General features: G+C 65.7%; 54 protein-coding genes and 1 other RNA gene (2 of these 55 only partly in view). 37 read left to right on the plus strand and 18 right to left on the minus strand.

Features of this window, described 5'->3' with window-relative positions:
• The 3 genes in view from AC3WUF_RS10285 to AC3WUF_RS10295 are tightly spaced (each overlapping or abutting the next) and all read right to left on the minus strand, a layout consistent with a single transcriptional unit that may run on beyond the window.
• On the minus strand, nt 1–1,045 hold the 5' portion of the coding sequence (locus AC3WUF_RS10285; RefSeq protein WP_492425126.1) for an FAD-binding oxidoreductase. The gene continues 329 nt to the left of window position 1, outside the view; only the first 1,045 of its 1,374 coding nucleotides appear in the window; the start codon lies at nt 1,043–1,045; its stop codon lies off the left edge, out of view.
• Complete coding sequence (locus tag AC3WUF_RS10290) at nt 1,042–2,505, minus strand: alpha/beta hydrolase (protein ID WP_492425128.1); 1,464 nt, start codon at nt 2,503–2,505, stop codon at nt 1,042–1,044. Before AC3WUF_RS10290 ends, AC3WUF_RS10285 begins: the two co-directional genes overlap by 4 nt.
• Entirely contained in the window at nt 2,495–5,002 is a 2,508-nt protein-coding gene (locus AC3WUF_RS10295) for a TonB-dependent receptor (protein ID WP_492425130.1), read from the minus strand. Before AC3WUF_RS10295 ends, AC3WUF_RS10290 begins: the two co-directional genes overlap by 11 nt.
• 145 nt (nt 5,003–5,147) lie before the next feature.
• On the opposite strand from AC3WUF_RS10295, the gene AC3WUF_RS10300 reads away from it, so the two are divergent.
• Complete coding sequence (locus tag AC3WUF_RS10300; RefSeq protein WP_492425132.1) at nt 5,148–5,798, plus strand: TetR/AcrR family transcriptional regulator; 651 nt, start codon at nt 5,148–5,150, stop codon at nt 5,796–5,798.
• 87 nt (nt 5,799–5,885) lie between these two features.
• On the opposite strand, the gene AC3WUF_RS10305 is transcribed toward AC3WUF_RS10300, so the two are convergent.
• On the minus strand, nt 5,886–6,521 hold the full coding sequence (locus tag AC3WUF_RS10305) for a peroxiredoxin (RefSeq protein WP_492425134.1): 636 nt from the start codon (nt 6,519–6,521) through the stop codon (nt 5,886–5,888).
• 92 nt (nt 6,522–6,613) lie between these two features.
• Nucleotides 6,614–7,984, minus strand: coding sequence for an MATE family efflux transporter (locus AC3WUF_RS10310; RefSeq protein ID WP_492425136.1), 1,371 nt, complete (start codon nt 7,982–7,984; stop codon nt 6,614–6,616).
• 230 nt (nt 7,985–8,214) lie between these two features.
• Between AC3WUF_RS10310 and AC3WUF_RS10315 the strand changes: the two genes are divergently transcribed.
• On the plus strand, nt 8,215–8,514 hold the full coding sequence (locus AC3WUF_RS10315; protein WP_492425138.1) for a hypothetical protein: 300 nt from the start codon (nt 8,215–8,217) through the stop codon (nt 8,512–8,514).
• Nucleotides 8,515–8,518: 4 nt separating this feature from the next.
• Here AC3WUF_RS10315 and putA read toward each other — a convergent pair whose 3' ends face one another.
• The 3 genes from putA to AC3WUF_RS10330 all read right to left on the minus strand — a co-directional run bounded on the left by putA (nt 8,519) and on the right by AC3WUF_RS10330 (nt 13,192).
• The gene (gene putA, locus AC3WUF_RS10320) at nt 8,519–11,707 is read right to left on the minus strand and encodes a bifunctional proline dehydrogenase/L-glutamate gamma-semialdehyde dehydrogenase PutA (protein WP_492425140.1); all 3,189 of its coding nucleotides are present in this window, start codon (nt 11,705–11,707) and stop codon (nt 8,519–8,521) included.
• A gap of 74 nt (nt 11,708–11,781) precedes the next feature.
• Nucleotides 11,782–12,423, minus strand: a complete 642-nt coding sequence (locus AC3WUF_RS10325; RefSeq protein ID WP_492425142.1) for a response regulator — start codon at nt 12,421–12,423, stop codon at nt 11,782–11,784.
• Between the two features lie 7 nt (nt 12,424–12,430).
• On the minus strand, nt 12,431–13,192 hold the full coding sequence (locus AC3WUF_RS10330) for a sensor histidine kinase (RefSeq protein WP_492425144.1): 762 nt from the start codon (nt 13,190–13,192) through the stop codon (nt 12,431–12,433).
• 250 nt (nt 13,193–13,442) lie between these two features.
• Here AC3WUF_RS10330 and AC3WUF_RS10335 point away from each other — a divergent pair, with 250 nt between their 5' ends.
• From AC3WUF_RS10335 to hemH, 7 genes are all read left to right on the plus strand, one after another.
• Nucleotides 13,443–13,961, plus strand: a complete 519-nt coding sequence (locus AC3WUF_RS10335; RefSeq protein WP_492425146.1) for a TlpA family protein disulfide reductase — start codon at nt 13,443–13,445, stop codon at nt 13,959–13,961.
• A 117-nt stretch (nt 13,962–14,078) separates the two neighbouring features.
• Nucleotides 14,079–14,525, plus strand: a complete 447-nt coding sequence (gene aroQ, locus AC3WUF_RS10340) for a type II 3-dehydroquinate dehydratase (RefSeq protein WP_492425148.1) — start codon at nt 14,079–14,081, stop codon at nt 14,523–14,525.
• 20 nt (nt 14,526–14,545) lie between these two features.
• Nucleotides 14,546–15,001, plus strand: coding sequence for an acetyl-CoA carboxylase biotin carboxyl carrier protein (gene accB / locus AC3WUF_RS10345; RefSeq protein WP_492425150.1), 456 nt, complete (start codon nt 14,546–14,548; stop codon nt 14,999–15,001).
• A 31-nt stretch (nt 15,002–15,032) separates the two neighbouring features.
• Nucleotides 15,033–16,394 (plus strand): acetyl-CoA carboxylase biotin carboxylase subunit, encoded by a 1,362-nt coding sequence (accC, locus tag AC3WUF_RS10350; RefSeq protein ID WP_492425152.1) that lies wholly within the window; start codon nt 15,033–15,035, stop codon nt 16,392–16,394.
• Between the two features lie 84 nt (nt 16,395–16,478).
• Complete coding sequence (recQ, locus tag AC3WUF_RS10355; RefSeq protein WP_492425154.1) at nt 16,479–18,344, plus strand: DNA helicase RecQ; 1,866 nt, start codon at nt 16,479–16,481, stop codon at nt 18,342–18,344.
• Between the two features lie 113 nt (nt 18,345–18,457).
• Nucleotides 18,458–19,747 (plus strand): acetyl-CoA C-acetyltransferase, encoded by a 1,290-nt coding sequence (locus AC3WUF_RS10360; protein ID WP_492425156.1) that lies wholly within the window; start codon nt 18,458–18,460, stop codon nt 19,745–19,747.
• Between the two features lie 133 nt (nt 19,748–19,880).
• Nucleotides 19,881–21,005, plus strand: a complete 1,125-nt coding sequence (gene hemH / locus AC3WUF_RS10365) for a ferrochelatase (protein ID WP_492425158.1) — start codon at nt 19,881–19,883, stop codon at nt 21,003–21,005.
• A 149-nt stretch (nt 21,006–21,154) separates the two neighbouring features.
• Here hemH and AC3WUF_RS10370 read toward each other — a convergent pair whose 3' ends face one another.
• Nucleotides 21,155–22,126, minus strand: a complete 972-nt coding sequence (locus AC3WUF_RS10370; protein ID WP_492425160.1) for an OmpA family protein — start codon at nt 22,124–22,126, stop codon at nt 21,155–21,157.
• 150 nt (nt 22,127–22,276) lie between these two features.
• Here AC3WUF_RS10370 and sohB point away from each other — a divergent pair, with 150 nt between their 5' ends.
• From sohB to AC3WUF_RS10410, 8 genes are all read left to right on the plus strand, one after another.
• Nucleotides 22,277–23,308: a protease SohB gene (gene sohB, locus AC3WUF_RS10375; RefSeq protein ID WP_492425162.1), complete on the plus strand. Its 1,032-nt coding sequence runs from the start codon at nt 22,277–22,279 to the stop codon at nt 23,306–23,308.
• Between the two features lie 45 nt (nt 23,309–23,353).
• Entirely contained in the window at nt 23,354–23,986 is a 633-nt protein-coding gene (locus tag AC3WUF_RS10380; protein WP_492425164.1) for a YbhB/YbcL family Raf kinase inhibitor-like protein, read from the plus strand.
• A 165-nt stretch (nt 23,987–24,151) separates the two neighbouring features.
• Complete coding sequence (locus AC3WUF_RS10385; RefSeq protein ID WP_492425166.1) at nt 24,152–25,558, plus strand: DegQ family serine endoprotease; 1,407 nt, start codon at nt 24,152–24,154, stop codon at nt 25,556–25,558.
• A gap of 130 nt (nt 25,559–25,688) precedes the next feature.
• Nucleotides 25,689–25,883 (plus strand): hypothetical protein, encoded by a 195-nt coding sequence (locus tag AC3WUF_RS10390; protein WP_492425168.1) that lies wholly within the window; start codon nt 25,689–25,691, stop codon nt 25,881–25,883.
• Complete coding sequence (locus AC3WUF_RS10395; RefSeq protein WP_492425170.1) at nt 25,880–26,200, plus strand: cell division protein ZapA; 321 nt, start codon at nt 25,880–25,882, stop codon at nt 26,198–26,200. The genes AC3WUF_RS10390 and AC3WUF_RS10395 overlap by 4 nt, the downstream gene beginning before the upstream one ends.
• Nucleotides 26,201–26,239: 39 nt before the next feature.
• Nucleotides 26,240–26,422, plus strand: a non-coding RNA gene (gene ssrS / locus AC3WUF_RS10400) — 6S RNA.
• Between the two features lie 19 nt (nt 26,423–26,441).
• Nucleotides 26,442–26,996, plus strand: a complete 555-nt coding sequence (locus AC3WUF_RS10405; protein ID WP_492425615.1) for a 5-formyltetrahydrofolate cyclo-ligase — start codon at nt 26,442–26,444, stop codon at nt 26,994–26,996.
• Nucleotides 26,981–27,445 carry an EVE domain-containing protein gene (locus AC3WUF_RS10410; RefSeq protein WP_492425172.1) on the plus strand — a complete coding sequence of 155 codons (465 nt, stop codon included), beginning with the start codon at nt 26,981–26,983 and terminating at the stop codon, nt 27,443–27,445. The genes AC3WUF_RS10405 and AC3WUF_RS10410 overlap by 16 nt, the downstream gene beginning before the upstream one ends.
• Before the next feature lie 56 nt (nt 27,446–27,501).
• Here the strand turns inward: AC3WUF_RS10410 and ilvA are convergent, their stop codons facing one another.
• Entirely contained in the window at nt 27,502–29,019 is a 1,518-nt protein-coding gene (gene ilvA / locus AC3WUF_RS10415) for a threonine ammonia-lyase, biosynthetic (protein WP_492425616.1), read from the minus strand.
• Nucleotides 29,020–29,212: 193 nt separating this feature from the next.
• On the opposite strand from ilvA, the gene proC reads away from it, so the two are divergent.
• Genes proC through AC3WUF_RS10445 form a run of 6 tightly spaced genes read left to right on the plus strand, consistent with a single transcriptional unit; the run spans nt 29,213 to nt 33,342 of the window.
• On the plus strand, nt 29,213–30,031 hold the full coding sequence (gene proC, locus AC3WUF_RS10420) for a pyrroline-5-carboxylate reductase (protein ID WP_492425174.1): 819 nt from the start codon (nt 29,213–29,215) through the stop codon (nt 30,029–30,031).
• A 2-nt stretch (nt 30,032–30,033) separates the two neighbouring features.
• Nucleotides 30,034–30,600, plus strand: a complete 567-nt coding sequence (locus AC3WUF_RS10425; RefSeq protein ID WP_492425176.1) for a YggT family protein — start codon at nt 30,034–30,036, stop codon at nt 30,598–30,600.
• The gene (gene metX, locus AC3WUF_RS10430; RefSeq protein ID WP_492425178.1) at nt 30,600–31,745 is read left to right on the plus strand and encodes a homoserine O-succinyltransferase MetX; all 1,146 of its coding nucleotides are present in this window, start codon (nt 30,600–30,602) and stop codon (nt 31,743–31,745) included. Before AC3WUF_RS10425 ends, metX begins: the two co-directional genes overlap by 1 nt.
• Before the next feature lie 11 nt (nt 31,746–31,756).
• Nucleotides 31,757–32,359 carry a methionine biosynthesis protein MetW gene (metW, locus tag AC3WUF_RS10435; protein WP_492425617.1) on the plus strand — a complete coding sequence of 201 codons (603 nt, stop codon included), beginning with the start codon at nt 31,757–31,759 and terminating at the stop codon, nt 32,357–32,359.
• Nucleotides 32,356–32,784 (plus strand): DUF4426 domain-containing protein, encoded by a 429-nt coding sequence (locus tag AC3WUF_RS10440; protein WP_492425180.1) that lies wholly within the window; start codon nt 32,356–32,358, stop codon nt 32,782–32,784. The genes metW and AC3WUF_RS10440 overlap by 4 nt, the downstream gene beginning before the upstream one ends.
• 24 nt (nt 32,785–32,808) lie before the next feature.
• Nucleotides 32,809–33,342: a DUF4334 domain-containing protein gene (locus AC3WUF_RS10445; RefSeq protein ID WP_492425182.1), complete on the plus strand. Its 534-nt coding sequence runs from the start codon at nt 32,809–32,811 to the stop codon at nt 33,340–33,342.
• 61 nt (nt 33,343–33,403) lie between these two features.
• Here the strand turns inward: AC3WUF_RS10445 and yihG are convergent, their stop codons facing one another.
• From yihG to AC3WUF_RS10465, 4 genes are read right to left on the minus strand one after another with little or no spacing between them, the layout of a single operon-like run.
• Nucleotides 33,404–34,306 (minus strand): 1-acylglycerol-3-phosphate O-acyltransferase, YihG family, encoded by a 903-nt coding sequence (yihG, locus tag AC3WUF_RS10450; protein ID WP_492425184.1) that lies wholly within the window; start codon nt 34,304–34,306, stop codon nt 33,404–33,406.
• 42 nt (nt 34,307–34,348) lie between these two features.
• Nucleotides 34,349–34,879: a YybH family protein gene (locus tag AC3WUF_RS10455; RefSeq protein WP_492425186.1), complete on the minus strand. Its 531-nt coding sequence runs from the start codon at nt 34,877–34,879 to the stop codon at nt 34,349–34,351.
• Nucleotides 34,880–34,883: 4 nt separating this feature from the next.
• On the minus strand, nt 34,884–35,387 hold the full coding sequence (locus AC3WUF_RS10460) for a protease complex subunit PrcB family protein (protein WP_492425187.1): 504 nt from the start codon (nt 35,385–35,387) through the stop codon (nt 34,884–34,886).
• 58 nt (nt 35,388–35,445) lie between these two features.
• On the minus strand, nt 35,446–37,077 hold the full coding sequence (locus tag AC3WUF_RS10465) for a GMC family oxidoreductase (protein ID WP_492425189.1): 1,632 nt from the start codon (nt 37,075–37,077) through the stop codon (nt 35,446–35,448).
• A gap of 141 nt (nt 37,078–37,218) precedes the next feature.
• On the opposite strand from AC3WUF_RS10465, the gene AC3WUF_RS10470 reads away from it, so the two are divergent.
• Both AC3WUF_RS10470 and AC3WUF_RS10475 read left to right on the plus strand, forming a co-directional pair.
• Nucleotides 37,219–37,653 (plus strand): Hsp20/alpha crystallin family protein, encoded by a 435-nt coding sequence (locus tag AC3WUF_RS10470; RefSeq protein WP_492425191.1) that lies wholly within the window; start codon nt 37,219–37,221, stop codon nt 37,651–37,653.
• Between the two features lie 99 nt (nt 37,654–37,752).
• Nucleotides 37,753–38,673 (plus strand): DnaJ C-terminal domain-containing protein, encoded by a 921-nt coding sequence (locus tag AC3WUF_RS10475; protein ID WP_492425193.1) that lies wholly within the window; start codon nt 37,753–37,755, stop codon nt 38,671–38,673.
• 90 nt (nt 38,674–38,763) lie between these two features.
• On the opposite strand, the gene AC3WUF_RS10480 is transcribed toward AC3WUF_RS10475, so the two are convergent.
• The 3 genes from AC3WUF_RS10480 to AC3WUF_RS10490 form a co-directional block, all read right to left on the minus strand.
• Nucleotides 38,764–39,801, minus strand: a complete 1,038-nt coding sequence (locus AC3WUF_RS10480; RefSeq protein ID WP_492425195.1) for a class 1 fructose-bisphosphatase — start codon at nt 39,799–39,801, stop codon at nt 38,764–38,766.
• Between the two features lie 71 nt (nt 39,802–39,872).
• On the minus strand, nt 39,873–40,082 hold the full coding sequence (locus AC3WUF_RS10485; RefSeq protein ID WP_492425197.1) for a hypothetical protein: 210 nt from the start codon (nt 40,080–40,082) through the stop codon (nt 39,873–39,875).
• Between the two features lie 83 nt (nt 40,083–40,165).
• The gene (locus tag AC3WUF_RS10490) at nt 40,166–41,128 is read right to left on the minus strand and encodes a helix-turn-helix transcriptional regulator (RefSeq protein ID WP_492425199.1); all 963 of its coding nucleotides are present in this window, start codon (nt 41,126–41,128) and stop codon (nt 40,166–40,168) included.
• A gap of 104 nt (nt 41,129–41,232) precedes the next feature.
• On the opposite strand from AC3WUF_RS10490, the gene AC3WUF_RS10495 reads away from it, so the two are divergent.
• Nucleotides 41,233–42,279 (plus strand): MBL fold metallo-hydrolase, encoded by a 1,047-nt coding sequence (locus AC3WUF_RS10495; protein ID WP_492425201.1) that lies wholly within the window; start codon nt 41,233–41,235, stop codon nt 42,277–42,279.
• A 21-nt stretch (nt 42,280–42,300) separates the two neighbouring features.
• Here AC3WUF_RS10495 and AC3WUF_RS10500 read toward each other — a convergent pair whose 3' ends face one another.
• A complete protein-coding gene (locus AC3WUF_RS10500; RefSeq protein ID WP_492425203.1) occupies nt 42,301–42,456 on the minus strand; it encodes a hypothetical protein in 156 nt (51 codons plus the stop codon).
• 57 nt (nt 42,457–42,513) lie between these two features.
• Here AC3WUF_RS10500 and AC3WUF_RS10505 point away from each other — a divergent pair, with 57 nt between their 5' ends.
• The 11 genes from AC3WUF_RS10505 to AC3WUF_RS10555 all read left to right on the plus strand — a co-directional run.
• On the plus strand, nt 42,514–43,941 hold the full coding sequence (locus AC3WUF_RS10505) for an FAD/NAD(P)-binding protein (protein ID WP_492425205.1): 1,428 nt from the start codon (nt 42,514–42,516) through the stop codon (nt 43,939–43,941).
• A 4-nt stretch (nt 43,942–43,945) separates the two neighbouring features.
• Nucleotides 43,946–44,551 carry an RBBP9/YdeN family alpha/beta hydrolase gene (locus AC3WUF_RS10510; protein ID WP_492425207.1) on the plus strand — a complete coding sequence of 202 codons (606 nt, stop codon included), beginning with the start codon at nt 43,946–43,948 and terminating at the stop codon, nt 44,549–44,551.
• Between the two features lie 7 nt (nt 44,552–44,558).
• Nucleotides 44,559–45,335 carry an MbnP family protein gene (locus AC3WUF_RS10515; protein WP_492425209.1) on the plus strand — a complete coding sequence of 259 codons (777 nt, stop codon included), beginning with the start codon at nt 44,559–44,561 and terminating at the stop codon, nt 45,333–45,335.
• On the plus strand, nt 45,332–46,387 hold the full coding sequence (locus AC3WUF_RS10520; RefSeq protein ID WP_492425211.1) for a cytochrome-c peroxidase: 1,056 nt from the start codon (nt 45,332–45,334) through the stop codon (nt 46,385–46,387). The genes AC3WUF_RS10515 and AC3WUF_RS10520 overlap by 4 nt, the downstream gene beginning before the upstream one ends.
• Nucleotides 46,384–46,773 (plus strand): hypothetical protein, encoded by a 390-nt coding sequence (locus AC3WUF_RS10525; protein WP_492425213.1) that lies wholly within the window; start codon nt 46,384–46,386, stop codon nt 46,771–46,773. Before AC3WUF_RS10520 ends, AC3WUF_RS10525 begins: the two co-directional genes overlap by 4 nt.
• Before the next feature lie 6 nt (nt 46,774–46,779).
• Nucleotides 46,780–49,872 carry an efflux RND transporter permease subunit gene (locus AC3WUF_RS10530; protein ID WP_492425215.1) on the plus strand — a complete coding sequence of 1,031 codons (3,093 nt, stop codon included), beginning with the start codon at nt 46,780–46,782 and terminating at the stop codon, nt 49,870–49,872.
• A 291-nt stretch (nt 49,873–50,163) separates the two neighbouring features.
• Nucleotides 50,164–52,872: a hypothetical protein gene (locus tag AC3WUF_RS10535; protein WP_492425217.1), complete on the plus strand. Its 2,709-nt coding sequence runs from the start codon at nt 50,164–50,166 to the stop codon at nt 52,870–52,872.
• A 136-nt stretch (nt 52,873–53,008) separates the two neighbouring features.
• Nucleotides 53,009–53,887, plus strand: a complete 879-nt coding sequence (locus tag AC3WUF_RS10540; protein ID WP_492425219.1) for a peptidylprolyl isomerase — start codon at nt 53,009–53,011, stop codon at nt 53,885–53,887.
• An 8-nt stretch (nt 53,888–53,895) separates the two neighbouring features.
• On the plus strand, nt 53,896–54,516 hold the full coding sequence (locus AC3WUF_RS10545; protein ID WP_492425221.1) for an ankyrin repeat domain-containing protein: 621 nt from the start codon (nt 53,896–53,898) through the stop codon (nt 54,514–54,516).
• A gap of 30 nt (nt 54,517–54,546) precedes the next feature.
• Nucleotides 54,547–55,614, plus strand: a complete 1,068-nt coding sequence (locus tag AC3WUF_RS10550) for an efflux RND transporter periplasmic adaptor subunit (RefSeq protein ID WP_492425223.1) — start codon at nt 54,547–54,549, stop codon at nt 55,612–55,614.
• Nucleotides 55,611–56,081 carry the start of an efflux RND transporter periplasmic adaptor subunit gene (locus tag AC3WUF_RS10555; RefSeq protein ID WP_492425225.1) on the plus strand. Its footprint extends 600 nt past the window's final position, so 471 of the gene's 1,071 nt are visible here — the first part of the coding sequence; it begins with the start codon at nt 55,611–55,613; its stop codon lies beyond the right edge, outside the window. Before AC3WUF_RS10550 ends, AC3WUF_RS10555 begins: the two co-directional genes overlap by 4 nt.

Raw genomic sequence — 56,081 nt, forward strand, 5'->3', positions numbered from 1 at the left:
TCTCGCGGATCGGCAGACTGACGTCGTACAGGAAGATCGGCTTGCGCCGGTACAGCGCGCTGAAGTTCTCGCGAATCTCCCACAGTGCGCGCCGCTCGGTTTCCGACTGCGGGATCACCGCGTCGGCGACCAGCTCCTCTTCGAGCACCTGCTCCATGACTTCAAGAAAGCGCGCGCTGTCGGTCTCGGCATGTGAACCCTCGACTTCGAGCATCACGTAGAACGCGTGGTCGCGGCCCATCGGCGCGCGGTGATAACCCGGATCGGTGACGTCGCGAAAGTAATCGCCCCACATCACCTCGTAAGCGCTGAGCTGGTTGCCGAGCGTCTGCTGCAGACGCTTGAGCAGGCCGGTAACCTTGTCGAAGCTGCTCAATGCCACCATCGCGCTGTTGCGGCTGACCGGCGCCTCGTCGAGGCGCACGACGACACGCGTGACGATGCCGAGCGTGCCTTCGCTGCCGATGAACAGCTGCTTGAGGTCGTAACCGGCGTTGTTCTTCAGCATGCGGTTCATCGACGAGATGACGGTGCCGTCGGCGAGCACCGCTTCGAGGCCGAGCACGCGCGCGCGCATCATGCCGTAGCGGATCACGTTGATGCCGCCGGCGTTGGTCGAGACGTTGCCGCCGATCGTGCACGAACCGCGCGCGCCGAGATCGACCGGGAACAGCAGCCCCTGTTCGCGCGCCTTCTCCTGCAGCGTCTGCAGCACCACACCGGCCTGCACGGTCGCCGTGCGGCCGATCAGATCGAACTCCTCGATCTGATTCATTTTCTCCAGAGAGATCACGACGTCGGCCGATGTCGTCGTTGCACCTTCGACGCAGCCGGTCAGGCCACCCTGGGTGACGACCGTCTGGCCGAGCGCATGACAAACCTTCAGCGCCGCACTGACTTCAGCGGTGCTGCGCGGCCGGACCATTGCCGCGGCGCGCATCGGCGACGGATCCCAATAGCTGCTCGCCCTCTCGGCAATGCTGTCCGCCGCCAGAACCTGCTCGGCGCCCAGCGCCTCGCGCAGTGCATTCAGAATGTTGCTCATGCGGATTTCCTATTCTCGATTCCGTACAGGCGCTGCAGTCCCATCGCGACGGCCGCCGGAAAAACACTGCTGTGCGTCGTTGCCTCGAAACAATGGTAGCTGGCGTCGACGCCCGTCAGCCGACGCAGCTGGTCGGTGTAGTTGCCGGTCTGCGGAATGCCGGCAACGGTGTTGAAGACATTATCCAGCTCTTCGCTGCCCACACACAGGAACAGCCGGGCATCCGGCCTGACCTGGCCGGCGCGCCCGGCCAGCTGCCGGAGCATCCATGAGCCGCTGATGCCGACGCCAGGACTCACGCTCAGATACCGGCTGAACGGACTGTCGGCCTGCAGCAGCGCATAACCCAGCAGGGCTCCACCGGCCGAATGCCCGAGCAGGCCGCAACGCTGCGCATCGACCGGCAACTGGGCGTGCAGCAGCGGCAGCAATTCCTGGACGAGAAATTCGTAGAAGCCGGGCGCCTTGCCGAGCTCGCGCCGCGCATCCTGGCCGCGCACCGCGAACAGCGAGCGGAAGATCCGGCCGAGATCGTCGTCGAAGTTGTAGCCGTCCGCAGGCGCCGAGAATTCCTCGAAGCGGCGGAATGCAAACTCGGTCTCGCCGAGCGCGCGCGGCACGCCGACGCCGACGACAATCACTTCCTCGATGCAGCCCGCCGCAGCCAGCCGCGCCACTTCCTCCGCAACGGTCGAGAACTCGATATTGGCGTCGAGCACGACCAGCAACGGATAGCGTCGCTGCGGCTGCGCAGCCGCCGACGCGGGCAACGCGGCGAAGATCTCGAAATGACGATCCATCCGCTGGCTGTGCAACAGATACGGCGCGGACGGATCGAGCGTTGCGGCCTTGCGCTTCAGGGCGCCCAGCAGCGGCGCGATTGCCGACAAGGTGGCGGACAGCCAGGGCTTGCGCATCGCGACAATGTTGTTGCCGTAGACGGCGCCCGTCGCCAGCGTGGCACGCAATCCGCGCAGCAGCGCCGGCAAGGCGTCGTCGGGCTCACCAGACCGCGGCGCCTCAAGCACGCGCAGCGACGGTGTCGATTGGCCGATGGCGGTCGCGATCGTCTCGTCAGGACTGAAGACGAGAACGTTGCCGGTATCGACGCGCCAGTGCTGCGCGCAGGCTCCGATCACGCGCTCCTTCAGTGTTTGCGCAATCGCGCCCGGCGCCAGCGCGCCCGACGGGGTGACGCAGACGATGACGCACTCGGCCAGCTCCTTGGTGCCCGTCATCAGGCGGCACATCTCGATGACCGATCCACGCTGCCCCGCTTCGACGACGGCAAGCAGCAGTGGATACTTCTTCTGCTTGCGCTTCTCGTAAGACGGCGGCAATGCGGCCACCAGCTCCAGCGTCGCTGCCGCGAGCGGCAGACTCCGCGTCTCGATGCCGGGCAGGCGCGCGGCGGCATCACACAGGCTGATGCGGTAAGGCGAAGCCAGCTCAGAAGTCATAACTCAGACGCAGTCCAATGGTTCGCGGGGTCAGCACGGTGTATTGCGGCGTGGGCGCCGAGATCGCGGTGATGACGCGCTTGTCGGCGAGGTTGTCGCCGAGCACCTGCAGCTTCCAGCGATCGCGACGGACGCCGAAGTTGGCCTTGATGACGTCGAAGTCCGGAATCGAGATGCTGTCGTACTCGGTGGACTCGAAGACCATCAGCTGGCCGTCGACGTACGAATAGGTCGCCGACATGTCGGCGATCAGGTTCCAGCCCAGCTCGAAGTTGTACGACGCGGTGCCGCTCCAGGTCAGGCGCGGCGTGTTCGGCACGCCCGAGCCCTCGGAAACGCCGGTGCCTTCGCGCGCGCGGGTGACTTCGGCATCGTTGTAGCCGGCGTTGAGCGCGAGCACCAAGTCGTCGACCGGCAGCCAGGTAAACGAGGCCTCCGCGCCCATGACGACGGCGTCGCCGGCGTTGTCGAGATGCGCAAAGTCCGTCGGCACGATGCCGAGCCGTGCCTGGCCGAGCACGGTGCCCTGGATGTCCTGCCAGTCGATGTGATAACCGGCGAGATTGGTGATCAGACGGCCGCCGAGCCAGGTCGACTTCAGGCCGATTTCCTTGTTCCAGACGTAGTCGGGCTGGACGATCGGCGGACCGCTCTCCAGCGCCGCATAGATGTTGGCGGTACCGGAGCGGAAGCCGCGCGCAACGGACGCGTAGGCCAGATGATCTTCATTCAGATGCCAGCCGATCGACAGCTTGGGCAGGATGCCCTTGGTCTTGACCGACTGCGCGAAATAAAGCCGCGCGGTGCCGGTTTCCGGATCGAGGTTTTCCGGATTGGTGCCGACCAGGATCGCCTCAAGGCCATAGAAGCGGGTGTCGATGAAGAACGACACATCCTCGGAGAAGCCGCGCAGACCGCCGGTGATATCCAGCGTGCCGGGAATCGCCGCCCAGGTGATTTCGCCGTAAGCGGAATACTGCTCGAAAGCCTCGTCGCCGAAGCCCTGCTCCTGACGGCCCTGGATCGGATTCAGCCCGCCGAGCAGCCCAGTGAGCACGTCGCTGATCGGACCCAGCTGATCTTCCGGAATGCTGTCTTCGCGCTTCTCCTGATCGTAGGTCTGATTGCGATCGCGATAGAACGCGCCGGCGATCCAGCTGATGCGATCGTCCCCGAAGGACACCAGGCGCAGCTCCTGCGAGAACGAATCGAGCTGGGTCACGACGCGCGTGGAGGCGTTCGAGAAGATATCCGGCGCGGTCAGGCCGATCTCGTCGAACTGGGTCTGGATCAGCCCCTGCAGCACCGGGGTGCGGCGCTGCAGATCGCGGTACGTGTCGTAGATGGCGCTGACCGAGGTCAGCGTCGCGAAGTCGAGATTCCAGCGCAGCGTCAACGCGTGGATCGAGAAATCGGTGATCGCGAACTGATCCTCCTCGCGGGTGTTGACCAGATCCTTCTCGCGGCCCGGATCGACGACCGGGAACTGATAGAGGTGCGTGTCGTCCTTGAGATACATGTACTCGGCTTCGAGCGATTCCGAGGGCTTGAACAGCACGGTGCCGCGCAGCGAGGTCGCCTTCTCTTCGTTGGCGTCCGGGCGATCGAGGTTCACGTAGTCGACAAAGCCGCCGGTCTTGCGGTGCGTGGCGACCAGGCGCGCGCCGAGGTGTTCGTCGACCAGCGGCACGTTGACGGCGATACGGCCGTCATAGCTGTCGTCGCCCATCGAAGTGTTGGAACCCATCACCGCGCCGCGCACTTCCCACAGGTTCGGATCCGGCTGGCGCGTGACCAGCTTGATCGCGCCGCCCATCGAGCCTTCGCCATAGAGCGTGCCTTGCGGTCCCTTCAGGACCTCGATGCGCGACAGGTCGTAGATGTTGAGATCGGGGAACACGCCGGAGCCCTGGATCGCCACATCGTTCAGATAGACGCCCGTCGTCGGCGAGCCGGCGCCGTAGCCGAGATCGCTGGTGTTGATGTTGGAGATGCCGCGCATGCTGATCTTCGACGTACCGCTGCCGGACTTCTGGATCGACACGCTGGGCACTTCGCGCAGGTAATCCTGGATGCCTGTCGTGCCGGCGTTGTCGAGCGCGCGGCCGGAGAACGCATGCGTGCCGCCGACGACGTCCTGCGCGTCCTGGGCACGGAAGGCGGCCGTCACGGTGATCGACTCGAGCACCTGAGTCTTCTCTTGCGCCGGCAGATCGGGCGCGGCATCCGCGCGCAAAGGCTCGACCGGAATCTCGCTCAGCGGCGCAGGCTCTTCCTTGAAGAACGGTTGCTCCGCGTCGGCCGCGACGTCGGGCGCCGGCGCCTCGGCCGTCGTGTCGTCCTGGAAAAACGGCGTTTCCGCGGGTTGCTCGGACACTGCCTGCGCCTGCTCGTCCGGCGACGCGGCGCCTTCGGTCTGGGCATGCCCGGCCGCTGAGAAGCTCAGCAGGGCAAGGTGCAGCGCAAGCCCAGCAAGCTGCTTGGGGGTGAAGTCCATGTTCTCTCCTGACGCACGTACAACAGATACTTATAGTTTTTGAATACGTTGTGTATTTGAATCTATCGTGTTCAACTACGCCATGCAAGACTGGGATGGCCGCGGGGCCCTCCGCGGATCGCAAGCACCGAAAAACGATGGATTTATGGCCGCCACCCCACTGACCAAGCCGCGCCTGAGCCGTGTCGAGCAAAGCGCGCAACGCGCGCAGGAACTGCTCGATGCCGCGTGGCTGCTGTTCTGCGAAAAGGGTTATGAAGCCGTCACGATCGACGAGGTCGCCGCGCGCGCCGGTTACTCGCGGATGCCGGTCTATTCGCTGTTCGGCGACAAGCAGAATCTCTATTTCGAACTCTGGCAGCGCGCCGTCGGCGGCCTGCTGACGCAGATTCGCGCGAGCCAGAAGCCCGGCGATTCACTGCGCAAGAACCTGCAACGGCTGGCCGGGCTGATGGCGGCACCGGCCGGCACCGATACCCAGAGCGATCCCGGTAGCAATTCGGGTGAGCACCTGTTCTTCGCGGTGCAGACCATCGCATTGAGCCGGCCGGATATCGCCGACAAGCTCGAGTTGCTGTCGCGCCAGGTCATCAGCGATTTTGCCGAGGTGCTCGGCCTTTCGAAGCTCGCGTCGGGCGACGTCCTGCGCAGCGACCTGAATACCGTCGCCGCACATCTGGTAGCGCAGATCAACGGCATGGCGACCGTGCAGTTCCAGACCCGCAGGATCTATTCGAATACGCGCGAACTCACCGATCTGTTCATCTCGATCGCGCTGAAGTCCAACCACACCTGAGCCGCCATAGCTGGATCGGGCAAGCCCTGCCGATGGGCAAAAGAAGCGCCGGCCTGAAGCCGGCGCTTTTGATTTCACAGCTTGGGTTTACTTGCCCGGCTGCTTGACGATACGCAGGTAAGGCTTGATCTCGTTCCAGCCCTGCGGGAAGAGCTTCTTGGCGTCGTCGTTGCTGACCGAAGGCACGATGATCACGTCTTCGCCGTGCTTCCAGTTCACCGGCGTTGCGACCTTGTGGCCGTCGGTGAGCTGCAGCGAATCGATGACGCGCAGGATCTCGTCGAAGTTGCGGCCGGTGCTGGCCGGATAGGTGATCGTCAGGCGCACCTTCTTCTTCGGATCGATGACGAACACCGAGCGCACCGTGAAGCGGTCCGAAGCATTCGGATGGATCATGTCGTAGAGCTTGGCGACCTGCATGTCGGCGTCCGCGATCATCGGGAAGTTCACCGCCCGGCCCTGCGTCTCTTCGATGTCCTTGGCCCACTTGTGGTGGTCTTCGATGCCGTCGACCGAAAGGCCGATGACCTTGACGCCGCGCTTGGCGAACTCATCCTTCAGCTTCGCCGTATAGCCCAGCTCCGTCGTGCAGACCGGCGTGAAATCCTTGGGATGCGAAAACAGGACGCCCCAGGAATCGCCAAGCCACTGATGGAACTTGATCTTGCCCTCGGTGGTATCGGCTTCAAAGTCCGGTGCAAGGTCTCCGAGTCTCAGGCTCATGGGGTTTCTCCGTATTCTGGGTGGGGCCCACAGGATGCGCCCTTTACGGCCAGGTTCAAGGCATAAGCACAGAACCGCGAGTTACGTGTCGCTCAGGCGTGCGTCACGACGCGGTCATCTGCGCGGGCCGTCTTGCGCAGGAAGCGCCACGACAGGCCCAGCGCGGCGATCGCCAGCGCGACGATGAACCCCCACCAGACGCCAAAAGGTCCCTGCTCCGTCGAAAACGCCAGCCAGACTGCGAATGGCATGCCGACGACCCAGTAGGCCAGCACCGTGATCAGGAACGGCACGCGGGTGTCCTTGATACCGCGCAGCGCGCCATTGGCCGTGGCCTGGATGCAGTCGACGATCTGGAACACGGCGGCGAAGTACAGGAAATGCACCGCGATGGCCGACACGTCCGCCTCATTGGTGTAAGCCAGCACGATCAACGTCGGAACCAGCGCCATCACACTCGCCGACATCATCGAGTAGCCGACGCCGAGCAGGATGCCGGCCTGTCCACGCAAGCGCGCCGCGGCGTGGTCGCCGGCGCCGACCGCAAGACCGACGCGCACGGTCGTCGCGTAACCGATCGCCAGCGGCACCATGAACGACAGCGCGGCGAAGTTGATCGCCACCTGATGCGCCGCGACCACGTGCGCACCGAAACGCCCCATCAGCAGCGCGCCGATGTTGAACATCCAGGATTCCGCGGCGAGGATCGCCGCGATCGGCAGGCCCAGGCGCATCACTTCCCAACCTTCGCCGTGCCACTGCGGCCAGCCGCGGCGGAACACCTGCAGCGCCTTCAGCCGCGGCTCACGCGCATAGCTCACGACGTAGACCACGACCATCGTCACAGTCGCGACGACCGTCGCCCAGGCACAACCGACCGGGCCGATTTCCGGAAATCCGAATCGACCATAAGTCAGCGCCACGGCGAGAAAAGCGTTGACGCTGAAACCCGTGAGGCCAGCGACCAGCGCGACCTTCGGCAGGCCGTGACCTTCGGCGACATTGCGGCCCAGGAAACACAGGCTCGACGGCAGCGCCGCCCAGGCAATCGCCCGCATGTACTGCACGGCATAACCATGCGCCGGTTCCGGCAGGTTCATCAGCGCCAGCACCGGCGTGACGGCCAGTTGCATGATCAGGAACCACAGCACGCCCAGGCCCAAGGCGAAGACCGCAGTGGCACGGACGAAAGTGCCGGTTTCCTGCGGATCGCGGGCGGCGCCGACACGCTGCGCGATGATCGGCGAGCAAGCCATCAAGATGCCGCTGAACAGCACGAACATCAGAAACCAGACATTGGTCCCGACCGACACGCCCGCGAGTGCACCCGGACCATAACGGCCGGCAACCAGGGTATCGACCGTCCCCATGCCGATGAAGCTGATCTGGGTGGCGATGATCGGGAGCGCCAGGCGCAGATTCGCGCGAAGTTCCTGGCGTAAGGCGGGTGAGCGCAGCAGCATCGGTGCATCCTGGAGGTGATCACTGCAGCCGACGGAAAACGGCCGCAGCAGACCCGGCGGCGGGCCGGCGGGGGGCGCGATTATGCGGCGAGCTGCCGGGTCGGCGCCATCGCGACTGCTCCATTTTCGTGCAAGCGACGGTTGTCGGCGCGATTTCTCCGTTCATCCGGAACGTCGGCTTTTTGACACCGGCATGCGTTCCACTGGCCGCCTGATCTCCGGGGCCCGCCATGTTGCGCATCTACGACGAATCGCAATTCCGAAACCGCACGCGCTTGAAGCGCCTTCAGGTCCTTGCACTGTTCGTTGGCGGTACGCTCAGCGGCGCCTGGCTCAGCGGCGCAGGCGGCCAGTGGCCGCTGCTGCAGGACGCCTTCGCCACGGGCAACGAAGCGCAGCATCGCCCGGCAAGCACCCTCAAGCCGATCCGCAGCGGCACGCTGCGTACCTGCTTCTCGAACGAAACCCGCGGCCTCAAGCTCGACTGCCAGCTCAGCGCCCCCGAGCTTTCGCGCGCGGAAGGAATCTAAGCGTTTACGCGGTCTGCGCCAGCAGCCGGGCGTTGCCGCCCATCGCCGCCGTGTTCACCGTCAGCGTGCGCTCGATGACGAATCGCAGCAGATAGTGCGGCCCGCCGGCCTTCGGCCCGGTACCCGACAAACCCTCGCCGCCAAACGGCTGCACGCCGACGACCGCGCCCGTCATGCCGCGGTTGATATAGCAGTTGCCGACCCGCGCCAGCGCCTGCACCCGGCGCCAGGTGGATTCGATGCGTGAATGCACGCCCAGGGTCAGCCCGTAACCGCTGGCATTGATCGCGGCGATCACCGCGTCGAGCTCGCTGGCGCGATAGCGGATCACATGCAGCATCGGCCCGAAGTGCTCGCTGCTCAACTGGTCCAGGCGTTTGATCTCAACGGCGCACGGCGCGAAGTAGGTTCCCGCCTGGCATTCGGCCGGCAAGCTCATCTGCGCAATCAAGCGACCTTCGCGCTGGATCGCTGCCGCATGCGCATCCAGACGTGCACGCGCCTCTTCGTCGATGACCGGACCGATATCGGTCGTCAGCACGGCCGGATCGCCGATGCGCAGCTCGTTCATCGCACCCTTGATCATCGCAATCGTCTTGTCGGCGATATCTTCCTGGACGTAGAGCACGCGCAGCGCGGAGCAGCGCTGCCCGGCGGACAGGAAGGCCGAGGCGATCGCATCCTTGACGACCTGCTCGGGCAGCGCCGAGGAATCAACGATCATCGCGTTCTGCCCGCCGGTCTCGGCGATCAATGTCGCGATCGGCCCGCGGCGTGCAGCAAGCGAACGGTTGATCAGTTGCGCGACTTCGCTGGAGCCGGTGAAGACCACACCGGCGATACGCGGATCGGCGGTCAACGCGGCGCCGAGTTCGCCGGCGCCGAGCAGCAGCTGCAGCGCCTCGCGCGGCACACCCGCTTCATGCAGGATGCCGACCGCGTGCGCGGCAATCAGGTTGGTCTGTTCGGCGGGCTTCGCAAGCACCGTGTTGCCGGTCGCCAGCGCGGCGGCGATCTGGCCGATGAAGATCGCCAGCGGAAAATTCCACGGCGAGATGCAGACGAAGACGCCTTTGCCGTGCAGCTGCAATTCGTTGTGCTCCCCCGTCGGCCCCGGCAGCGTCACCGGGCCGGCCATCGTCTGACGCGCGAGTCTTGCGTAGTAGCGCAGGAAATCCACCGCTTCGCGAACCTCGGCAATCGCGTCGGGAATGGTCTTGCCGGCTTCGAGAATCAGCAGGCGCAAGGCATCGTCGCGGCGTTGTTCAAGGCGATCTGCAGCGCGTTCAAGCATCGCCGCGCGCTGCTCCACCGGCAGTGCATCCCAGCGGGGCTGATGTTCCAGCGCCGCGGTGACGGCCGCCTCGACACGTGCCGGCGCACAGCTGAGCCATTCGCCGACCAGCGTCTGCCGATCCGCCGGCGAACGCACCGCATGCACAGCGCCGCCGTCCGCAGCTCCGACGGCCAGCAGCGATTGCGCGCGCGCCACCGGACGCGCCTCGATCAGGCTGCGCTGCAACTCGGCGACTTCGCGCTCGTCGGCCAGATTGACGCCCATCGAATTGCGCCGCGTTGCACCGAACAGATCCACCGGCATCGGCAATGCGGGGTTCGGCTTGATCGCCAGCGCCGCCACCGCGGCGATCGGATCGGCAACCAGCTCGGCCGGCGCGACCTGATCGTCGAAGATGCGATTGACGAACGAGGTGTTCGCGCCGTTCTCCAGCAAGCGTCGCACCAGATACGGCAGCAGATCCTCGTGCGAACCCACCGGCGCGTAGACGCGACAGGGTATCGACAAGTCCTCGCCGACAACCCGGTACAGCGCCTCGCCCATGCCATGCAGACGCTGGAATTCGTAGCCGCCGCTCTGCATGCGGCTGCTGCCGTCGACCATCTGCACATCGCCGGCATAGGCTGTCACGGCAGCGATGCTGTGGGCGTTGTGGGTTGCCAGCATCGGATAGAACGCGTCGCGCGCGGCGAGCAGACGGCGCGCGCAGGCCAGATAGGCGACGTCGGTGTTGGCCTTGCGCGTGAACACCGGATAACCGGCAAGCCCCTGCTCCTGAGAACGCTTGATCTCGCTGTCCCAATACGCGCCCTTGACGAGGCGAACCGGAATGCGGCGGCCCGCGCTGCGCGCCAACTGCTCCAGCCAGTCGATGACGAACAGGCCACGCTTCTGGAATGCCTGTACGGCGAGACCCATGCCCTCCCAAAGACCCAGGGCTTCGTCGCGAAAGACGCGCTCGAAGACATCCAGCGACAGCTCCAGGCGCTCGGCTTCTTCGGCATCGACGGTGAGACCGATGTTGTGATCCTTGGCCAGACGGGCGAGACGCAACAGCTTTGGCGGCAGTTCCGCCAGGACTCTTTGACGCTGCGCGAGCTCGTAACGCGGATGCAGAGCAGACAGTTTCACCGAGATGCTCGGCCGCATGAAGACCGAGGTGTCGCGTGTCGCCTGGGCACTGGCGCCGATCGCGGCGATCGCCTTCTCGTAGGACTGCAGATAACGCTCCGCATCCGCCGCGGTCAACGCCGCTTCGCCGAGCATGTCGTAGCTATGCAGATAGCTGCGCTGCGCGCGCGAACTCGAATTGCGCAGTGCTTCCTGGATGGTGCGGCCCATGACGAACTGCGAGCCCATCATGCGCATCGCCTGACGGATCGCGAGGCGGATCACCGGCTCGGTCGACTTGCCGATCATGCGGTTGATCGCGTTGCGGAAGTTGCCGGTCGTCTCCGGTGCGAGCTTGACGATGCGACCGGTCAGCATCAGACCCCAGGTCGAGGCATTGACGAACAGCGAGTCGCTCTCGCCCAGGTGCGCTTCCCAGTTGGCGTTCGCCAGCTTGTCGGCGATCAGCTTCTCGGCGGTGTCGTCATCGGGGATGCGGAGCAGCGCTTCGGCCAGGCACATCAGCAACACGCCTTCTTCCGACGACAGGTCGTATTGCTGCATGAAGGCATCCAGCGGGGACTGCTCGTCGCGCAGCTTGCGGACGCGCGCGACCCAGTCGGCGGCGCGGCTGGCGACGCTCTCGACGACCGGCGCCGCCATCTCGGCAATCGCCAGCAGGCGGTTGATCAGCTGGGTTTCATCGGCCAGATAATGCGCGCTGATCGCACTGCGCAGGGCGTCGCGTGCGGGCAGCGGTTTCGCACTGACAAATGGGGCGTCCATACCAACTCCTGCGAGGGGGCGGACGACAATCTTATGCGGCGAGCCTGCCCCGCCCCTGAGGAGTTTCCCGCTGCCTAGATCAGACCGAGATCCGCAGCCCTGAGCGCGGCTTCGGCACGCGACGACACGCCGAGCTTGCGATAGACCGACTTGATGTAGCCGGCCGCGGTATTGCGGCTGATGCCGAGCGATTCCGACACTTCCGGCAGCCGCATGCCCTTGGCGATCAGGGTCAGGACCTCGCGTTCGCGCGGCGACAGGGATTCTTCTCCGGACTCGGCCGAATGCATCGGCGCGCCGAAGGCGGCCAGCATGCGTTGCGCAACCAGCGACGACAGCGGCGGTTCGCCGTCGGCAATGCTCTTGAGCGCGCGGCGCACCTTGGCGGCCGGTTCGTCCTTGAGCAGGTAACCCTGCACGCCGGCGCGCAGCGCGGCGAACAGGTGGTCGTCGTCGGCGTAGATCGTCGTGACGACACGCAGGCAGTCCGGATAGTGCTGGGCGATGTAGCGCAACAACTCGATGCCGGAACCGTCCGGCAGACCGAGATCGACGAGCACCAGGTCCGGCTGGTACATCGTCATCTTGCGGCGGCCTTCGCGCACCGAGGCGGCGACGTAGATTTCGCAAGCGAACACATCCTGCAACAGACCCGTCAGCCAGGCCGCCGCGGAGGCGACGTCTTCGACGACCAGTGCCCGCTCGATTTTCTTCATGGCGCCATTATGAGCCGAGTGGGGCGACAGGTGTCTTGAACATCTGCGCAACGGCCGAAAGCGGCAGGCTCAGAACGACCTTGATGCCGCCCTCCGGTTCGTTCAACCACTGTACCGCGCCGCCCAGCGACGCCGCGCGTTCCTGCATGCCCAGCGTACCCGCGCCGCCCGGATTGGGGCGCCAAAAGCCGCCGCCGTCATTGGCGATCTGCAAGGTAAAGACTTCATCCAGGCAGTCCAGCATCACGACGATCGTGTGCGCGCGGCCATGGCGGATGGCATTGGTGACCGCTTCGCGCATGAAGCGGAACAGGTTCATCGCGCTCGGCGCGGCGATTGCGACGTCAGGCACTTCGGAACCCTGGCGCCAGCTGAGGATGACGCCGAAGGCCTCGAGGCGCTCCTCCATCTCGTCGCGGATCTGCGCCAGCACTTCGAGCAGGGTGCCGGGCGGCCGCCGCGAGCGCGAGACGATGTCGCGCAGGTCGTAGATGATCGAGCGGACGAGGTCGGCATGGCGCACGTCGTTGACGGTGTGCAGCAAGGCCAGCAGTTTCACGCCGATATCGTCATGCAGGTCGCGGAAGATCTGTGCGCGCTCCTGCGCCGCGATCTGTTCGCGTTCACGGCCTTCGCGCTGCTTCTGTTCGGCGATCACCCGCGCCGACACGGCCCCGGCGCGCCGCGCGCGCAGCCAGAACAGGCTGACGACCAGCAATGCGCACAGCGCAAGCAACAAGGTGGTGGACAGCGTCTGGATCAGCGTCAAGTGGCGCGGTCCGGTGACAGGGGGTAGATCAAGTGGCTGCTGTTTCCCGAGATGTTGCGTACGATCAGCCGCGACGCTCGAGCATCGCCGGCCTGTACGAAATCGAGTGAAGCACGGCCGGCCCGACAGTGTCGAGTAGCACTGCGCAAGCAGAGCGATCGCCGCTGGGCGACAATGCCCGTCCGCGCCCAGAACTTCGACCAGGCCACACGGTCGATTCCCTAGCCTCCAACGTTCCGTCCCTCCGCTCATGCGCAGCCTTCTGATTGTCCTCGCGCTCGCCCTGGTTTCCGGCCTGGGCGGTTTCGCCGCCTACCACTGGCTGGTCAAACCGCAGGTGCTCACGGGCACGCCGGCGCCGGATATCGTGATTACCGACGTGGACGGCAAGGCGCACTCGCTCGCGGCGCTGAAAGGCCGTTGGGTGCTGATCAACTTCTGGGCGTCCTGGTGCGCGCCCTGCATGGACGAACTGCCGCTGCTGGTCGATATCCAGAAGCGATACGCCGATCGCGGTCTGCAGTTGATCGGCCCGGCGCTCGATGAGCGCGAGCCGGTGCTTGCCGCGGTCAAGCATTTTGGGATTAACTACCCCGTCAGCGCCGACTTCAACGGCGCCAGCGCAGCGATGGAGTTGCTGGGCAACCAGCGTGGCGCGCTGCCGTACAGCGTCCTGCTGAATCCCGAAGGCCAGATCGCCGAAACGGTGCTCGGCGCGCTGACCGCTGAATCGCTGGAAACCTTGATTACCAGCAAGCTCGGCCCCTGATCTTCAGATCAGACAAATCTGACAAAATCTGCAGCGATCTGCAGTCAACTGCTGCCATCTTGTATTGTTCGCGCCGCTTCGTGCAGAATGGGGAAAACCCCATCGTGACGCGACCGCTTGTCTACCCTGCTCCTCATCAACGGGCCCAACCTCAATCTGTTGGGCACGCGCGAACCCGGCGTCTACGGTCACCAGACGCTGGCGGACATCGAGCGCGGCCTGCGTGAGGAAGCGACTGCGCTCGGCCACGAGTTACGCAGCTTCCAGAGCAACCACGAAGGCGAACTGGTCGATCGCGTGCAGCAGGCACGCGGCGACCAGACCCGCTTCATCCTGATCAATCCGGGCGCTTACACCCATACGAGCATTGCGCTGCGCGATGCCCTGCTGGCCGTGGCGATCCCGTTCATCGAAATCCATTTGTCGAACGTGCACGCGCGGGAAGAATTCCGCCGGCACTCCTATCTATCCGATGTCGCGGCGGGCGTGATCGCTGGCTGCGGACCGCTGGGCTATCGCCTGGCGCTGCTGGCCGCGCACGAGCGTCTGGCCGCGACTCCCTAACAAAGCCCCCGGAGGGCACCATGGATCTGCGCAAGATCAAGACCCTGATTGAGCTGGTCGAACAGAGCGGCATTTCCGAACTGGAAGTCCGCGAAGGCGAAGAGTCGGTTCGCATCGCCCGCCAGACGCTGGCACCGCCGGTGCAGTATGTTGCTGCGCCGGCACCGGCCGCGGTGGCAGCACCGGCCGCAGCCGCCGCACCCAGCGCCGCTGCCGCGGCGCCGGCCTCGAATCCGGACAACCGCAAGGTCGTCCGCGCACCGATGGTCGGCACCTTCTATCGCTCGCCGTCGCCGGCCGCCAAGCCGTTCGTCGAAGTGGGCCAGACGGTCAAGGCCGGCCAGGCGCTGTGCATCATCGAAGCGATGAAGATGCTCAATCAGATCGATGCCGAAATCTCCGGCGTCGTCGTCGAAATCCTGGTCGAGAACGAGAAGCCGGTCGAGTTCGACCAGCCGCTATTCGTTATCGAGTGAGTCAGCCGACTCTCGCGAGAACGAAAGCGCCATGAAAGAAATCAAGAAGATCCTGATCGCCAATCGCGGCGAAATCGCGCTGCGCATCCTGCGCTCCTGCCGCGAACTGGGCATCAAGACGGTGGCGGTCTACTCGACTGCCGACCGCGAGCAGAAGCACGTCAAGCTCGCCGACGAGGCCGTCTGCATCGGCCCGCCGCAGGCTGGACGCAGCTACCTGAACATGGCGGCGATCATCTCCGCCGCCGAGATCACCCAGGCCGACGCGATCCATCCGGGCTACGGCTTCCTGTCCGAGAACGCCGACTTCGCCGAGTCGGTCGAGAAATCCGGCTTCATCTTCATCGGCCCGCGGCCGGAAACGATCCGCCTGATGGGCTCGAAGACCAACGCCAAGGCCGCGATGATTGCCGCCGGCGTACCCTGCGTGCCCGGCTCCGACGGCATCCTGCCGGACGACGATGCCGAGTGCCTGGCGATTGCCGCGAAGGTCGGCTATCCGGTACTGATCAAGGCGGTCTCCGGCGGCGGCGGTCGCGGCATGCAGGTCGTGCGCAGCGAGGACGAGCTGATCAACAAGATCACGATCGCCCGCACCGAAGCGCTCAACGCCTTCAAGGACTCCTCCGTGTTCATGGAGAAGTACCTGGAGCTGCCGCGCCACGTCGAGTTCCAGGTGCTGTCCGACGGCCAGGGCAATGCCATTCACCTTGGCGAGCGCGACTGCTCCATGCAGCGCCGCAACCAGAAGGTCGTCGAAGAATCACCGGCACCAGGCATCACGCCGGCGCAGCGCGCGGAGATCGGCGCGCTGTGCGTCGCCGCCTGCGTGCGCATCGGCTATCGCGGCGCCGGCACTTTCGAGTTCCTCTATGAAGACGGCAAGTTCTACTTCATCGAGATGAACACGCGCATCCAGGTCGAACATCCGGTCACCGAAATGGTCACCGGCGTCGATCTGATCCGCGAGATGATCTCGATCGCCGATGGCCGCCCGCTGGCGCTGCAGCAGTCCGACATCGAGTTCCGCGGCCACGCGATCGAGTGCCGCATCAACGCCGAACATCCGCGCAACTTCACACCGTCGCCGGGTGAGATCAAGAAGTACCACGCGCCGGGCGGTCCGGGCGTGCGACTCGATTCGCACTGCTACACCGGTTACCGCGTGCCGCCGCATTACGATTCGATGATCGGCAAGCTGATCGTCTGGGGCCCGAGCCGGGCATCGGCGATCTCGCGGATGAACCAGGCGCTCGCCGAGATGATCATCGAAGGCATCCAGGTCAACATTCCCCTGCAGCGCCGGATCATGTCCGACCCGGTCTACCAGGCGGGCACGCATCACATTCATTACATGGAGCACATGCTCGAAGACTGGGCGTCCGAAGAATAAGGCGCGCCGGATTCGATCTGTGACGACAGGCCCCGGCCCAGAGCCGGGGGTTTGCTTAGGCAGTTCTTCTGGGAGGGGGAACGCATGAGCGACCAACAGAGCAAGCTGCTGTACGAAACCCTCAAGCATCGCTTCGGGTTCGATAGCTTTCGGCCGGGCCAGGAAGAAGTCGTGCGCGCCGCGCTCGACGGCCAGGACCTGCTCGCGATCATGCCGACCGGCGGCGGCAAGTCGCTGTGCTTCCAGCTGCCGGCGCTACTGCGCCGTGGCGTTACGCTGGTTGTCTCGCCGCTGATCGCGTTGATGCAGGACCAGGTTCGCCAGCTCGCGGACATGGGCATCCCAGCGACCTTCCTGAACTCGACGCTGGATGCCGCCGAGAGCAACCGGCGTCAACGCGAACTGCTGGCCGGCAACATCACCCTGCTCTACCTGGCGCCCGAACGCCTGCTGCAGCCGGAATTTCTGGAGGGCTTCCTGCGCCGCCTGCAGGACACCGTCGGCATCGCCGCGCTGGTCGTCGACGAGGCGCATTGCGTGTCCGAATGGGGCCACGACTTCCGTCCGGAATATCGCCAGATGGGCAGCGTGCGCGCGCGCCTGCCGGACATTCCGTGCTGGGCCTACACGGCGACAGCGACCGAGCGTGTGCGGCACGACATCGTCGTCCAGCTCGATCTGCAGCGCGCGCGCGTCCAGGTGGCGAGCTTCAATCGGCCCAACCTGCATTACGCAGTGCGCTTTCGCGACAAGCGCAGCTACGACGAATTGCTCGCGCAGGCGCGCAGCGGCGGCTCGGGCATCGTCTACTGTCTGTCGCGCAAGCGCGTCGAGGAAGTCGCCTATCGTCTGCAAGGCGACGGCATCGATGCCCTTCCCTACCACGCTGGCCTTGATGCAGGTACGCGGCAGGATCACCAGGAACGCTTCATCCGCGACGACGCGCAGGTGATCGTCGCGACAATTGCCTTCGGCATGGGCATCAACAAGCCCGACGTGCGCTGGGTCGTTCACTACGATCTGCCGCGCACCATCGAAGGCTATTACCAGGAAGCCGGCCGCGCGGGCCGCGACGGCGACAGCGCGCGCTGCACGCTCTACTTCGGGCCGGGCGACATCCGCACCGCCGAATTCCTCATTGCGCAGAAGGTCGATCCGGAAACCGGCGAGGCGCTCGAGCAGGAGCAACGCCTAGCCCGCCAGCAGCTGCGTCAGGTGCTCGACTACGCCGAAGCGACCGAATGCCGCCGTGCCGTGCAGCTGCGCTATTTCGGCGAGAACTTCGAACCGCCCTGCGGCGCCTGCGACAACTGCTGCGACCCGCGCACGACCGAAGACTGGACGCTCGAGGCGCAGCAGTTCCTGTCCTGCATCGCCCGCCTGTCGCAGCGCGGCCAGCGCTTCGGCGCCGCGTACATCATCGACCTGCTGCGCGGCGCGCAGACCGAGAAGATCCGCGCCAACGGCCACGAGTCATTGTCGACCTACGGTATCGGCAAGCAACGCACGCAGGACGACTGGCGCATGCTCGTCCGCACACTGCTGCACCGGAATCTGATCTCCGAAACCCAGGACGGCTTTCCGGTCCTGCGCCTCAACGAGCTGAGCCTCGAAGTGCTCAAGAACGGGCGCAAGGTCATCGTCCAGCGCGCCGCCGATGAGCGCGCCAAGCCGAAGGGCCGGCGCACTGCGAACCAGCAGGCCAATGCCGCTGCGGATGCCGGCGGCCTGTTCAGCGCCTTGCGCACGCTGCGCCAGCAACTCGCCAGCGAGCGCAAAGTGCCGCCTTATGTGATCTTCTCCGACGCCAGCCTGCGCGCGATGGCGGAGCACAAGCCCATGACTCTGGCCGAATTTGCGCAGATTTCCGGGGTTGGCGACAAGAAGCTGGAGCTGTACGGCCCGGCGTTCACCGAATTGATCGCAACCCACGGCATCGACGACGCTTGACCATCCGCCCGCAGAGTCCAGGCCCGCTGGCGCAACGGCAATAGGCAGTTCCGGCACCCGCCCGGATAATCCGCCGCATAGACCTTCCTTTCCTCCCTTTCAGGAGCATCGCCATGAAAACCCTGGGTCGCAAAGTCGCCATTCTCGGCGGCGCGCGCATTCCGTTTGCGCGTTCGAACACTGCCTATTCGACCAAGTCCAACCAGGACATGCTGACCGCCGCGTTCAAGGGCGTCGTCGACCGCTACCAGCTGCATGGCGAACGTCTCGGCGAAGTCGCCGCCGGCGCCGTGCTCAAGCATTCGCGTGATTTCAACCTGTGCCGCGAGTCGGTCATCTCGTCCGGCCTGTCGGCGGACACCGCCGCGTATGACGTGCAGATGGCCTGCGGCACCGGCCTGCAGGCGGCCATCAACGTCGCCAACAAGATCGCGCTCGGCCAGATCGAATCCGGCATGGCCGGCGGCGTCGACACGACGTCCGACGCGCCGATCGCGCTGAATGACAAGCTGCGCAAGATCCTGCTCGAAGCCAACCGCGCGAAGACCACCGGCCAGCGTCTGAAGGCGCTCGCCAAGTTCCGCCCGTCGATGCTCGCCCCAGCCACGCCGACCAATGGCGAACCGCGCACGCGCATGAGCATGGGCCAGCACTGCGAAGTGATGGCCAAGGAATGGAAGATCCGCCGCGAGGACCAGGATCTGCTCGCCTACGAATCGCACCAGAAAGCGGCCGCCGCCTACGAAGCCGGTTTCTACGACGATCTGATCGTGCCGTTCGCCGGCCTCAATCGCGACAACAACCTGCGTCCGGAAATTTCGCTGGAAAAGCTGGCGTCGCTCGGCCCGGCCTTTGACCGCAAGTCCGGCAATGGCACGCTGACCGCCGGCAATTCGACGCCGCTGACCGATGGCGCCTCCGCCGTCCTGCTCGCCAGCGAAGAGTGGGCCGCCGCCCATGGCCTCAAGCCGCTGGCTTACCTCACGCATGCCGAAACCGCGGGCGTCGACTTCGCCGGCAGCACCAAGGAAGGCCTGCTGATGGCGCCGGCCTACGCCGTGCCGCGCCTGCTCGCGCGCGCCGGACTGACGCTGCAGGATTTCGACTTCTATGAAATCCACGAAGCCTTCGCCGCGCAGGTGCTGTGCACGCTCAAGGCCTGGGAAGACCCGGTGTTCTGCAAGGAGCGCCTTGGCCTCGCCAAGCCGCTAGGCTCGATCGACCGCTCGAAGATGAACATCAAGGGCGGCAGCCTCGCCGCCGGTCACCCGTTTGCCGCAACCGGCGGCCGCATCCTTGCGACGCTGGCGAAGATCATCGACGAGAACGGCGGCGGTCGCGGCCTGATCTCGATCTGCGCCGCCGGCGGTCTCGGCGTCACGGCGATCGTCGAACGCGCCTGATCGCTGCACTGCGCACCTTGAACAAGAGGCCCGGGAAACCGGGCCTTTTTCATGGGCGACCGAAGAACTTCGCGGCATGGTCTGTGCACTGGTACCGAGGGCGCACAACAAGCACGGCCGTTAGAATGATCCAATGAACGAAACACCTGACTTCGATACCGCTGTTGAATCCACACCGGCAGGCCGCGTCGGCGTGCTGCTCGTCAATCTCGGCACGCCGGATGCGCCCACAGCATCGGCGATCCGCCGCTACCTGCGTGAATTCCTCAGCGACCGCCGCGTTGTCGAGATTCCACGCGCTGCCTGGCTGCCGATTCTCTACGGCTTCGTGCTTCCGTTCCGGCCGCGGCGCCTGCAGCACGCCTACGAAAGCATCTGGACCCAGGACGGTTCACCGCTGCTGGCCATCGGCCGCCGGCAGTGCGCCGCGCTACAGGAACACCTCGGCGCGCAGATTCCGGTCGCGCTGGGCATGCGCTATGGCAAGCCTTCGATTGCATCGGCGCTGCAGGAACTCGAGCAGCGCGGCGCGCGCGGCGTTCTTGTATTGCCGCTGTATCCGCAGTATTCCGCGACGACCACCGCAGCGGTGCTGGACTCGGTGATGGCGCATTACCGCCGGCAGCGCTGGATTCCGGAACTGCGCAGCATCCACAGCTATCACGCTGAGGAACTCTACATCGAATCCTTGGCCGCCTCGGTGCGCACCCATTGGGAAGTGCAGGGACAAGGCGAGCACCTGCTGCTGTCGTTCCACTCGATTCCGAAGCAATACTGCGACGCCGGCGATCCGTACTTCGACTACTGCGAAGAGACCGCCCGGCGTCTGGCGGCGGCGCTCGAACTGCCTGCCGGGCAATGGAGCGTCAGCTATCAGTCGCGCGTCGGTCGCGCGCAATGGTTATCGCCCTACACCGAAGAGCGCGTCACCGCCCTCGCCCGCTCGGGTGTGCGCAGTCTCGATGTGATCTGCCCGGGTTTCTCGGCCGATTGTCTGGAAACCCTGGAGGAAGTCGCGCTTCGCTACGGCAAGGATTTCCGCAGTGCCGGCGGTCAGGCGCTGCGCTACGTGCCCGCGCTCAACACCGATCCGCTGCACATCGAAGCGCTGGCGGATCTGGTGTCGCGCAGCATCGCCGGGTGGCAGCCCCCCGCCGCGGCAGCGGGTCCGGCGGCGCGGCCAGCGCCAACGCTCGAAGCCGCCGCCCCTTCCAGCGGACGCAGACAGCCAGGCCAGCGCATCGCACCCACGCTGTAGTTTCAGCCGCCTCGACCGCAGCCGCGTCGGCTCGGTCGTTTCAACCCAGAAGCGCCGGCGTTCCCGCCGGCTTCTTCAAAAGCATCAGGCACAAAAAAACCCCGCTGCTCACGCAGCGGGGTTTTGTTTTGCTACCGACTACCTGCGGCTTATTCCTTCTCAGCCGTGGTGCGGACTTCGGCGCGGCGGTTCAGCGCGCGGCCTTCATCCGTCTCGTTGGTCGCAACCGGCTTGGATTCGCCGTACGAGGTGGTGTCGATACGATCCGAAGCAACACCCTTACGCTCCAGGTACTGCTTGACCGCATTCGCACGACGCTCGCCGAGAGCCTGGTTGTAGCCATCGGTGCCGACCCAGTCGGTGTGACCATCGACCTTGACCTTCAGCGACGGGTGCTGTTCGGCCAGTTCGTTGATCGTCGAGGCGGCGTTGTCCAGCGTGGTCTGAGCGGTCGGCGTCAGCGTCGACTGGTCGAAGCCGAACAGAACGTCGGAGAAGCGGCGCTCGGCGCCCAGGGTCTTCACGTCCGTGCCCTTGGTCGGCTTGGTCGTGCTGGTCGCATCGGCAACGGTGTTGGCAGCCGAACCGAACGGAACGATGAAGCCGACGCGAACAATCACGTCTTCAAGCTTGTCTTCGAAAGCGTCGTCGTCCATCCAGCGGTAACGAGCATCAGCCAGCAGGCCGATCTTCGTGGTGTTGAACGGGTAGCTGTGGAAACCGACGCCAGCGTCGAAGAACGACTCGCCAGCGCTGCCAGCACCGTCGACCTTGGTACGCAGGTAACCAGCGCCCACGCCGACATACGGCTGGAACAGCTGGGCGCGGGAATAGACGAACTGGAAGTCGGCCTTGTAGCCGTTCTCTTCGACGTCACCCGAGCCGGTTTCAAAATCGTAGCTGTGCTGGAAAGCACTGAAATCGATGTTCAGGTAGCGCGTGATCGGCACGCCGGCGCCGACGAAGAAGCCCATACCGTCGTCCGTTTCGCGGTCGCTATCAGCAAACGAGTGCGAGTAGCCGCCCGAGAGCGTGAACTTCGGATAGACGTCATTTGCAGACGCCACCATCGGCACGGTCGCCATCACAGCAGCGGCAACAACATATCCCCTAACTTTCATTTAGACGCCCTCGTCAAATCCCTGAACGGTCAAGTAAACAAATACTTAATTCTTTTACAATTTTTTGCTACGGGCAGCCCATTTCTTCGGCAGCTTACCCATATCGTCCGGCTATCATACCGTCCGCCTTACATTTTTGCATCAGAAACCATGCTCAACAGCTTTTTGGACAGCTATCTGATCTTTCTCGCCAAATCGGCGACCATCGTGATCGTGCTTCTGTTGATCATTACTATGCTAATCAACACTGTACGTCAGCTGAACTCGATCCGCATGCCCGAGCAGCTGGACGTACGAGACCTGAACGCGAGGTTTCAGGGCCTCGCCGACGGCATCCGCGAATCGATCGCCAGCGACGCCGAGCGAAAGCAGCTGTCAAAGCGTCGCAAAAAGGAGGCCAAGGCGAAACAGAAAGGCGCCGCCACCCGCCAGCCGCGCATCTTCGTCATGAGCTTCAAGGGCGATCTGCACGCCCACGCCACCGAGTCGCTCCGCGAGGAAGTCAGCGCCATCCTGCAAGTTGCAGAGAACGGCGACGAGGTGCTGATGCGCCTGGAAAGCGAAGGTGGCCTGGTTCACGCCTACGGCCTGGCCGCCTCGCAGCTGGCGCGCTTCAAGCCGCGCGGCGTGCGCCTGACGGTCTCGGTCGACAAGGTCGCGGCGAGCGGCGGCTACATGATGGCCTGCGTTGCAGATCGCATCATTGCCGCCCCTTTCGCGGTGCTCGGTTCGATCGGCGTCGTCGCGCAGCTGCCCAACTTCAACCGGCTGCTGAAGAAGCTCGATGTTGATTACGAACTGCATACCGCCGGCGAGTTCAAGCGCACGCTGACGCTGTTCGGTCAGAACACTGAAGAAGGGCGTGAGAAATTCCAGGAAGAGATCGACCAGACCCACGCGCTGTTCAAGGCATTCGTCGGCGAACACCGCCCGCAGCTCGATCTCGCCAGAGTTGCTACCGGCGAGCACTGGTTCGGCTCGCAGGCGCTGGAACTGAAGCTGGTCGATGCGATCGAAACCAGCGACGACTTCCTGATGCAGCGGGTCGACAGCGCGGAATTGATCGAACTGCAGTTCCAGCGCCGCAAGTCCTTGTCGGATCGCCTGTCTCGCGGCATGGTTCGCGTCGGCAGCGGCTTGCGCCGCGGCCTGCAGGACAGCGCCAACGCGCGCTGGCAGTGATGTCGCAAGCCTCTCCACTCAATAAGAAAGCATGGGACAGATGACATGAAACTCACCAGCACCAGCTTCCGTCCGAACGGCCGCATTCCGGGCCGCTGCGCCTTCGCGGTGCAATCGCCACGCACTCACGTCAGCCTCAGCGACAACCGCAATCCGCATCTGCAATGGTCGGGTGCGCCGGCCGGCACCCGCAGCTTCGTGTTGACCTGCATCGACAGCGACGCCCCGACCCGCCCGGACGACGTCAACCAGGCTGGCCGCGAAGTGCCCGCGGAACTGCCGCGCGCCGAATTCGTGCATTGGCTGATGGTGGACATTCCCGCATCGCTGCACGAGATCGCCGAGGGCAGCTGCTCTGTTGGCGTCGTCGCCCACGGCAAGTCGCAGCCGGCCGGCCCGGCCGGCAGCCGCCAGGGCGTCAACGACTACAGCGGCTGGTTTGCCGGCGACCAGCAGATGGCCGGCACCTATCTGGGCTATGACGGCCCCTGCCCGCCCTGGAACGACGCACGCGCGCACCGTTATACGTTCGAGGTCCTGGCGACCGACCTCGAGCACTGCAAGCTCGCCGATGGATTCAAGCTGGCGGACCTGCGTGCCGCACTGCAGGGACACATTCTCGACCGCGCCAGCATCGTCGGCCGCTACAGTCTGAACCCGCGCATTCGCCTGCGCTGACCCGTAATGACCCCGCGAATTCACGCTCAGTTCACCGCGATCACCGTGAACTGTGCGTGAACCCGGCCGGACCGGCATCCGATGAACCGGCTGGGAAACTCGCACACACATCCGCTGTCTTAGCGCCGCTGCCGCACCGGCAGACCCGATTCGAGAAGGAAGACGATGTCCAAAGAATTTGCCGTGAAGATCTTTGCGCCGATCGCAGTGTCGGCGTCGGTACTGGCTTCAGCTTTCATGCTGTCCGGCGCGCCGCCCGCGGCGCATGCCGACATTCCCCTGACCGCGCCCTCGTCGCAGGGCATGCCCTCGCTGGCGCCGATGCTCAAGAAGGTCATGCCCGGCGTCGTCAATATCGCCGTCACCGGCGAGATCGAGCAGCAGCAGAACCCGTTCATGGACGATCCGATGTTCCGCCGCTTCTTCGGCATGCCGGATACGCCGCAACCGCAGGAGCGCGAGTTCCAGTCGGTCGGCTCGGGCGTCGTCGTCGATGCCGCGAAAGGCTACATCCTGACCAACAACCATGTCGTCGAGAAGGCGACGAAACTCAAGGTTCGCCTCAATGACGACCGCGAGTTCGACGCCAAGCTGGTCGGTCGCGACGCCGACACCGACATCGCGGTGCTGCAGGTCGAAGCCGACAACCTCGTCGCGATTCCGGTCGGCGATTCCGACGGCCTGCAGGTCGGCGACTTCGTCGTCGCGATCGGCTCGCCGTTCGATCTGCGCCAGACCGTCACCAGCGGCATCGTCAGCGCGCTCGGCCGCACCGGCGTCAGCAACGGCTATGGCGATTTCATCCAGACCGACGCCTCGATCAATCCGGGCAATTCCGGCGGCGCGCTAGTCGATCTCAACGGTCGCCTGGTTGGCATTCCGTCGATGATCTACTCGCGCTCCGGTGGCAACATCGGCATCGGCTTCGCGATTCCGGTCAGCACCGCCAAGGGCATCATGTCGCAGCTGATCGAGCACGGCGAGGTCCAGCGCGGCCGCATCGGCGTCACCGGTCAGGACCTGACGCCGGAGCTGGCCAAGGCCTTCGGCCTGAAGGAAGCGCATGGCGCGGTCGTCACCCGCGTGCTGCCGAAGTCGCCCGCCGACAAGGCCGGCGTGCTGGCCGAGGATCTGATCCTGTCAGCCAACGGCAAGAACATCGAAACCTTTGCGCAGCTGCGCAACATCGTCGGCCTGATGCGGGTCGGCGAAACGGTCGAGCTCAAGGTGCTGCGCGACGGCAAGCCGAAGACCTTGAAGATCACGATCGGCAAGGATGACGAAGCCGCCGCGGCCGGCGAAGAGCTGCATCCGCGCCTTGCCGGTGCAACCTTCGCACCGGTCGACGACAGCGCCAAGAACAGCGGCGCCGATCAGGGCATCGTGATCCAGGCGATTGCGCAGGGCTCGCCGGCGGCGCGCTCCGGCCTGCGTCAGGGCGACGTGATCCTGTCGGTCAACCGCAAGCCGGTGACGACGATGGACGAGTTCCGCGAGCTGGCCAAGAACAAGGGCCAGCTGCTGCTGCACGTCCGGCGTGGCCAGGGTGCGATGTTCCTGCTGCTGCAATAACCCAGCATCGGCAAATCGCCGCAAAGGGCGCCGGTCAAACCGGCGCCCTTTTGTGTTTGCAGCACCCCATTTCAGGCGGACGCGGCGGGGCCGTATACTGACCATCCGCAGTTTTTGTATTCTGGCCACCATGATCGACGCCGAAGTCCAGCAGCTCGAGGAACGTATCCAGCGCCTGCTCGCTGCGTACCGGCAGACGCGGCTGGAGCAGAAGCGCGCACTGCAGGAACGCGATCGCCTGCTGGCGCTCAATGCCGAACTGCGGCGGCGGATCGAAGGCATCGTCGATCGCGTGCGCTCGCTCGAATCGGAGCAACAACTGTGAGCATCCAGAAATCCGCAGACGAGCCGCTGAGCGTCACCGTGCGCATCATGGGCAAGGAATACACTGTCGTCTGCCCGCCGGACGAGCACGAAGCGCTGGTCAAGTCGGCCGACTATCTGAACGAGCGCATGACGACGATCCGCCGTCGCGGCAAGGCGCTCGGCACCGAAAAGATCGCGGTGATGGCGGCGCTCAACATTGCGCGCGAGCTGCTTGAAATCAAAGGTGTCGAAGGCGTCGCCACGGCCAGCCCGCAATCGGTACAGCGCCTGCGCCAGCTGTCGCTCGATATCGACTCGACGTTGTCGCTCGAGTAGTTCAGCTCATGTACCGCCACAGGTGGTATTCTGTGCGCGTGTCTCCTGCGGTGTCCGACAACTGGTCTGGAACCCTTGAGCCTATTTATTAACCCCGGGAACTTAACCCTGCCGGGCGTGCAGGCCCACCTCGTAGTGGGAAGCCCGATGGCAGGACGCGGTGCCCACTTGAGACTACAGTCTCAAGGTCAGTGACCGGATGACGGCACAGGCGGGAGACACCTTTGAATTAAAGCGCGCGCTGCGCCGCGAACTGCGGTTGCGGCGCGCTGCCGTTTCCGCGCCCCTGCGCACGCGCGCCGCGTGGCGAGCATTGCGGAACATGACCCGCCAGCGGTGCTGGCAGCAGGCCAGATCCGTGGCGCTGTATCTCGCTTACGGCAGCGAGCTGCCGACCCAGCCGTTGATCGAGCGAGCCTGGGCCGAACGCAAGCAGGTGTTCGTTCCACGAATCAGCGGCGATGGCCTGATGCTGTTCGTCGCGCTGACGCCGACGACCGCGCTGCGGCGCAATCGCTTCGGCATCGAGGAACCTGCCGGTCGCGCGATTCACCAGCCGCTGGCGGCACTCGATCTTCTGCTGGTCCCACTGGTCGGTTTCGATGCCCAAGGCTATCGTCTCGGAACCGGCGGCGGATTCTACGACCGCAAGCTCCAGCGACGCCTGCCGCAACGCCCGCTGTGCCTGGGCTGGGCGCTGTCGCTGCAACAAGTTTCTGCCGTACCGCGCGATCCCTGGGATCAGCGCCTCGACGGCATCGTCACTGAAAGAGGAATCAAATGGCCTACTGGCTGATGAAATCGGAACCCGACTGCTTCTCGATCGACGATCTCGCTTCGCGCCCGAAGCAGACCGAGAAATGGGATGGGGTGCGCAATTACCAGGTGCGCAACATGTTCCGCGATCAGATGAAGAAGGGCGACAAGGCCTTTTTCTATCACTCCAGCTGCGAAGTGCCCGCGGTGGTCGGCGTCATGACGATCGCATCCGACGCTTATCCGGATCCGACCCAATTCGATCCGAAGGCCGATCACTATGATCCGAAATCGAATCGGGAAGACCCGCGCTGGCTGCTGGTCGACGTCAAGTTCGAGCGCAAGCTGAAGGCGCCGGTCAGCCTCGCGACGCTGCGTCAGCACGAGAAGCAGCTGAAGGGCATGCTGCTGCTCGCGCCCGGCTCACGCCTGTCGGTGACCCCGGTGCGCGAAGACCACTGGAACTACGTGCTCAAGCTCGCCGGCTGAGATTCTGTCTTGTGTAGCCCGGGTGCAACCCGGGTTTCACCCGGGCTACAGGAAATTCAGTCGGTTCCCAGGAACAGCTGATACGCCGGGTTGTCGCTTTCCTCGGCGTAGTCGTAGCCGAGTGAATCCAGCGTGCGCCGGCACTCCGCCCACTCCTTCTTCGGCACCTGCAGGCCGCACAGCACGCGGCCATTGGCGGCACCGTGGTTGCGGTAATGGAACAGCGAGATGTTCCAGCGTGAGCCGATCGCCTGCAGGAAGTCGATCGCCGCGCCGGGGCGCTCCGGAAATTCGAAGCGGAACAAGCGCTCGTCGGGCAGGCCCTGACAGCGACCGCCGACCATGAAGCGCACATGCTCCTTGGCCATCTCGTTACCGGACATGTCGACCACCGCGTAGCCATGCCCGCGCAGACCGTCGATCAGCGCGGCACGCTGCTCGGCGCCGTCGCTGAGCTTGATGCCGACAAAAATGTGCGCCTGCTGCGGCGAGGCGTAGCGATAGTTGAACTCGGTGACCGCGCGCTTGCCGATCTGCTTGAGGAAGCGCTTGAACGAACCCGGCGCCTCGGCAATCGTCACCGCGAGCAGGACCTCGGCGTCGTCGCCCAGTTCGGCGCGCTCGGCGATGTGGCGTAGCCGGTCGAAATTGACGTTGGCGCCGGACACGATCGCGGCGAGGTTCTGGTTCTTGACGCCGTTCTCGATGACCCAGCGCTTGATGCCGGCAACGGCCAGCGCACCGGCCGGTTCGGGCAGCGCGCGGCGGTCGTAGAAGATGTCGCGCGTCGCAGCGCAGATCTCGTCGACGCTGACCGTCACGCAGTCGTCGACCAGATGCCGTGCGACACGGAAATTCTCTTCGCCGATCTGCTTGACCGCGACGCCGTCGGCGAACAGTCCCACTTGCGGCAGGACGACGCGGCGGCCGGCCTGCATCGCCGCCTGAAAGCAATTCGAATCCGCAGGCTCGACCGCGATCACCTTGATGCCGGGCCGCACCGCCTTGACCCAGGCCGCGACGCCCGCGAGCAAGCCACCGCCGCCAACCGGCACGAAGATCGCGTCGAGATCGCCGCACTGCTCCAGCATCTCGCGCGCGACCGTGCCCTGCCCGGCAATCACGTCCGGATCATCGTAGGGGTGGATCAGCGTCATGCCTTTTTCGGCGGCCAGCCCCAGCGCGTGCTCGCGCGCATCGTCGTAGGCATCGCCATGCAGGATCGCCTTGCCGCCGAGCGCACGCACGGAGTCGACCTTGACCCCCGGCGTCGTCCGCGGCATCACGATCCAGGCCGTCAGACCGAGCTTCTTGGCCGCCAGCGCAACGCCCTGCGCATGATTGCCGGCCGAGGCAGTGACGACGCCGCGCGCACGCTCGGCGGCGCTGAGCTGCGCCATGCGGTTGTAGGCGCCGCGCAGCTTGAAGGAATGCACCGCCTGCGTGTCCTCGCGCTTGAGCAGGATGCGATTGCCGAGACGCTGCGACAGCTTGGGCGCCTCGTCGAGCGCGCTGACGATGGCAACGTCGTAGACCCGCGCGGCTTCGATACGTGCGCGATAGCTTTCCAGCAGGCGGGACAGTTCGGGGGCGGCTTTGGCCCGGGACGGCGGATTCAAGGGGACCCCTGCGCCTTTTTCAGGCGGACAACGTGGATGAGCTTGGCAATGCAATGCCCTATCATACCGCGCAGCTTCCCGGGCCCGCCCTTGTACGAGCGGGGGCCTGGCCCCATACGAACCCGACAAACACCCCACCCTGACGCTCATGCATCCGGTCATTGCATTCATTGGCGGCGGCAACATGGCAGCGAGCCTGATCGGCGGACTGCGTGCGGCCGGTCGCCCGGCGGACAGCCTGCGCGTGGTCGAGATCAGCGCCGAACGCTGCAACTGGCTGCGCCAGGAGTTCGGCGTCAGCGCCGGCACCGATGCGGCGACTGCGACCGCCGGTGCCGCGGCCGTGGTGCTGGCCGTCAAGCCGCAACAGATGCAGGAAGTCTGCAGCGGCCTCAAGCTGGCCCCTGGCACCGTCGTGATTTCGATTGCCGCCGGTGTGCGCCTCGACAGCCTGCAACGCTGGCTCGGCGACGGTCATCATTACATTCGCTGCATGCCCAACACGCCGGCCCTGCTGCAGGCCGGCATCACCGGACTCTATGCGGCGGCGCAGACCAGCGCCGCGGCGCGTGAACTGGCTCAGGCCGTTCTGAATGCCGCCGGCGCCTGCGTCTGGGTCGATACCGAAACCCAGCTCGACGCGGTCACCGCGCTGTCCGGCTCCGGTCCGGCGTATTTCTTCCTGCTCACCGAAGTACTGCGCGAAGCCGGCATCGCACTCGGCCTGCCCGCCGAGACCGCCGCGCAACTGGCCGAACAGACCTTCATCGGCTCGGCGCGCATGGCCGGCGGCGATGTCGACGTCAGCGAACTGCGCCGCCGGGTGACGTCGAAGGGCGGCACGACCGAAGCGGCCGTCAATCATCTGCTCGCGGCGGGCATCCAGCCGCTGTTCAACGCCGCGCTGGATGCGGCAGCAAAGCGCGGCGCCGAGCTCGGCGCCCAACTCGACCAGCAGGTGGCTTGAACATGGGCGCCAACGCCTCCAACGCGCTGTTGTTCCTGGTCACGACCTTCTTCGATCTGCTGCTGTGGGCGTTCATGCTGCGCATCCTGCTGCAGTGGGTCCGCGCCGACTTCTACAATCCGATCTCGCAGCTGATCTGGAAAGTGACGCGCTATCCGACCGACTGGATGCGGCCTTACGTGCCGAACGTGCGCAACGTCAACACCGCCGCGGCCATCGTCGTGGTCGTGATCGCGGTGATCTACGTGTTCTCGATCTTCTCGGTCATCGCCCCCAACGGCACCAGCCTCGATCCGTTGTCGGCGCTGTGGTACGCGCTGCTCAAGATTGCCGTGCTGCTCGTCAATCTCTACACGTTCACGATCTTCATCCAGGCGATCATGTCCTGGCTCGGACCGGGCGTCAGCAACCCGGCGAGCAATGTGCTGTGGAGCATCAACGAGCCGCTGCTGCGACCGGCGCGTCGCATCATTCCGCCGCTGTCGGGCCTGGATCTGTCGCCGATGGTCGTCATCGTCCTGCTGCAGGTGCTCAACCGCCTGCTGCCGCTGCCGGGTGCCTTCCGTTAGTGGAAAAAAGCTTCCCGCCTGATTCCGTCGGCCTGGTCACGCCCCGGCGCATCGCCATCGAGCAGGCGATGATGCTCGACTGCGGCCGTCAGCTCGACCGCCACGATCTGATGGTCGAAACCTACGGCACGCTCAATGCCGAGCGCAGCAATGCAGTGCTGGTCTGCCATGCGCTGTCGGGCGATCACCATGCGGCCGGCTACCACGATGCCGACCAGAGCAAGCCCGGCTGGTGGGAGAGCGCCATCGGCCCCGGCAAGGCGATCGACACCCGGCGTTTCTTCGTCGTGTCGCTGAACAATCTCGGCGGCTGCAAGGGTTCGACCGGACCGAACACGATCAATCCGGAAACCGGCGCGCCGTACGGCCCGGACTTCCCGCTGCTGACCGTGCGCGACTGGGTGCGCTCGCAGGCACTGCTTGCCGACTATCTCGGCATCGAGCGCTGGGCCGCGATCATCGGCGGCTCGCTCGGCGGCATGCAGGTCATGCAGTGGTCCATCGATCTGCCCGAGCGCGTCGCGCATGCGGTCGTCATCGCCAGTGCGCCGCAGCTGTCGGCGCAGAACATCGCCTTCAACGAGATCGCGCGCCAGGCCATCCTGTCCGACAACGATTTTCATGGCGGGCGCTTCTACGAACATGGCGTCGTGCCTTCGCATGGGCTCAAGCTCGCGCGCATGCTCGGCCACATCACCTATCTGTCGGACGCCGCCATGCGCGCCAAGTTCGGCAACGATCTCAAGGCGGCGCCGACGTTCAACTTCGATGTCGAGTTCGAAGTCGAAAGCTACCTGCGCTACCAGGGCCAGTCCTTCGTCGATCGCTTTGACGCCAACACCTATCTGCTGATGACCAAGGCGCTCGACTACTTCGATCCGGCACGCGAGTTCGGCGACGACCTCGCCGCGGCGTTCCGCAAGGCCAGCGCGCGCTTTCTGGTTGTCGCCTTCTCCAGCGACTGGCGTTTTTCGCCGGCGCGCTCGCGCGAGATCGTCCAGGCACTGGTTCGCGCCGGTCGCGATTGCTCGTATGCGCTGATCGACTCGCAGCTCGGCCACGACGATTTCCTGATGCCGATTCCGCAGTACCAGCGCGTGCTCGGCGACTACCTGGCGCGCGTCGCCAGCGAGGTCGGCGCATGAGCCCGCAGATCCTGCGCCCCGATCTGGCGCTGATCCGCGACTGGATCGCGCCCGGCAGCCGCATCCTCGACCTCGGCTGCGGCGATGGCGAGTTGCTGACCGATCTGGCGACGCATCACGGCGTCAGCGGCTATGGCCTGGAGATCGACCCGACCAAGGTCGCGCAATGCGTCACCAACGGCGTCAACGTGATCCAGGCCGACCTCGACGACGGCCTGCGCGATTTCGACAACGGCTCATTCGACTACGTCGTCATGACGCAGGCGCTGCAGGCCCTGCAGCGCCCGGACTCGGCGATCGCCGAAATCCTCCGCGTCGGCCGCATCGGCATCGTGACTTTCCCCAACTTCGGTCACTGGCGTGTCCGCGCGGCGCTCGCCGGCGGCCGCATGCCGGTGACGCCGACCTTGCCGGATCGCTGGTACGACACGCCGAACATCCATCTGTGCACCGTCGACGACTTCGAGGATCTCTGCGCACGCCGGCACTGGCGCATCCTCAGCCGCCGCCTGCTCGACCGCTCGCATCGCGAAGGCGCACGCATCCGTTTCGCACCGAACCTGTTCTGCGAGCTGGCGATGTACATGCTGCAGGCCCCGGAGAGCGCGGCATGAAAGTGCTGCTTGCGTTGATGCTGCTGCTGGTCAGCACAGCCGGACACGCCGAGCAGTATGTCGATCTCGGCGATTTCCGCGTGCACTACGCGGCCATCAACACGACAGACCTGACGCCGGACGTCGCGCGCAAGTTCAACGTCCAGCGCAGCAACAAGCTGATCCTGCTGGTGCTCAACGCACAGCAACTGGTCGGCGGGCGCTACGAGTCGGTGGCAGCCACGGCAAGCGGCACCGCGACGACGCTGCTCGGCCATGTGCAGACGCTCGATCTGCGGCCGATCCGCGAAGCGGACGTGCACTACGTCATCGCCTCTTTCGAAACGCTCGAAGCCGAATACATGACGGTGGATACGCGCGTCACGCCGGCGGGATCGACATCGCCGATCAGCATCAAGTTCAAGCAGCAGTTCTATCAGGATTGATCAGGGATCGAAGCCGGGCACCCCATGAAAACCTTTGCCGAATGCATCGCCGCGGGTGTCGTCAGCGCTGAGGAAGCGACCGCGCTCTACGACAGCCTGGAACCCGCGGACGTCAGCTTCATGCTGGGGCGCTGGAAGGGTTCCGGCTTTCCGACCCGGCATCCGGTCGATGGCGTGCTGGAGGCCTGTCACTGGCACGGCAAGCATTTCGAGTCCGCGGAACACGTGCATCCGCTGGTGTTCCGCAATCTGTTCGGCAACAAGGTCTGCATCAACCCGGCGCTGATGCCGATGGGCATGCTGAACATGAAGACGGTGCCGAAATCCGCCGCGATCGGCCGCCTGTTCCAGCTGCTGATGCCGCTGTTCCAGACCCGGCGCTCACGGGCACGCGTGCGCATGACCGAATACCGCGGCAAGCTCAGCGCGACGATGATCTACGACGCCCTGCCGATCAACGACGTGTTCCGCAAGGTCGACGCCAACACCGTGCTCGGCATCATGGATTACAAGGGCATGCCGCAATCGCTGTTCTTCGTGCTCCAGCGCGAAGCCTGATCCAACCGTCGCTGACGTAGCCCGGGTGCAACCCGGGTTTCACCCGGGCTACGGAAATCGATCAGGTGCTTCGAGCCTGCGCCAACAGCTCGCCAATCCGCTGATCCTTGCGCTCCCACTGCCCGGCGATCCAGGCCTGGAATCGGGCGCGGAATTCGGGATCGCCTTCGTAGTCGCCGACGAACAGATCCGGCGCAATCTGCAGCTGCTGAATCTCGACGACGATGTGGCGCACCCGGCCGCACAGAAAATCCCAGATGCCCTTCGAGCCTTCCGGGTAGACGATCGTCACGTCGAGCAGGCAGTTGAGCCGCTCACCCAGCGCCGACAGCGTGAACGCGAAGCCGCCCGCCTTGGGCTTGAGCAGATGCCGGTACGGCGATGCCTGCGCCGCATGCTTGGCCGGCGTGAAGCGGGTGCCTTCCAGGAAATTCAGGATCAAGGCCGGCTGATTGCGGAATTTCTCGCAGGCCTTGCGCGTGGTTTCCAGATCCTTGCCCTTCAGCGAGGGATTGCGTTCGATCTGTTCCTTGGTGTGGCGCTTCATGAAGGGGTAGTCCAGCCCCCACCAGGCTAGGCCGAGGACCGGCACCCAGATCAGCTCCTGCTTGATGAAGAACTTGAAGAACGGCGCCTTGCGCCCGAAAGCCTTCATCAGCACAACGATGTCGTTCCAGCTCTGATGGTTTGCGCTGACCAGGTATTGCGCCTCGGGATCGAGCGGCACGTCGATGCGGATCTCCCACTTGATCCGCAGGAAGGCACCGACCATCCAGGCATTGACCGTCGCCCAGTTCTGCGCGAGCGCGGCGGCCGCGCGCGAGGCGACATCGCGCCAGCTGCCGCGAGTCACCAGCTTGACCAGGATCATCACGTACAGCGGCGTTGCCCAGAACACGGTATTGACGATGAGCAGAATCATCATCACGGCACCGATGATCGGCGCGGGCAGAAAATGCAGCATGAGCTATCCCCCTAAAGATTCACTCTACCAACCGCCGGTGGCTCACTTCGCCGGCGGCACGTCCTTGAGTTCGTGACCGGACCAGTGGATGTGCGCGATCTTCCAGCCGTCCGGCCCGAGCCGCAGCACCATCGTCTCGGTGTTCGTCAGATTGATCTTCTCGCCGGCGAACTCGCCCTTGCTGCGCGTCTGCGACAGCGCGACCGCGACGTTGCCGGACACCATCGTCTGGCTGTGGACGAGCTCGCGCTTCACCGTCATCGCGTACTGCAGATCGGCATCCAGATGCGCAGCCGTGTATTCATTGCGATTGCCTTCGACATAACCCATCTCGAAGACGATCAGATTCTCGTCGAGCAGGCGCACGGCACCCTCGCGGTAACCTTCCTCGATGGCGCGATGAAAATCGATGACCACCGCCATCACCGCCGCGCCCGGATCGGGCACCGGGGTCGCGGCAGGTGCGACGGCTGGCACCGCCGCAGCGGCTTCTGGCGCCGCGCCTTGCGCGATGGCGGTACCGACGCCGCACAGCAATGCAAAACCCGCGACACATGAGCTCAGCGTCCGCATCGTTCTAGCCTCCGAAAACCGTGGGCGCGGTCGTCACGCCGGTCGCACGCAGTTCGCCGTCCTGGTCATAGACCTCGACCGCGTTGTACAGCGCATTCGGCAAGCGCACCAGCACGCAGGGACTGCTGATCATCTGCGCGGTCATCGCATCGGGCGCCGGGGCGAAATACGTCGTGTAGACCTGCAGATTGCCGCCGACCTCGCGCGCCTCGCGGCTGACCGCGATACCGTGGCCCGCCGTGTGCCGCTGCCCCATCTCGATCAAGGCATAACGCCCGGCCTTGAGATCGTCGCTCAGGCGCAGATCGATGCCGGTGCGGCGCTGCCAATCCTGCGCTTCCAGTGCGCTGCGGAACAGCGTCACCCGCGAATTCTCATCCTCCGCCGTGCAGATTTGCGCGCGTGCAACTTCAACGACGCTGGTCGCATCGCCGCTATCGCCGAACCAGCTGCTCAGACCGCAGGCCGGCAACAGCGCAACCGCCGCCAGCAGTCCAAGCCGCTTCATCCACTGTCTTTCCCTGACCATTTCGCTGTGTCCGTCCGTTTTTCGTTGTCCCGCCGGTTCAGACTCCGGCACGGGCATCCTCGAGGATCATGTCCGCGCCCTTCTCGGCAATCATCGTCGTCGGCACATTGGTATTGCCGCCGATCAAGGTCGGCATGATAGACGCATCGACGACCCGCAGTCCGCTGAGCCCATGCACCCGCAGGCGCGCATCCACGACAGCCATGGGGTCATTGCCCATCTTGCAGGTGCCGACCGGGTGATACAGGGTCTCGGCATGGTCGCGCAGCCACTGCTTGAGCCCGGCATCGGTCTGCAGCGCCGCGCCGGGCTCCAGTTCATGGCCGTTGTGCTTGGCGAAAGCCGGCTGCGCAAAGATTTCACGCGCCTTGCGGATTGCAGTCACCAGCTTGTCGAGATCGCGCTCGTCCTCGAAGTGACGCGGGTCGATCTGCGGCGGCACCAGCGGATCGGTGCTCGCGAGACGAATCTGGCCGCGCGACAAGGGGCGCAGATCGCAGCACAGCAGGCTGTGCGCATAGCCGCTGAACGCGGGCCTCAGATTCTGGCCGTGCTGCGTATTGCAGACCGGCGCATAGTGAATCTGCAGGTCCGGAATCGTCTCCGCCGGCGATGACTTCAGGAAGCCGCCCGCCTCGGCGACATTGCTGGTCAGTTCGCCGCGGCGGCTGAAGGCATAACGCAGGAGTGCCCAGGCCGAGCGCAGCAGCGACAGCGGATGGAACGAGAACGCAAGGCGGCTGCGGTTGCGCATCGACACGACCGCGTCGAGATGATCCTGCAGATTGCTGCCGACACCCGGCAGCTCCTGGACGACGGCGATCGAGTGGCGCCCGAGTTCCTCGCGCGGACCGATGCCGGACAACAGCAGCAGCTGCGGCGAGACGACGGCACCTGCGCTCAGCACAACCTCGCGGCGTGCATAGGCTTCGCGATAACTGCCCTGCGCGTAGTAGCGCACGCCGCCGGCGCGCTTGCCGTCGAGCAGCACACGCGTCACCTGCACGCCGGTGACGATCGTCAGGTTCGGCCGCGGTCCGGCATCGTGCAGATAGGCGCGTGCATTGCTGCAGCGTTCGCCGTCTTTCTGCGCGACGTGGTAATAGCCGACGCCTTCCTGCCGCGCGCCGTTGAAGTCGCTGTTCGGCAGGTGCCCGGCCTGTTGCGCGGCCTCGATGAAGGCATCGGACAACGGGTTCTGCTGGCGCAGCCGTGTCGCGTTGAGCGGGCCGCCGCTGGCATGGAACGCATCGAAGTCGGCACCGGCGTCGGCCTGCGCTTCGAAATTCTCCAGGCGCTTGAAATACGGCAGCACGTCCTTGTAGCTCCACCCGGCATTGCCGAGCGCGGCCCAGTGATCGTAGTCCCAGGCATGTCCGCGCACGTAGCACATGGCGTTGATGGCCGAGCTGCCGCCCAGCGTGCGCCCGCGCGGCCAGAACAGGCGGCGCTTGCCCATCCGCTCCTGCGGCACGGTCCAGTACTTCCAGTTGTAGATGCTGGAACGCAGCACCGCGAGCACACCCGCCGGCATGCGCAGCAGGGGGCTGCTGTCGCGCGGCCCGGCTTCAAGCAGGCAGACCTTGTACTGACCGTCGGCACTCAGCCGGTTGGCCAGCACGCAGCCCGCCGAACCGCCCCCAACAATGACGTAGTCGAACATGCTCATAAGCTGCGCATGCTAACGGCTGCAAAGTCCGCAGGCACGCCGCGACCGGCTCTTGAAACTTTGCTGGTGATCCTTACATAGGGGTCACAGGCAAGCGCGACACCGCCCTCCCCCCATAAGTGTGTCCACAGGAGTCAAAGCATGAGCATCATTCGTTACGCCGCATTGGCCCAACCCTGGGCACTGCACCGTGAATTCCTTGGCGAAGTGAATCGCCTGATCGAACGCAACGCCAACGCTGCGGAAGCCACCAGTGCCTGGACGCCGGCAGTCGACATCCATGAGTACAGCGATCGTTTCGAGCTGATCGCTGATGTGCCGGGCGTCGATCCGGCGAGCATCGACATCACGCTGGAGCGTGGCGTCCTGACGCTGTCCGGCGAGCGCGTCGCCGCTGAAACCAGCGCCGAGCGCCAGCGCAACGAGCGCGTCAGCGGTCGCTTCCAGCGCCGCTTCACGCTGCCGGAAACCGTCGACGGTGAAAACGTCAGCGCGACCGGCAAGCTCGGTGTCCTGCAGATCGTCATCCCCAAGCGCGAGCTGGCCCAGGCCCGCAAGATCGCGATCACCCACTAAAAGCCCCGGGTGATGAGGTAGCGGCGAAGCGGGGCGCATCAGCGCCCCGCTTCGTTTACAGTGCTTGCCCGAAAATCGCAGACCCGTACCAGAGCAGCCATGGAGTACAAGGACTACTACAAGATTCTCGGCATTTCCCGCAGCGCGACGCCTGACGAGATCAAGAAGGCGTACCGCAAGCTCGCGCGCGACTTTCACCCGGACAAGAACAAGACTGCCGGTGCCGAAGATCGCTTCAAGGAGGCCAACGAAGCCAACGAAGTCCTCAGCGACCCCGAAAAGCGCAAGGCCTACGACACGCTCGGCGCCAACTGGAAATCCGGCCAGCAGTTCTCGCCGCCGCCAGGCTGGAACTTCGGTCCTGGCGGTGGCGGCGGCCGTAGCCGTCGTGGCAGCGCCGACGATCTCGGCGGCTTCTCGGATTTCTTTTCGCAGATGTTCGGCGGCGGTGCCGGCATGGGCGGCGGCGGTCGCGGCGGCTTCGGCAGCCCTTTCGGCGACATGGGCGGCGACTTCGGTGGCCGCGCGCCACAGGACACCCGCGCGCGCCTGCAGATCTCGCTGGAGGACGCCCACGAGGGCGCACAGAAGCAGATCAGCGTCGGCGGCCGCACGCTCAGCGTCAAGATTCCGCAGGGCATCACCGCCGGCAAGACCATCCGCCTCAACCGCCAGGGCAACCAGGGCGGCGATCTGCTGCTGGAGATTGAGTTCGCCAAGCATCCCTTGTTCGAACTCGACGGCCTCAACATCAGCCACACGCTGAAAGTCGCACCATGGGAAGCCGCACTCGGCGCCAAGGTGCCGGTGCCGACGCTCGGCGGCGCCGTGGAACTGGCGATTCCGGCCAACAGCCAGAGCGGCCGCAAGATGCGCCTCAAGGGCCGCGGCCTGCAGGGCGCGCCGGCCGGCGACCAGATCGTGACGCTACAGGTCGTGACGCCGCCTGCGGCGAGCGACGAGGACAAGCAGTTCTACGAAGACATGGCCAAGCGCTTCAGCTTCGATCCGCGCGGCTGAAAAGACGCCCCTCTCCCCGCGAGCTGGGAGAGGGGGAACAAGCACAAAAAAAGCCCCGCAATGCGGGGCTTTTCTGTTGCGCCGGAAACCTCAGGCTTCGCGGTGATACCGCGTAGCTACCTCGACCTCGTTCTTCGAGCCCATGAATACCGCAATTCTCTGGTGCAGCTGGGTCGGTTGCACTGCCATGATGCGCTCGATGCCGTTGGTCGCCGCGCCGCCGGCCTGCTCGACGATGAAGCTCATCGGGTTGGCCTCGTACATCAGGCGCAGCTTGCCCGGCTTGTCCGGTTCCTTGAGATCGCGCGGGTAGATGAAGATGCCGCCGCGGGTGATCAGGCGATGCACGTCGGCGACCATCGAGGCGACCCAGCGCATGTTGAAGTCCTTGCCGCGCGGGCCGGTCTTGCCGGCCAGCAGTTCCTCGATGTAGCGCTTCATCGGCGGATGCCAGTGGCGGATGTTCGACATGTTGATCGCGAACTCCTTGGTGTCCTCGGCGATCTTCATGTCGCGCTTGGTCATCACGAAGCTGCCCTGATCGCGGTCCAGCGTGAAGGCATGCGTGCCGTTGCCGACGGTCAGCACCAGCATCGTGCTCGGGCCGTAGACGGTGTAGCCGGCCGCGAGCTGTGCGGTGCCCGGCTGCAGGAAATGCTCGTCCTTCGGCTCCTTGACGCCTTCCGGGCTCGGCAGCACCGAGAAGATCGTGCCGACGCTGATGTTGACGTCGATGTTGCTGGAACCGTCGAGCGGATCGAACAGCAACAGGTACTTGCCCTTCGGGAAGTCACCGGGGATCGCCTGGCAGTGATCCATTTCCTCGGACGCGCAGGCCGCCAGGTGGCCGCCCCATTCATTGGCCTCGAGCAGGATCTCGTTCGACAGCACGTCGAGCTTCTTCTGCGCCTCGCCCTGGATGTTGCCGGTGCCGGCATCGCCGAGCACACCGCCCAGCGCGCCCTTGCTGACCGCGTGGGAAATGGTCTTGCAGGCACGCGCGACAACTTCGATCAGCAGGCGCAGGTCGGCGGTGATGCGTCCGGCGCGCTGCTCCTCGATCAGATAGCGCGTCAGCGAAACCTGCTTGTTTCGCGCAACAGGGGAATCCGGTGAAACCTGCGTCATATGCCCTCCACGGCGTTCGGCCTGCGCATTGTCCGCGCTCACCGGCCGAATGCAAAGGGCCCAGCGACCCGTCAGCTGCGCGCCAGCTCCAGCAGGAAATCCGGCACGAAGCTCTGCCAGGGCTTGCGGCGGATTTCCGCCTGCTCGGGCCCGAGGCGCACGTTCATTGCGGACGGCTGCTTGCGCAGCGCTGCCGGCAGGCTGTCGACCGGGATGCGCACGGTGAGGTACTTGCGGTCGGGGCTGAACTGGACGGCGAACGGCAGGGTGTCGGCGGTCATGGGAAAACTCGGTGCGTGGATGACGCCATCCATGCTGCGCCGTCCGCGGCTCAAATCCTGAGCCCGGCGACGAAAGCCGCCAATCAGCTGGCCACGTGGTATTGCTGCGCCGCCGCCAGCAGCCGCTTGGCGACGGCGATACGCAGGTTGACCGGCCCCATGACCTCGACATCCGGGCCATACCGCAGGATGTCGAGGATCAGCTCGTCGTCGCGGTGATAGGGCACCGACAGCTCGTAGCTGCCGTCGCGCGTCCAGACGCCCTGCTGCTGCGGATGCCACTGCTCGACCGCGACCCAGCGCGCGCGCTCCGGCGTGAAGCGCAGTACCGCCGTCGCGGTCGGCGCGCCGGAGAAGATGCCGTAGGAGCCGCTCAGCTCGTCGTTGAGGCGCGCCTCGTCGATGTCCTGCGCCGGCGTGTCGAGCAGCTCGGCCTTGCGCACGCAGTCCAGCGCGAAAGTGCGCAAGCCGTTCGACTGATGGCACCAGGCGTCGAGGTACCAGTTGTCGCGGTAGTGGGTCAGGCGCTGCGGCGAGATCTCGCGCTCGCTGACCTGCGCACTGGCGCGCGATTCGTATTCGATGTGCAGGCGGCGGCGCTGCAGGACGGCCGCCGCAATCGACGCGAAATGCTTGCCCGGCGAACGCGCCGCGGTACGCAGCAGGCGCAGGCGATCGGCCTGGTCGGACTTGAGGCCTTGCGACTCGAGGATCTGGTCGATGCGGCTGCGCACCGAAGACAGGGCTTCCTCGAGCAGCCCGGGCTGGAATGTCGACAGCAGCTGCTGCAGCGTCAGCAGGCCCTGCAATTCCTCCGGGCTGAACCAGATGCCCGGCAGCTCGTAGGCGGCGTCGGTGTAGCGATAGCCGCGCGGCTCGCGCGAGGTCTCCAGCGGTGCGCCGAGATAGTCGCGCAGGTAGGCGATCACGCGCTTGGTCGTCGCCCGCGAGCACTCGAGTTCTTCCTGGATGCGCTCGAAAGGCACCGGATAGCGCGAAGCCTTGAGCCTGCGGTGCAGGCGGTAGACATGCTCGAAGGATTTCATGGGGCTTAAGGTAACGCACCGTTAGGCTAACGGCACTACTTGCCTGCGCCGCGCGCTGCCGCCACGCTGCGCGTCGCAAGCCCCGCCCCAGCCCACAGCACCTCATGCAGACGATCAAGCATTTTGAAGGCACCCGCCGCGCCGCCGGCCCGCAGGACCGCGTCGAGAACGTGCGCGCCGCCGCGGAGGATTTCCGCAAGGCCATGCTGGCCGGGCCGAAGGTGCGTTACTACGAGTCCTTCGACCTCGTGCAGGTGCCCTACCCGAGTTACTACGGCCTGCGGCACGCCTTCCGCTACGAACACGTGCTGCCGTATCTGTCGATCTGCAACCGCCTGTTCGTCTGCCAGTTCGATACGCCGCAGGGCATCAAGACCCTGCTGATCTCGCCGTCGGACTACGAGTTCAATCGCGAGACGCCGTTCTTCAAGCGCCTGTCGGACAACAATCCGAAATGGCTGGAGCGCTTCATCCTCAAGCGCCACAGCACGGTCGAACAGGTGCTGGCGCGCATCGGCCTGAAGCCGGCGGACATCGACTACATTACCTACGACCATCTGCACACGCAGCATGTGCGGCGCTGGCTCGGTGGCGGCGACACGCCGGGCGTGCTGCCGAACGCAAAGCTGATCGTGCATCGCCAGGAATGGGAATCTGCCCTGCGCCTGACACCGATCCAGTACGACTGGTACTGCCCGGACGGCATCAAGGGCATTCCGGAGAACCGGGTGATCTTCGTCGAAGGCGACGTCATGCTCGGCGACGGCGTGGCGATGATCCATACGCCCGGCCACACCGAAGGCAATCACTCGATGGTCGTGCATACCAACGAAGGCCTGTGGGTCACCAGCGAGAACGGCATCAGCGTCGACGCCTATGCGCCGAAGGCCTCGCGCATCGCCGGCCTGAGCGCCTTCGCCAAGGCCAACGGCAGCGAGGTCATCCTCAATGGCAATACGCTGGAGAATTCCATCGATCAGTACATCTCGATGGTCCAGGAGCTGACGATTGCCGGTCCGTCGGCACGCAACGCGGACTTCCCGAACATCTTCCCGTCGTCGGAACTGACGCCGTTCTGGCTCGCGCCGGGCGTGCGCTCCAGCCACCGGGTCGGCCACGCGCGGCATGGGGCGCTGGTCCGGCCGGCCTGACGGGCGGTTTCAAGCTTATAACTAAAGCGCAGGGATCATTGCGTGCTTGAGCACGTCTTGGTCAAATGCCGCCAGCACGACAGCGCCGCGAGCGATCTGCCGCTGCGCCAATAATTCCAAGCCTTCGACGCCAGAGCCGACCACGGCATGAACGTCGCCCTGACCGGTGATCTTCATGCTGTCCGCTTTCCCCCGAGCCTGTCATGCGTCCGCGCCTCGCGTCCCGCGCCGGGCATGACCACGATTGCCATCATCGGTGCCGGCTTCTGCGGCACGGCGCTCGCTGTGCGCCTGTTGCGCGAGCCGCCGACCCTGCCGCTGAAGATCGTGCTGATCAACCGATCGGGCCGCATGGCGCGCGGCGTCGCGTATGGAACGCGCATCCAGGCGCATGTGCTGAACGTGCCGGCCGGTCGCATGTCGGCGTTTCCGGAACGGCCGGACGACTTCGTCAATTTCGCGCGCCTGCGCGATCCGCAGACCAGCGCCAGCGACTTCCTGCCGCGCCGCCTGTATGGCGACTATCTGGAATGGCTGCTGACTGTCGCCGAGGCCAACACGCCGCCGCAGTGTCAGCTGCTGGCCCGCATCGGCACGGTCGAGGCGCTGCAGCCGCTGGCCCACGGCGTCGAGCTGCAGCTGCAGAACGGCGAACGCCTGCAGGCGAATCACGTCGTGCTGGCGCTCGGCCATGATCAGCCGGTCAATCCGCCGGTGAGCAGCGGCGCCGAAGCCTTGTACGCGAGCGAGCGCTACGTCCGCGATCCCTGGGCGCTGGGCGCGCTGTCCCGCGTACCGATCCTCGAACCGGTGCTGATCCTCGGCAGCGGCCTGACGATGCTCGATGTGCTGCTGGACCTGCGCAGCCGCGGACATCGCTCGACGATCCATGTCCTGTCGCGCCGTGGCCTTTCCCCGCTGCCGCACCGCGACGCGAACGCTCCGCACAGCTACGACAGCCGGCTGCCGCAGCAGATGCTCGCGCGGCCGTCGATCCGCCACTATCTGCGCGAGCTGCGGCGCGAAGTGGCGCTGGCTACCGAGCGCGGCCAGGACTGGCGCGACGTCGTCGGTGCGCTGCGGCCATCGACCACCGCGTTGTGGCAGGCGCTCGACGAGAAGAACCAGCGCCGCTTCCTGCGCCACCTCAACGCCTATTGGGACGCGCACCGCCATCGCTGCGCTCCCGCCTTGTGGCAGGCCCTGCAGGCGGAACGGCAGAAAGGCGGCATCCAGCTTCACGCCGGCCGCGTTGCGAGTTATGCCGTCGAAGGCGACGGCATCGCCGTGCAATTCCGCCCGCGTGGGAAGAACACCGTCGAGCGGCTGAAGGTCGGCGCCGTCATCAATTGCACCGGGTCCGCCGTCGCACTGCATCGCTCCGAAGCGCCGCTGCTGCGGTCCTTGCTGCAGCAAGGCAGCGCGAGCAGCGACGCGCTCGGCCTCGGCTTCCGCCTGGACGCTCAGTACGGCCTGCTCGACCGCGACGGCCGCCGCACGCCGCGCCTGCATTACATCGGCCCGCTGCTGCGCGGCCGCGACTGGGAAGCGACCGCGATCCCGGAGCTCAGCCGGCATGTCGCGCATCTGCACGGCGCGCTGCGCCGCGAAATCGAGAGCGGACCACGGCGTCCTGTCACTGTCGTATCCGCGCAGGAGTAGAACCATGAGCTGGCGCCCCGACATCCGCTTTCTCGTCATCCCCGGTCTGCACGGCAGCGGACCGGATCACTGGCAGACGTACTGGGAATCGGTCCTGCGCGCGAGTCGCGTCAACCAGGACGACTGGACGAATCCGGACCTCGGACAATGGGCCGATCGCATCGTCAGCGCGTCGCTGACCGATCCCCGCCCCGCCGTATTGATTGCCCACAGCTTCGGCTGTCTTGCGACGGTGGCCGCCTGGCCGCGCCTGCGCCACGCGGTGCGCGCCGTGATGCTGGTGGCGCCGGCCAATCCGATGCGCTTCGGCCATGCACGCAAGTTTTCCAATCTGGCGCTGACCGTGCCGTCGATCGTCGTCGCCAGCCGCAACGATCCCTGGACCAGCTTCGGCACCGCCGGCCTGCTCGCGCGACGCTGGCACAGCGAACTCCTCGACAACGGATTCTGCGGCCACATCAATGCGCTCAGCGGCCATCACGAATGGACGGAAGGTTTCGAGCTGCTCAATGGCCTGCTCGAACGTGCTGGCCTCGCACCGCTGCGCAACCTCGCCAAACCAGCACGGCGTCCGGCGCTCGAAGTGCGTCATCTGCAATACCTGCTCTGAACCGATCATGTCCTCCAACATCCGCCACATCACGAGACTGGCCGCCGCGCTCTCAGTCGTCCTCGTCGCCGCCTGCGGACCGGCGGCGCCGAAGGGCGGCACGGTCGAGATCGACATCTCGCAGGTGTTCGGCGGCGAGCCGCTGCAGCTCGAGGGCAAGGACTTCGAGACCGCGAGCGGCGATCTGCTCAGGATCACCAAGCTGCGCTACTACCTCAGCAACTTCCGCCTGCGCCGGCACGACGGCCAGTGGTACACGCAGCCGCTCGGCACCAAGGACGGCAGCGGCTACTACCTGGTCGATACCGCGAAGCCGCAATCGCTGAAGCTGCAGCTGCCGGGCGTGGCAAGCGCCGACTACGAGGCGCTGGAATTCCTGATCGGTGTCGATGCGGCGCGCAGCGACCAGGGCGCGCAATCCGGCGCGCTCGATCCGCTCAACGGCATGTTCTGGACCTGGAGCAGCGGCTACATCTTCTTCCAGCTCGAGGGCCTGCGGCCGGACGGCACCGAGCTGAGCTGGCATGTCGGTGGCCGCGGGCCTGATGCACCCACGCGTACGGTGCAGCTGCCGCTCGGCGAGAAGCCGCTGCAGGTCAAACCGCAGCTGCTCAGCACGATTCACCTGCAGGCCGACGTCGCCGAGATCTTCCGTACGCCGCAGACGCTGGACCTCGACGCGCTGCCGACCGCGATGGATGCGAAGTCGGCCACGCCGATCGCCGACAACTACGCCGATATCTTCCGCGTCGATCACCTGCATCACGAGCCACTGCGCCGATGACGCAGCGCCGCGCCATCGGCGTCGCCATCAGCGGCGTGCTGCTGTTGCTAGCGGCTTCGACGGCGTTCGGCAGCCTGCCTGCGGTTCAACGCTGGATCAGCGCGCATCAGGTCCCGCAGATCCGCACGCCGGCCGGCTGGCCGGCGCCGCGCTACAGCGCCGAGGTCGATCGCGCGAGCTTCGAACTCGGCCGCCGCCTGTTCTACGATCCGCAGCTGTCGAAGGACGGCACGGTCTCCTGCGGCAGCTGCCACCAGCAGTTCGCCGCGTTCGCGCATTTCGACCACCGGGTCAGTCATGGCGTCGGCGGCGTCAACGGCACGCGCAACGCACCGGGCCTGTTCAACCTCGCCTGGCAGGCCGAGCTGATGTGGGACGGCGCGATCAATCATCTCGACCTGCAGCCGCTCGCACCGCTGCTGAATCCGGTCGAGATGGCCGCGACCCTGCCGACCGTGCTCGACACGCTGCAGCGCGATGCCGACTATCCCGCACAGTTCGAGCGCGCCTACGGCAGCCCCGGCATCGACAGCCAGCGCATGCTCGGCGCACTCGCGCAGTTCATGGCGACGATGATCTCGGCCGACAGCCGCTACGACCGATACCTGCAAGGCGACGAAGCGTTCAGCGCCGAGGAAGCCGCCGGACTGGCGGTGTTCCGCACGCGCTGCGCGGCCTGCCACAGCGAGCCGCTGCTCAGCGACCAGAGCTACCGCAGCAACGGCCTCGAGCCGAGCGCGATCGATCTGTCGGCCGCGGCCGGTCGCGCCGCCGTCACCGGCCGTGCCGAGGATCGCGGCCATTTCCGCGTGCCGAGCCTGCGCAATCTCGGCTACACCGCGCCGTACATGCACGACGGCCGCTACGCGACGCTGGCCGCGGTGCTCGATCATTACGCGAAGACCTTCGACGCGGCCGGCGATGCTGACCCGCTGCTGCGCGCCCAGGCGCCGCTGAGCGAGGATGAGCGCGCTGCGCTGCTGGCCTTTCTCGCGACGCTGGACGACAGCGGCTTTGTCGAGGATGCGCGTTTCGCGGAGCCGCTGCCATGAGCGCGCTGAGCCATACGTCGCCGCGTCTTGAAGCGGTCGCCGTCGTCAACGCGCAGCGCCTTGATGTCTATGTCGACGACCACGACAGCAACGCGCCACTGGCCGGGCTCGACGTGCGCCTGCAGACCGCCAGTTCTTCAATCACCCTGAGCGAGCGCGAGCCTGGCCTCTACAGCACGGCGATCGATCGCCGCCTCGATGGCACCACCATCACGCTGCAGATTCGCGGGCCCGACTGGCTCGAAACCGTCAGTGGTTCCTTGAGGATCGACGCCGCTGCACAGCCTGCAACCTTGTCGACAACCATCGTTGGCGCCTGGACCGCAGCGGCGATCGTCCTGCTGGCCGTCGGCCTGCTCGCTTACGCGGCCCGGCGGCGGCGCTAGATCGTCATGTTCCAGCGCCTCGTCACTGCCAGCCTGCAGCATCCCTGGGTCGTTCTCGCCGTCGTCCTGCTGCTGGGCGGACTGGCGATCGACGTGACCCAGCGCCAGACGCTCGACGTGCTGCCGGAGCTGACGCGGCCGACGATCAGCGTGCATACCGAAGCGCTGGGGCTCGCGCCGGAAGATGTCGATGCGCTGGTGACGCGTCATGTCGAAGCGGCCTTGAGCGGCCTGCCGGATGTGCAGCGCGTGCGCTCGATCTCCAGCGCCGGACTGTCGCTGGTCTATGCCGAGTTCGCCTGGAACTCGGAGCCCTATCGCAACCGCCAGCTCGTCGCCGAGCGGCTCGAAGCGGCGCGACCCCTGATTCCCGCCGGCCTGCAGCCGCGCATCGGCCCGCTGACCTCGCTGATGGGCGAGGTCATGCTCGTCGCGCTGCAGGCAGAGGGTGAGAGCACGCCGGCCAGTCTTCGCGAGCTGCGCGATCTGGCCGACTGGCGCGTCTCGCCGGCCCTGCTCGGCGTGCCGGGTGTCGGCAACGTCGTCGTCATCGGCGGCGAGATCCGCCAGTACGAACTGCGCCCCGACCCGGCGCGCATGGCCTTGCTCGGCATCACGACACAGCAGCTGAGCGATGCCGCAAGCGGCTTCGGTCGCGACCAGGCCGGCGGCTATGTCGATGCCAACGGCCAGGACATCGCGCTGCGCCTGCGCGGCCGGCCGTTCGCGATGGATGCGCTGGCAACGCTGCCGGTCGACTGGCGCAACGGCAGCAGCGTGCGGATCGGCCAGGTCGCCGAGATCGCCGAGGGCAGCCGGCCCCGTCGCGGCGATGCCGGCGCCGATGGCCGACCGGCAGTGATCCTTGCGATCCAGAAGCAGCCGGGCGCCGACACCCTGCGACTGACGCGCGCGCTCGACGAACGTCTTGCCACGCTCGCCGCCGGCTTTCCGCCCGGATACGGACACAGCGTGCTGTTTCGCCAGGCCGACTTCATCGAACGCTCGACCGCCAACGTCGGCGAAGCCTTGCTGCACGCGGCGATCATCGTCGCGATCGTGCTGTTCGCCTTTCTGGTCAGCGCGCGGGCCAGCCTGATTTCCCTGCTGGCGATCCCGCTGTCCTTGCTGACCGCGGTGCTGGTGCTGCATCTGATGGGACAGTCGATCAACACGATGACGCTCGGTGGACTGGCGATCGCGATCGGCGAGCTGGTCGACGACGCGGTCGTCGACCTCGAGAACATCGTGCGGCGCCTGCGCCAGCATGGCGGGGCCACGGGAATCACCACCGTCATCGCCCGCGCGGCCGTCGAGGTCCGCTCCGGCGTGTTGTACGCGACGTTGATCATCGTGCTCGTGCTGCTGCCGCTGTTTGCACTCGATGGCATCGCCGGACGCCTGTTCGCACCGCTCGCCATCGCCTACATCACGGCGATCCTCGCCAGCCTGGTCGTCGCGATCTGCGTGACGCCGGTGCTGTGCCGCCTGCTGTTCGCCGACCCGGCGAGAACGCTGCCGACCGAAGCGCGCTGGCTGGTTGCCGTGCGCGCGCGCTATGTTCGCTTGCTGGAGACAGCACTGCGCTGGCCGCGGGCATTGTTCGGCCTAGCCGCAGCCACGGCGATCGCAACCTTCGTCATCGGCCTGTCGCTGCCGCGCGCCTTCCTGCCCGGCTTCAACGAAGGCACGCTGACGCTGAACCTGATCCTGCAGCCGGGCATCGCGCTCGCGGAGTCGAGCCGCATCGGCCAGCGCGCCGAACAGTTGCTGCTCGACATGCCCGAAGTGATCCACGTCGGCCGGCGCACCGGTCGCGGCGAGCTCGACGAGCATGCGGAAGGCATCCACTACTCGGAGCTGGAACTGAGCCTGCGCGAAGAGGGCCGTCCGCGCGAGGAAATCCTCGCCGACATCCGCCATCGCCTCGCCGAGCTGCCGGGCTCGCTGGCGATCAGCCAGCCGATCACGCACCGGCTCGATCATCTGCTGTCGGGCGTGCGCGCGCCGCTGGTCGTCAAGGTCTACGGCGAGGACGCCGCGGTACTGCGCCGCCTCGCCGAACAGGTTCGCGCGCAGCTCGCCGCGATCGACGGTTTTGCCGATGTGCAGATCGAGGCGCAGGTCGACGTGCCGCAGCTGGAGATTCATGTCGACCCGAATGCCGCCGCGCAATACGGCCTGTCGTCGGCGCTCGCGCAGGCTCGGCTCAATGGCCTGCTGGTCGGCACGCCGCTGTCGACGATCGTCGATGGCGAACGCCAGCACGCACTGCTGCTGCGCCTGGCCGACGCGCAACGCACACCGCAGGCACTGCAGCAGTTGCTGGTCGACAGCCCCGCCGGACCGGTACCGCTGCCATCCATCGCGCAGATCGGCGAACGCTTCGGCCCCAACCAGATCCAGCGCGAGGACCGCCGCCAGCGTCTGGCGGTCTCGGCCTTCGCCGCTGCCGAAGGCTTCGAGCAGGCGAGCATCCAGGCTCAGGCGCTGATTGCCGACACGCCGGTACCCCCCGGCTACGAGCTGCGGCTCGAAGGCCAGCTCGTCGCCCAGCAAGCGGCGATGACGCGCTTGATCGGCCTCGCGGCGCTGTCGCTGCTGCTGATGACGCTGTTGATCTTCAGCCGCTATCGCTCATGGCCATTGACGCTGATCGTGCTCGGCAATGTGCCGGTCGCATTATTCGGCGGCGCACTGGCGCTGCTGCTGGCCGGCGTGCCGCTGTCGGTCGCCAGCGTCATCGGCTTCATCACGCTCGCCGGCATTGCGGTTCGCAACGGCATCCTCAAGATCAGTCATTACCTCAATCTCGCCATCGACGAGGCGATGCCCTTCGGCCCGGCGCTGGTCGCGCGCGGTTCGGCAGAGCGTCTCAGTCCGGTGCTGATGACCGCCGTCATCACCGCACTCGCCTTGCTGCCGCTGCTCGGCTCCGGCAGCGAACCCGGCAAGGAGATCCTGCATCCGGTCGCACTGGTGATTTTCGGCGGCCTGATCAGCGGCACGCTGCTCGACAGCTTCCTGACGCCGGCCTTGTTCCTTCGCCATGGCGCAGCAGCGCTGCAGGGCCTGCGCAGTCGATCGGGCGGCTATTGATCCGTACGGATCAATAACCCAACGAGCTCTGTTTTATTGAGACGGCATCACGCGCGTTCTCTACAAAAAACCAGCTCGCTAATGCCGTCTCAATATTAGCAGCTGCGAAAATGTTCTAACCGGGCGTGCCCAAATAACGGAACCAAGCAGTTAAAGTTATCGCACGTCTCAGCCTCGACGAATGAAGTTCTTCCGTCGACACGTTGGCGCCCCACCCCATTTTTCATCAGCTTGCCCGTGCCCGCGCACAGGGGCACGTGTGGCTCGCACGTCAGGCAAACAGGAGACGACATGTACAAGGGAACCACGGGTGCGCTCCAGCACCTGCGGCAGTTCGCCAGGGGAAATACAGCGCTGGGCTTGATTGCCGCGCTGGGCATACTGGCTGGAACCGGCACTGCTTCGGCAGGTGCACCGGCCGCAATCAACAAGAACACCGGCGACTCGATCCCCAACGGCTCGGTGCTGCTGGTCTGGGCCGGCGACGGCTGTGCACTGCCGGTTCCGGTGGGCACCTGCAGCCCCGACAGCGCACAGGATTTCATGGCAGTCGTCGACGTCGAGCCGAACTCGACGACCTTCGGCAACGTCATCTGGACGGCCGAACTGCCGCGCGCAACGCTGTCCAACATCCTGCCGGGCGGCATCATCGCCAACTCCGATGCGCACAACGATCCGCATCACATGACCAGCTACACCTCCTACATCTCCGGAGGCGGTGACGGTCTGACGGCGGGTCGCAAGTATTCGTTCGCCGGCGGCGTGATCTCGAAGAACGTGTTCCGCTTCGACATCACCAGCGTGCGCAACATCGGCAAGGGCGAACTCGCGATCTGCGGCACGCAGCCGCGGCGCTCGTCGCTGACCGACGACTTCGTCGTCATGCCGGCGCCGGGCGGCAACCACAAGATCCTGTTCACCTACATGGGCAACTACGGCTACGGTCCGCAGGGCTCGGTGACCGAACTCGATCCGGGCCGCGTCGCACCGACGATCCTCGAAGGCGTGCTGCCGTTGTGCGCACCGTCGATCCCGAACGTGATCTCGCTGGCGGACACCGTCGCGCAGATCGCGCTCAATCTCGGCTGCGTCGGCGGCGTCGAGCCGGATGACGACGCCACGCTCGGCCACAAGGGCATCACCGAGTATCCAGGCTGCGTGCGCGCCAACCAGCCGCGCAATCCGACCAACTACACCTCGTATCCGGATTCGCGTCCGTCGCGCGAGGCGAACCAGGGCCTGTTCTTCCTCGGCAACAAGGACGCCGGTCTCGAGTTCCAGCCGCACGGCATGGGCCTGACCTACGACGGCAAGTACCTCGCGACGTCGAACTACGCGGTGCCGGCATCGATCGGTGTCGCCGCGCTCAACGGCGCGCTGACCGAGTTCTGCTCGAACGCCTACCTGGGCATCGGTCCGCTCGGCATCTGCGGTTCGTCGTTCGGTTCGTCGGTGCACGTCTGGGAGACCAGCAACTCGTACACCTACGGCAAGACGCGCGACTCGCTGAAGCCGGCTGGCGTCTATGAGGACAACCCGTACATCCGTTCGGTCAGCGCGCTGCCCGACGGTCCGCGTGTCGAGCCGGTGCTGATCCACGAAGAGAACGAAGGCGCGATGGCCTTCGGCATTCCGCACCAGTCGCACCACTGCGTCGGCCAGAAGGGCTGGGAAAACCTCGGCGATCCGAGCTTTGACGCCGCGGTCACCCGCGTCGGTGTTGCCGCCAACGAACGTTCCGAAATCACCGCCGCGGATTGCGCGCCGGGCGATGCCGACTACGTGCCGCATGACGGCGCCTTCACCGCCAGCATGTGCGGCGGCGTGCTGTACTACACGCCGGACATCACGCTTGCGGGCAACGTGCAGAACGCCTTCGGCGGCTACGGTCCGTACTGGCGCCCGGTCTACGACGTCGGTCCTTGCACGGGCGTGTCCTACTTCACGGTCAGCGACGACGATCGCTTCCTGGTCCTGCCGGTGTCGGGCATCGAAAGCCCGCCGGAAATCGACCCGGCCGGTTCGATCGACTTCGACCGCGACTATCCGCGTGAGCACAGCCGCCGCCTGCTGACGGTCGACATCCGTCCGCTGCTGTCGCGTGGCCGCGCCGAAACCGCACAGACCGCGATCCAGTGCGACTTCCCGCCGCCGGACGCCAATCGCGCCGCGAACACCTCGCTCGGCACCAAGGCGACGCGTTCGAATGCGAATGCCGGACACAGCGCCGTCTTCAACGTGCTCAAGCACAACAACGAAGCCGACGACTGCCCGCGTATCCGTGGCGTGATCGGTCAGTTCGAGACCGGCCCGCACGGCGAAGGCCTGCCGACGACGCTCACCTCCAACACCAATCCGGGCACGGGCTACATCCGTCTCGCGGAAACGGTGCCGGAAGTGCTCAACGGCAACCTCGGCGGTCTGTTGCTGAACTCGTACAAGACGGGCGGCGGTCCGGCCGGCGACGGCGGTTCCCCGGGCAGCGGCAACCTGAACTCGCTGCAGAACATGTACACGCACGGTGGTCCGCACTTCACGCTGTACGACCGCGTCGGCTACCAGCGCACGTCGGTCGGTGAAGGTGGTTACCTGGATCTGCGTCCGCTCGAGGTCAATGGCCTGAAGCTGCCGCGCGATGCCGTCGTCGGTGAAGACCCGGCAACCGGCACTGGCCGCTTCGTGTTCATCCAGTACTTCGTCGAACTGCAGCACGTCCCGGGTCCGGGTACGGGTTCTGACGGCGACCGCACGCTGTGCCTCGGCAAGTTCGACCGTCGCACCGGTGCGACGGTGCTGGACACGACGTTCACCGACGAAATCCTCGGCACGCCGTGCCTCGATTTCGACAGCGCGGCCCGCGACAACTGGAACTGGCCGGGCGCCCGCGGTGCCAAGGGCGGCGCCAAGCCGCACTCGGCCGCCTTCGAGCGCGACGGTGCACCGCTGTTCAGCCCTGGGTACTACCCGGCCGTGCCGCTCAATCCGGACGGTGACAACTAAGCCGTAGAAGTTTTTGCACTGTGCTTCATCGGGGGGTGAGCACAGCCGTACGGGGGATGTTCCGGTTCGCCGGAGCATCCCTCCTCTGCGGATTTCCAATGTTTTGCTGCAACCACAAATTACGAGTGTCATTGCCATGAAGATTCAAACCAAACTGATTCCCGCCGCGATTGCCGCCACACTGGCGATCGCCGCAAGCACCGGTTTCGCCGCCGAGCCGGCCAACGGCCTGCAGGCCGACGTCTACGTCAACGGCAAGCCGATCAGCGCCAACCATGTGCTGCTGATGGGCTCCGGGCTGGACCCGGAAAACAACACCCGCGACGCCAACGATCCGGAGCGCCAGGCCGCCGCGCGCGCCGAACTGGTGACCCAGGAACTGCTGGCCCAGGAAGCGATCCGTAAAGGTCTTGACCGCGATCCGGTCGTTGCCGATCAGCTCAGCTTCCAGAATCGCGTGATCCTGTCGCGCGCCTATCTGGAGCAGTACTTCAACGAAAGCCCGGTCACCGATGCGACGCTGAAGACCGCTTACGAATGGAAGCGCGCAAACGGCAAGCTGCTCGAATACAAGACCCGGCACATCCTCGTCACCAGTGCAGACCAGGCGCTGGCCGTCGTCGCCAAGCTCGACAAGGGCGAAGACTTCGCCGCGCTCGCACAGCGCTACAGCCAGGATCCGGGCGGCCAGAGCACCGGCGGCGACCTCGGCTGGTTCCAGCCGGAGAATTTCGTCGACCATCATTTCACCGACGCCCTGCAGGAACTGTCGAAAGGCGGTTACACGAAGAAGCCGATCCGCACCCGCTTCGGCTGGCACATCATCAAGCTCGAAGACGGTCCGCGCCCGGGACGCAATGCACCGCCGTTCGAGGAACTGACCGACGCTGCACGCGAAGCACAGCGCCAGAAGGCCGCGCAGATCAAGATCGAGACGCTGACGTCCGAGCTCGCCGCCAAGGCCAAGCTCACCGGCCCCGGCGCCGCCACTTCCGTCGCGCGCAAGGCCAAGTGAGGTCGACCATGAATCCGTTCATCAAGACCGCATTGGCCGCCTCGCTCGTGCTGCTGGGCGCCTGCGCGCAGACGCCGACCCGCGGCACCGCCGATGTCAGCGTCGCCGCACAGTCCGACGATGCCTCGGACGAAGCGCGCAACGCGTTCTTCGTCCACAACGCGCGCTCCGGCGATATCGCCGCACTGACCCGCGAGCTCGACAAGGGCATCGACATCAACGTGTTCGACACGCTGAGCCAGACCGCACTGATTGCCGCCGTCAGCCAGAACAAGTTCGATGCCGCCAAGCTGCTGCTCGAGCGCGGCGCCAAGGTCGACCTCGCCGATCCGGCCGGCTGGACGCCGCTGATCCACGCGACCTACTCGGCATCGGCGCCGGACATCCTCAAGCTGCTGCTCGATCACGGCGCGGACATCAACGCGCGCAACGACCGCGGCGTCACCTCGCTGTACATCGCCAGCTCGGTCGGTCGTGAACCGCAGGTGCTGTTCCTGCTCGCGCATGGCGCCGATCCGTCGCTGACGACCAGCTCCGGCTACACCGCCAAGCGCGTTGCGCAGCTGCGCGGTCTCGATCGCATCGTTGCGCTGCTCGACGCCAAGCCGGCGCCGACGGCACAACAGTAAGCGGATCACGCTTCGCCCTCCCGCCAGGCCATGCCCGTCCGACCCGCAAAGTGGCTGCTGATGCTGTGCGGTCTGCTGATGCTCGCAGAGCCGGCAGCAGGCGCGGCACCGAGCCTGCTGCTAGGCAAGCCGGAGCAGCGCAGCCTCGGCATCCGCACGCTGAGCGCAACGGCGGCGCGTCAGGCCGAGGTGCTGGCGGCACGGGTCATCGTCGACCCGCGCCGGCAGCACCGCATCAGCGCGGGTGAAGACGGCGTCATCGAGGCGCCGGAGGGCGGCTTCATCGCCCCTGGGTCCAGCGTCGCCCAGGGCAGCGTGCTGGCCTGGCTGCGACCGGTCATCGCCGAGCCGCAGCGCCGCGACCTGCAGGCGCAGCTCGCCACCGCGCAACGCGATGTCGCGCTCGGCAAGCTGCAGATCAAGCGTTTCTCGATCGACGAAGCACAGGCGGTCGAAGGCAATCTGCTGACACCGTCGATCCGCATCACCGCCGACTACCACGCCGCGCAGACGCGCGTCGCCCATCTCGAACGCACCCTCAATGCGCGCAGCGCGATCCGCGCGCCCGCCGCCGGCACGCTGCTGCGCAGTGCGCTGGCGGATGGGCAACTCGTGCGCGGCGGCGAAGCGCTCGGCGAGATCGCCGGCGCGGCGCAGACCGTGATCGCCGCGCCGATCGCCGCTGCGCAGCGAGCCCGTATCGCCCAGGCCGCTGCCGCCCTCGCGGGCGACGCACAGGCACTGAGCCCACTCGGCCTGCGCTTCGATGCCGCTTTGCGCAGCTGGCAGGCGCTCTACGCACAAGCGCCGGACGCCACGCCGCTGCTGGCGGGCGCTACCGTGCGCGTCGTGCTCGCCGCCGGCGCCGACAGCCCGATCCGCGTGCCGGCGGACAGCCTGTTCGAACACGAACAGCGCCAGTGGCTGTGGCTGCACGAAGGACCCGAACAGTTCGTAGCGCAGGCCGTCGACGTCGTCGCACGCGACGTCGGCAGCGTTGCGATCCGCGGCGACTGGGCCGCCCGGCAGCGGATCGTCATCGTCGGTGGCGGCGCGTTGACCGCGCGCCTGAAGCCGCGCGCGGAGCCGGCGACATGAAGGCGCGCTGGCTGAATCTTTGCGCCGCACTGGCCGTCACCGCGCCGGCGGTGCTGGTCGCGCACGACGGTGTCGATCATGGTGCCGACGCGACGGCGGCCGACAATGCAGCACGACCCTACTGGGTCAGCGCGACGCGCCTGCACGTCGCCGAGTCCCTGCAGCAGCGTCTGGCGTTGCGCAGCGCTGCTGCGGCGGAACAACCACAAGACATCAGACTCAGCGCGGAGGTGCTGCCCCATCCCGCCAGCACAGCGATCGTCAGCGCGAGCGGCTATGGCCGCATCGAGAGCGCCGGCAGCTGGCCGCTCGCCGGGCAGACCGTCCGCAAGGGCGAAGTGCTCGCCTGGCTGCGTCCGCTGCTGAGCGTGCAGCAGGACAGCGAACGCCGCCGCGACTTGCAACTGCTCGAACAGCAGCTGCAGCTCGCCGGGATCAATCTCGAGCGCCTGCGCGGCCAGGTCGAA

This window comes from Fontimonas sp. FW305-C-3, from assembly GCF_058783185.1.

Excerpts from the sequence above, each read along its gene's own strand:
- AC3WUF_RS10290 (WP_492425128.1), bottom strand. The coding sequence starts at position 2,505 with ATGACTTCTGAGCTGGCTTCGCCTTACCGCATCAGCCTGTGTGATGCC.
- AC3WUF_RS10295 (WP_492425130.1), bottom strand. The coding sequence starts at position 5,002 with ATGGACTTCACCCCCAAGCAGCTTGCTGGGCTTGCGCTGCACCTTGCC.
- AC3WUF_RS10300 (WP_492425132.1), top strand. The coding sequence starts at position 5,148 with ATGGCCGCCACCCCACTGACCAAGCCGCGCCTGAGCCGTGTCGAGCAA.
- AC3WUF_RS10305 (WP_492425134.1), bottom strand. The coding sequence starts at position 6,521 with ATGAGCCTGAGACTCGGAGACCTTGCACCGGACTTTGAAGCCGATACC.
- AC3WUF_RS10310 (WP_492425136.1), bottom strand. The coding sequence starts at position 7,984 with ATGCTGCTGCGCTCACCCGCCTTACGCCAGGAACTTCGCGCGAATCTG.
- AC3WUF_RS10315 (WP_492425138.1), top strand. The coding sequence starts at position 8,215 with ATGTTGCGCATCTACGACGAATCGCAATTCCGAAACCGCACGCGCTTG.
- putA (WP_492425140.1), bottom strand. The coding sequence starts at position 11,707 with ATGGACGCCCCATTTGTCAGTGCGAAACCGCTGCCCGCACGCGACGCC.
- AC3WUF_RS10325 (WP_492425142.1), bottom strand. The coding sequence starts at position 12,423 with ATGAAGAAAATCGAGCGGGCACTGGTCGTCGAAGACGTCGCCTCCGCG.
- AC3WUF_RS10335 (WP_492425146.1), top strand. The coding sequence starts at position 13,443 with ATGCGCAGCCTTCTGATTGTCCTCGCGCTCGCCCTGGTTTCCGGCCTG.
- accB (WP_492425150.1), top strand. The coding sequence starts at position 14,546 with ATGGATCTGCGCAAGATCAAGACCCTGATTGAGCTGGTCGAACAGAGC.
- accC (WP_492425152.1), top strand. The coding sequence starts at position 15,033 with ATGAAAGAAATCAAGAAGATCCTGATCGCCAATCGCGGCGAAATCGCG.
- recQ (WP_492425154.1), top strand. The coding sequence starts at position 16,479 with ATGAGCGACCAACAGAGCAAGCTGCTGTACGAAACCCTCAAGCATCGC.
- AC3WUF_RS10360 (WP_492425156.1), top strand. The coding sequence starts at position 18,458 with ATGAAAACCCTGGGTCGCAAAGTCGCCATTCTCGGCGGCGCGCGCATT.
- hemH (WP_492425158.1), top strand. The coding sequence starts at position 19,881 with ATGAACGAAACACCTGACTTCGATACCGCTGTTGAATCCACACCGGCA.
- AC3WUF_RS10370 (WP_492425160.1), bottom strand. The coding sequence starts at position 22,126 with ATGAAAGTTAGGGGATATGTTGTTGCCGCTGCTGTGATGGCGACCGTG.
- sohB (WP_492425162.1), top strand. The coding sequence starts at position 22,277 with ATGCTCAACAGCTTTTTGGACAGCTATCTGATCTTTCTCGCCAAATCG.
- AC3WUF_RS10380 (WP_492425164.1), top strand. The coding sequence starts at position 23,354 with ATGAAACTCACCAGCACCAGCTTCCGTCCGAACGGCCGCATTCCGGGC.
- AC3WUF_RS10385 (WP_492425166.1), top strand. The coding sequence starts at position 24,152 with ATGTCCAAAGAATTTGCCGTGAAGATCTTTGCGCCGATCGCAGTGTCG.
- AC3WUF_RS10390 (WP_492425168.1), top strand. The coding sequence starts at position 25,689 with ATGATCGACGCCGAAGTCCAGCAGCTCGAGGAACGTATCCAGCGCCTG.
- AC3WUF_RS10410 (WP_492425172.1), top strand. The coding sequence starts at position 26,981 with ATGGCCTACTGGCTGATGAAATCGGAACCCGACTGCTTCTCGATCGAC.
- proC (WP_492425174.1), top strand. The coding sequence starts at position 29,213 with ATGCATCCGGTCATTGCATTCATTGGCGGCGGCAACATGGCAGCGAGC.
- AC3WUF_RS10425 (WP_492425176.1), top strand. The coding sequence starts at position 30,034 with ATGGGCGCCAACGCCTCCAACGCGCTGTTGTTCCTGGTCACGACCTTC.
- AC3WUF_RS10440 (WP_492425180.1), top strand. The coding sequence starts at position 32,356 with ATGAAAGTGCTGCTTGCGTTGATGCTGCTGCTGGTCAGCACAGCCGGA.
- AC3WUF_RS10445 (WP_492425182.1), top strand. The coding sequence starts at position 32,809 with ATGAAAACCTTTGCCGAATGCATCGCCGCGGGTGTCGTCAGCGCTGAG.
- yihG (WP_492425184.1), bottom strand. The coding sequence starts at position 34,306 with ATGCTGCATTTTCTGCCCGCGCCGATCATCGGTGCCGTGATGATGATT.
- AC3WUF_RS10455 (WP_492425186.1), bottom strand. The coding sequence starts at position 34,879 with ATGCGGACGCTGAGCTCATGTGTCGCGGGTTTTGCATTGCTGTGCGGC.
- AC3WUF_RS10460 (WP_492425187.1), bottom strand. The coding sequence starts at position 35,387 with ATGAAGCGGCTTGGACTGCTGGCGGCGGTTGCGCTGTTGCCGGCCTGC.
- AC3WUF_RS10465 (WP_492425189.1), bottom strand. The coding sequence starts at position 37,077 with ATGAGCATGTTCGACTACGTCATTGTTGGGGGCGGTTCGGCGGGCTGC.
- AC3WUF_RS10470 (WP_492425191.1), top strand. The coding sequence starts at position 37,219 with ATGAGCATCATTCGTTACGCCGCATTGGCCCAACCCTGGGCACTGCAC.
- AC3WUF_RS10475 (WP_492425193.1), top strand. The coding sequence starts at position 37,753 with ATGGAGTACAAGGACTACTACAAGATTCTCGGCATTTCCCGCAGCGCG.
- AC3WUF_RS10480 (WP_492425195.1), bottom strand. The coding sequence starts at position 39,801 with ATGACGCAGGTTTCACCGGATTCCCCTGTTGCGCGAAACAAGCAGGTT.
- AC3WUF_RS10485 (WP_492425197.1), bottom strand. The coding sequence starts at position 40,082 with ATGACCGCCGACACCCTGCCGTTCGCCGTCCAGTTCAGCCCCGACCGC.
- AC3WUF_RS10490 (WP_492425199.1), bottom strand. The coding sequence starts at position 41,128 with ATGAAATCCTTCGAGCATGTCTACCGCCTGCACCGCAGGCTCAAGGCT.
- AC3WUF_RS10495 (WP_492425201.1), top strand. The coding sequence starts at position 41,233 with ATGCAGACGATCAAGCATTTTGAAGGCACCCGCCGCGCCGCCGGCCCG.
- AC3WUF_RS10500 (WP_492425203.1), bottom strand. The coding sequence starts at position 42,456 with ATGAAGATCACCGGTCAGGGCGACGTTCATGCCGTGGTCGGCTCTGGC.
- AC3WUF_RS10505 (WP_492425205.1), top strand. The coding sequence starts at position 42,514 with ATGACCACGATTGCCATCATCGGTGCCGGCTTCTGCGGCACGGCGCTC.
- AC3WUF_RS10510 (WP_492425207.1), top strand. The coding sequence starts at position 43,946 with ATGAGCTGGCGCCCCGACATCCGCTTTCTCGTCATCCCCGGTCTGCAC.
- AC3WUF_RS10515 (WP_492425209.1), top strand. The coding sequence starts at position 44,559 with ATGTCCTCCAACATCCGCCACATCACGAGACTGGCCGCCGCGCTCTCA.
- AC3WUF_RS10520 (WP_492425211.1), top strand. The coding sequence starts at position 45,332 with ATGACGCAGCGCCGCGCCATCGGCGTCGCCATCAGCGGCGTGCTGCTG.
- AC3WUF_RS10525 (WP_492425213.1), top strand. The coding sequence starts at position 46,384 with ATGAGCGCGCTGAGCCATACGTCGCCGCGTCTTGAAGCGGTCGCCGTC.
- AC3WUF_RS10530 (WP_492425215.1), top strand. The coding sequence starts at position 46,780 with ATGTTCCAGCGCCTCGTCACTGCCAGCCTGCAGCATCCCTGGGTCGTT.
- AC3WUF_RS10535 (WP_492425217.1), top strand. The coding sequence starts at position 50,164 with ATGTACAAGGGAACCACGGGTGCGCTCCAGCACCTGCGGCAGTTCGCC.
- AC3WUF_RS10540 (WP_492425219.1), top strand. The coding sequence starts at position 53,009 with ATGAAGATTCAAACCAAACTGATTCCCGCCGCGATTGCCGCCACACTG.
- AC3WUF_RS10545 (WP_492425221.1), top strand. The coding sequence starts at position 53,896 with ATGAATCCGTTCATCAAGACCGCATTGGCCGCCTCGCTCGTGCTGCTG.
- AC3WUF_RS10550 (WP_492425223.1), top strand. The coding sequence starts at position 54,547 with ATGCCCGTCCGACCCGCAAAGTGGCTGCTGATGCTGTGCGGTCTGCTG.